The sequence below is a fragment of the Rhodococcus sp. NPDC060090 genome, from assembly GCF_042729855.1.
Taxonomy (GTDB): domain Bacteria; phylum Actinomycetota; class Actinomycetes; order Mycobacteriales; family Mycobacteriaceae; genus Rhodococcus.
Window position 1 is genome coordinate 8,912 of the sequence record NZ_JBHWXB010000020.1, and the last position, 57,671, is coordinate 66,582.

The following is a 57,671-nucleotide window of genomic DNA, read 5'->3' on the forward strand; positions in this document are numbered from 1 at the left end:
TCCGGTTTTTCTGGGGGGCCCGTCCCCCCCCCCGCTGGGGTGTATCCCCCCCCCGCCCCCTTGTTTCGGTCCTTTGCTGGGGGGGTGCCCTTCTTTGCCGCCCCCCCCCACTTCCAGCCGGAATGTCGGACGGCCCCGAATGTCAGACGACGCAGGCGGCAACGACGGCGAGCAGGGTCACACAGCCTTCGGCCGTCGCACCGAGTACGTCCCCGCCCAGGCCACCGAACCGGGTGACGCAGTGCTTCACGAACCACCACGACAGCGCCAGCGCCACGGCCACCGCGACCGGACCGAGCCACAGGGGGCCTGGAACGCACACGGCTGCGGCGGCCATCGCGACGAGGCTCCACACGCCGATCGTCACCGGCCCTTGCGAGCCGGCGACGAGTGCTCCGAATCCGCTGCTCTCGGCGGCACGGAGCCCTCGTCTGCACGCCGGCACGACCGCCACCCGGCCGAAGGCGACTGCAAATCCGATCGCCGCCCACGAACCGGCGTCGGCGAGTGCACCGAACGACACGGCCTGCAGACCGAGTACGACGATCAATGCGGCCGCCCCGAACGGGCCGGCGCTCCCGGATTTCATCACCTCCCGGGCACGCTCGGGAGGGCCGTAGCAGCCCAGACCGTCCGCGGTGTCGGCCAGACCGTCGATATGCATGCCGCGCGTCGCGAGGGCAAGGAAGCCGACACACACGAATCCGATGATCGCGGCGCTCGCCCCGGCAGCGGAGCTCCCCCAAGCGACTGCCGTCGCTGCACCTCCGAGTACGAGCCCGGCGACCGGCGCGGAGCTGATCGCATGACCCGCCACAGTCCGATCGATCTCCTGTGGACCGCGAACAGGTACGACCGTCAGCCACGACAGCGCCAACGCGACACCGCCCTGCACACGCCGCATCAGCTGTCGGAGGGGCCGGCGGGGGAGTCGGCTGCGTCACGGGTCGTCACACCGGCTTCGGCGAATGTCGCCATGTTCGCGAGGATGGAGACAGCACCCTGAAGGATAGGCACCGCGGTGACAGCACCCGACCCTTCGCCGAGTCGCATGTCGAACTCGACGATCGGTTCGAGCCTGAGATGACGAAGGGCGACACTGTGCGCGGGTTCCGACGACCGGTGTCCCGCAACCCACCAGCGGCGCGCACCGGGCGCGAGTTCTTCTGCGAGCATCGCCGCCGCGGTAACGACCACTCCGTCGAGCACCACGGGTGTGCGCCGCACCGCCGCCTGTGCGAGATACCCGGCCATCGCGGCGAGATCAGCGCCACCGGCGGTCCGCAGCAGCGCGACCGGATTCTTCACGAACGGGCGTGCCCGCCGCATCGCATCGCGGATGGCCGACACCTTGCGCATCCACCCGGCATCGTCGATACCGGTGCCGCGCCCCACCGCTGCGACCGGTTCGGTCGAGGTCAGGGTTGCGATCAGAACGGTTGCCGGAGTGGTGTTGCCGATGCCCATGTCGCCGGCGATCAACAGATCCGCGCCCTCGTCGACCTCGCGGTCGGCGATCGCGCGGCCCGCGGCGATCGCGCGCAGGGTTTCTTCGTGGGTCAGCGCATCCTCGCGGTCGATGCAGCCGCTCGACCGGCGGATCTTGTAGGCGGACACCTCGGGTTCGGTGTCGCAGTCCACTGCTATGTCCACCACGCGGACCTGTGCCCCGCAATTGGCTGCCAGCACGTTCACCGCAGCGCCGCCTGCGACCAGATTCGCGACCATCTGCGCCGTCACCTCAGGCGGATACGCCGAAACACCGGTGCGTGCGACACCGTGGTCGCCCGCGAACACGACCACTCGCGGCTGCCGGAACGGGTGGGGCGGGACCTCGCCCTGGCACGACGACGCCCAACAGCCGAACTCCTCTAGCCGCCCCAGCGACCCCGCCGGCTTGGTGAGATCTCGCTGCCGTGCTTCTGCCAGCAGGTAGACCTCCCGATTCGGCGCGTCGATGGCAGGAAAGTCGATGTCGGCAGGATCTGCGGTCTTGTCCGGTACTGCTGTTCTGTCCGGAACGGGCGTGGGATCGCTGCTCACAGGGCACCTCTCGCGTGGGTCTTCACCGGCTAGACGCTATCAACCGGGAGGGTGGCAGAAAATCGAGGCAATCTGTCTTTTCTGCCACTGTCAGTGGACGGTTCCGGTGCGAAGAATCGAACCCATGTCGGAACTCGTCCTTGTTGCGGTCGTCCTGGCGGTATTCGCCGTCGGCCTCGAAATCGCTCGTCGGGTGCATTTCACGGCTCCCCGCTGGATGCGTCGAGCGCCACTGCGGTACAACTACTTCCGCCCTGCGGATGCGACACGGCCGCGGACTTGCGCGTCGGATGACGCCGAGACCGCGGCCGAATCGTTGCCTGTCGTGTTGCAGCCGGGCGGCGCACCGCACAACTGAGATTCCGGGTGAAGCCGGTCAGATAGCGTCGCCCGGTTTGACCCGGGGAAGCGGCGCCCGCAACTTGCGGATCTGCGATGCGCGCACGAACGCATACCAGCCGAGGCCGAAACCGCCGTCGGTGGAATCCGGGAACCGTGCTCGAGCCTTCTTGTTGACCATCCGACCGAGGTAGATACCTTCGATCACCATCAGCAGCATCATCACGAACATCGCGAGGGTGACGTACTGCTGGATGACCGGTCCGAGGAACATGGTCATGATGAGCACCAGCGCAAGAGGCATGAACAGGCCGACGAGATTGCGTCGGCTGTCGACGATGTCGCGCACGTAGGCGCGCACAGGACCACGGTCGCGGGGGAGGAGGAACTTCTCCTCGCCGGCAAGCATGCGGTTGCGTCGCTCGGACGCATCGGCACGCCGCTGCGCGGAGTCGGCCTTGCGCTCGTCCTTCGATTTGGACTTGCGTGCGGCCTTCCGGCGCGCACGCGCCTCCTTGGCGGTGAGCGGAGCCGGCGCCACCGGGCCACGACGCTTGCCCTCGGCATCGCGTCGTTTGGGTGTCGGGCGTCCCTTGCCCTCGGTGACCTTCGAGGGGGACGCAGCCCGCGCCGTGCCTTCCTCGGCGAGAGCCTCGGGCACGGACATTGCCGGCTTGTCGGAGTCGTCGGAACCACCGCGGCGTAGCAACTTCACTCTTCCAGGCTATATGGATACTGGGGAGAACCGGAAAACCGCCCACCGGAGTGGACCCGACATGCGATGAATGTGAGCAACTCATGTATGAGGAATAGATTCCCGCGCGGTACCGTTGACTCATCCGGGTTGAATTCGAACGACAGGGAGCGCCCATGACTGTCCAGCAAGAGACCGCCACCCACGGCGTCATCATGACCGAGGCTGCCTCCGCGAAGGCGAAGGCTCTTCTCGACCAGGAGGGTCGCGACGATCTCGCGCTGCGCATCGCTGTGCAGCCCGGCGGTTGCGCCGGCCTCCGTTACCAGTTGTTCTTCGACGACCGATCCCTCGACGGCGACCTCACCGTCGACTTCCAGGGCGTCAGCCTCGCCGTCGATCGGATGAGTGCTCCCTACGTCGAGGGTGCGTCCATCGACTTCGTCGACACGATCGAGAAGCAGGGCTTCACGATCGACAATCCGCAGGCCACCGGTTCCTGCGCTTGCGGCGATTCGTTCAACTGAGTTCGTCCGTCAGGGCCCCGGGACGTAACCGTGCCGGGGCCCTGACGTATCTGCCGGGTACCGTGGGACCGCTGCGGCCGTCGATCGATGCGCCGTATCGATTGTCGTCGCCCCGAAACTTGTTTCCGCGGAAAGGCCTCTCCACGTGACCATCGCCGTAACCGGCTCCATCGCCACCGACCACCTCATGCGCTTCCCCGGACGATTCGCGGAGCAGTTGCTCGCAGATCAGCTCGCGCACATCTCGCTGAGCTTCCTCGTCGACGACCTTGTCGTCCGGCGCGGTGGCGTGGGCGGCAACATTGCCTTCGCCATGGGTGTCCTCGGTGGTGCGCCGGTGCTGGTGGGAGCCGTCGGCGCCGATTTCGCCGAGTACCGTGGCTGGCTCGAGCAGCACGGCGTCAACTGTGATGCCGTCCACACCTCGACGACGGCACACACGGCCCGATTCGTGTGCACCACCGACGAGGACATGGCGCAGATCGCCTCGTTCTACCCGGGTGCGATGTCCGAAGCCCGCGAGATCTCCCTCGCCGATGTCGTCGAGAAGCACGGTGTCGACCTCGTCCTGATCGGTGCAAACGACCCCGACGCGATGATCCGCCACACCGAGGAGTGCCGCCAGCTCGGCATTCCGTTCGTCGCCGACCCGTCGCAGCAGCTCGCACGGCTCGACGGCCGGCAGGCAGAGGCGCTCATCGACGGCGCCGAGTACCTGTTCACGAACGAATACGAGTGGGGCCTGCTCAAGCAGAAGACCGGGCTGACGGACGACGAGATCCGCGCCAAGGTCGGAATGCGCGTCACCACCCTCGGCGGTGACGGGGCCCGGATCGTCGATGCCGACGACAACTGGATCCAGGTCGGCGTGGTGCCCGAGCGCGCCAAGGTCGACCCCACCGGTGTCGGTGACGCGTTCCGTGCAGGCTTCCTCCTCGGCCACCGCGCAGGACTCGGTGTCGAGCGCGCGGCACAGCTCGGGTCGCTCGTCGCCGTCCACGTCCTCGAAACCACCGGTACCCAGGAATGGGTCTTCGACCGGGCCGACGCGCTGAAGCGACTCGCCGATGCGTACGGCTCCACAGCGGCCGACGAGATCGCCGCGATCCTCTGACGGAGTGTCTCCTCGAATGAACCGATGAACAACACGATGGCGTCCCTCCGCGAGGAGGGACGCCATCGTCGTCGGGAACGTCCTCGACCTAGAGCTCGACCGGATAGGTCGGTTCCTGGATCTGCGGCACGATGCGCTTCTCCACGAAGATTCCGTGCCAGATCATGAAGACGAGCAGCGTCCACAGTCGGCGGCTGTGATCGATGGGGCCTTCGCGATGAGCGTGCAGCATCTTCGTGATCGCGGCCTTGTTCAGGATGTGATCGGTCTGGGACTCGGTGATCACCTCGTGAGCCCAGTCGAACAGCTCCGTGCCTGCAAGCCAGTGGCGCATCGGAACCGGGAAGCCGAGCTTCGCCCGGTGCAGCACGTGCGGTGGGACGATGCCTTCGAGAGCCTGCCGCAGCGCGTACTTCGTCGTCTGTTTGGTGATCTTCTGATCCAACGGCACCTGTGAAGCCACCCGGAACACCTCGGAGTCGAGGAACGGAACCCGCAGTTCCAGCGAGTTCGCCATCGTCACCTTGTCGGCCTTGACGAGGATGTCGCCGCGCAGCCATGTGAACAGATCCAGGTGCTGCATCCGCGCGACCGGGTCCCATCCGGTGGACTGGGCGTAGATCGGAGCAGTCACGTCCTGGTGCGTCCATTCCGGACGGAACTCACGCAGCACCGAGCGCAGCTGGGCGTCGTTGAAGCTACGCGCGTTGCCGTAGTACCGCTCTTCGAGGGGCATCGAACCACGGTTGAGCAGACTCTTTCCGCGGGTGCCCTCGGGGATGCGGTCGGACAGCTTCCCCACGGCGCGACGCAACGGCGACGGCAGATACTCGAACGGCTTCAGGGACAGCGGCTCGCGGTAGATGGTGTAGCCGCCGAACAGCTCGTCGGCGCCCTCGCCCGAGAGCACCACCTTCACGTGCTTGCGGGCTTCCCGCGCGATGAACCACAACGGCACCAGGGCGGGGTCCGCGACGGGGTCGTCCAGATACCAGACGATCTCGGGGATCGCCGCGGCGAACTCGGCGGGGGAGACGACCCGCACGATGTGCCGTGCCCCGATTGCCTCCGCGGATTCCGCCGCGACGTCCACCTCCGAGTAGCCCTCGCGCTCGAAACCCGCGGTGAAGGTGATCAGGTTCGGGTTGTGTCGCTTGGCAAGGGCAGCAATCGCAGTCGAGTCGATCCCACCGGACAGGAACGAACCGACAGTCACGTCGGCGCGCATGTGCTTGGCGACCGAGTCCTCGAGCGCCTCGGCGATCTCGCGGTAGCGATCCTTCTCGCGTCCCGCCGCGAATGGGCGCACCGGGAAGGTCGGGGTGAAGTAGCGCGTCGTCTCCGGCGCGGAACCCGGTCGGACACGGGCATAGGAGCCGGACTCGAGGCGCGTGATGCTGCGGTGCAGAGTCTCGGGCTCCGGCACGTACTGCAGCACCGTGTAGTGCTCGATCGCACGCTCGTCGAGTTCGGTGTCGATGCCGATCACGTCGGCGAGTTCGAGCAGGCTCTTCTTCTCGCTGCCGAACGCGGTACCGGACGAGCCCGTTGCGAGGAACAGCGGCTTGATGCCGAACGGGTCGCGGGCGAGGAAGAGTTCGCGTGTCTCCGTGTCCCAGATCGCGAACCCGAACATGCCCCGCAACCGGCGCACTGCGTCGGCACCCCAGTAGTGGAACGCCGCGACGATCGTTTCGCTGTCGCCCTCGGTTGCGAACTCGGCGCCGTGCTCGTCGGCCAGTTCCTTGCGCAGTTCGAGGTAGTTGTAGATCTCACCGTTGAACGTCAGCGCGTACCGGTCGGGCTGTTCCGGCGGTCCCCAACGCAACGGTTGATGCGAATGGGCGATATCGATGATCGACAGACGGTTGAAGCCGAGGACGAGGTCGGCGTCGTGCCAGGTACCGTGTTCGTCCGGTCCGCGGTGGCGCAGGCAATGCAGTGCGTTGCCGACGCGCGAGACGGCGTCGTCGCTGGTGCCTTCGTTGGTCAGAAACCCGAGCAGTCCGCACACGGAGTTCGGTACCTCGATTCCAATCGGGGGTGAGTCGGTCCCCTTCACGTTCACAGCGCGCATGGATGCGGGAACTCTGAGCCGGGATCCGACGTTGGTCACTGTGGAGTATGCCGCAGATGGCCGATCGAGTTCTTCATCGGCATCGCGCAAAACACGTCGTCATCGACGACTGCATCCGGCCGAGCCATCCGACGCGACACGATCTTCGTGCCCCGAGGATGGATAGTGGTCGCCTTTGGTCTACGCTGCGTAGTAATTGGGTCAGCCCTTCGGGTGTGCCCTAACGAAATTGCGGCGATCAGGAAGGCGTGAACGTGGCGCAAGGTCGGATCCTTCGGCGGTTCGGGCTCGCAGCATCACTCGGCATTGCAGCCTTGGTGTTGACGGGGTGCTCGAGCGAAGAAGTTCTTCGTTTCGGCTGGCCGGAGGGTATTACTCCCCAGGCCGAGCGTATGCGCGAGTTGTGGACGTGGTCGGTTGTCGCCGCCCTCGCCATGGGCGTCCTCATGTGGGGCCTGATGTTCTGGACGATTCTCTTCCATCGTAAGAAGAAGAACTCTCCAGAGTTCCCTCGACAGACGGCGTACAACGTCCCGCTCGAACTGCTCTACACCGCAGCGCCCTTCGTGGCGGTCTGCGTCCTCTTCTACTTCACGGTCGTGGTCCAGAACTACGTGCTGGTGAAGGAAGACAACCCGAACGTCGTCGTCGACGTCACCGGGTTCCAGTGGAACTGGAAGTTCGGCTACCGCACGGTCGACATGGGTGGCAACGTCTACGACGGTGTCGATCAGGAAGCGGAGGATGCCACGGCGTCCGAGCCGTTCGACCCCGCGACCGCCGGCGAGCATGCAGAACCGGGTCCCATCCACGGTGCTGGGGTATCGGATCTGTCCTACCTGAACTACGACAAGATCGAGACCGTCGGTACCACCGAGGAGATTCCTGTCCTGGTGCTGCCGACCGGTAATCGGATCGAGTTCAATCTCGCATCGTCCGATGTCATCCACGCGTTCTGGGTCCCCGAGTTCCTGTTCAAGCGCGACGTGAACCCGAACCCGCTGAACAACAACTCCGATCCGGTGTTCCAGATCTCCGAGATCGAGCGCGAAGGTGCATTCGTCGGTCGCTGCGCCGAGATGTGCGGTACATACCACGCGATGATGAACTTCGAAGTGCGCGCTGTGACTCCGGAGAAGTTCACGGAGTACATCGAACTGCGTAAGCCCGTCGAGGACGGTGGCGAGGGTCTGACCAACGCCCAGGCACTCGAAGCGATCGGTGAGGATCCGCTCGCGATCACGACCCACCCGTTCAAGACCGACCGCACAGACCGCTCGGCGAGCGTCGCTGCGGGCGAGTGACACCTCTCATCGACAAGGACAAGTGCTGAAATGAACCTCGAAGCCAAGATCTTCGAACTCGTCACGGTGTTCTTCGTACTCGTCGCCATCGTCTACGGCGTCTTCACGGGGCTGTCGGACAAGGGCATCGAGTGGGCAGGTCTCACCGCGCTCGCATTGTCTGCTGGGCTGACGCTCATCATCGGAACCTATTTCCGGTTCGTCGCTCGACGTCTCGATACGCGACCCGAGGACTTCGAGGACGCAGAGATCAGCGATGGTGCAGGCGACCTGGGCTTCTTCAGTGCCGGTAGCTACTGGCCGATCCTGCTGGCAGGCGCGGCTGCGTTCGCCGCCATTTCACTGGCCTTCTTCCAGGGCTGGATGATCGTGATCGCAACCGTGCTGGTCATCTCTGCAGCTGCGGGACTGGTGTTCGAGTACCACCTCGGCCCCGAGAAGCACTGATCGCTCTCTGAAGCTCACGACGGCGGGCGCGGCGAGGAGCTGTGGCCACGGCCGAGTCGATCGGTGGGCCCCTCACCGACCCGGTGGACATCGAATCGGCAAGGGTCGCTCGGCTCCTCGGCCTCGGATCGGAATTCCAGTTCACCTTCGACCTCGGTGACGATTGGACGCACCGGTGCGTGGTCGGGCAGGAGAAGATCGACCCCGCGGAGGTCCTGGTTATCCGGCCCGATGCTCCCTTGCCCTACTGGGGCTGGGGCAGTATCCCGGCTCAGTACGGGCGCCGGTCGGCCGACAATGACGGGCAGCGCCGGGCGCCGCGGAGACCGAGTCGGCCGCATCCGATGCTGTTGCACGCGTGGCCCGCACAGGAGCAGGTACCCGTCCTCGACCTGTCTGAGCTTCGCCGAGCTATCGCGGCAGGCAATGCTGGCGCGACATGCAGGCGTGCGCCGAGCGGCAGCATGATGAGGCGTTGCGGGAGCAACTGGAGCGCGCGATCGAGGGCAAGGGCGCATTCCACCGGTTCCGAGACCTCGTCGACCAGGAGGGCAACGCCGAACAGTGGCATGTCTTCTCCACCGACCGCCGACTGGGTCGTGCCCGCGAGTTCCTCGCCGGCATGGGCGTCCGCGTGGGGTGAGGGTCCGGAAACGGGCAGAGGGCCCCGAACCGGTCGGTTCGGGGCCCTCTGAGGTCGAGCAGGAAGCGTCAGTGCGCTTCGTTGTTGCCGTCCTTGTCGGTCACGTCCTTGTCGGACAGCGCCTTGGATTCGTCTCCATCGGCGTCGCTGTAGATACGGTCCTGGTATTCCTTCAGGATCGTACGCAGCTCGGCCTCGCTCTCGTGATGAGCGGCTTCGAGTGCAGCCGACTCGCCGGCCGGATCCGCGCTCCACCAGCTACCGGCACCGGGCTTACCAGCGCTGCCCAGGCGGTTCATCCGCTTGGGCACCGTAGCGCCCTGGTAGTCGAGCGGAAGCGGGTGTCCGTGGTCGTCCACCGGGCCGAGCGGCTGGTGGATCTCGATGTACTCACCGTGCGGCAGGCGACGGACGATGCCCGTCTCGATGCCGTGCTCGAGCACCTGACGGTCGCTGCGCTGCAGACCCAGGCAGAACCGGTAGGCGATGTAGTACGCGAGCGGAGGCAGAATGACCAGTCCGATACGACCCATCCACGTCGTCGCGTTGATGGAGATATCGAACTTGTACGCGATCAGGTCGTTGATGCACATGAGCGTGGCAACGGTGTAGAACGCGAGCGCCATTGCACCGAGACCGGTGCGCACCGGAACGTCACGCGGACGCTGCAGCAGGTTGTGGTGTGCGTCGTCCTTGCTGAACTTCTTCTCGATCCACGGGTAGAGGATCAGCACGGTGAATACCAAGCCCATGAGCAGTGCGATCCAGAACGGCTGAGGGATCGTGTACCGGTCGAACAGGTACAGCTCCCATGCCGGCCAGATACGAGCCAGACCGTCGGTCCACATCATGTAGAAGTCGGGCTGCGACCCTGCCGACACCTGCGATGGGTTGTACGGGCCGATGTTCCACACCGGGTTGATCTGCAACAGGCCGGACATCAGAGCCAGCACCGCGAAGGTCATCGCGAAGAACGCGCCGGACTTGACTGCGAACACGGGGAGGATGCGCACACCCACCACGTTCTGCTCGGTGCGGCCGGGGCCGGGGAACTGCGTGTGCTTCTGGTACCAGACCAACGCGAGGTGCGCGGCGATCAGAGCCAGGATGATGCCCGGGACGAGCAGCACGTGTAGGACGTAGAAGCGCGGGATGATCAGTTCGCCGGGGAAATCTCCGCCGAAGATCATCCAGTGCAGCCAGGTACCGACGACCGGAACCGACAGCGTGATGCCGGAGAACGCGGCGCGGAGGCCGGTACCGGAGAGCAGGTCGTCGGGGAGCGAGTAACCGAAGAAGCCCTCGAACATCGCAAGGATGAGCAGCAGTGAGCCGATGACCCAGTTCGCTTCACGTGGGCGACGGAACGCGCCGGTGAAGAAGATGCGAAGCAGGTGGACGATGATCGACGCCGCGAACATCAACGCTGCCCAGTGATGGATCTGCCGGACGAACAGACCGCCGCGCACCTCGAAGGAGATGTTCAGTGTCGTTTCGTACGCGCGGGACATGCCGACACCGCGGAGCGGTGTGTAGACGCCGTCGTAGGTGACGTGGGCCAGCGACGGGTCGAAGAACAGCGTCAGGAAGACACCGGAGATCAACAGGATGATGAATGTGTACAGGGCGACTTCGCCCAGCAGGAACGACCAGTGGGTGGGGAACACCTTGTTGATCTGACGGCGGATGCCGGCAGAAAGGTGATACCGCGAGTCGAGGTTCTCGCCTGCTTTTGCAGCGTGTGATTGAGTTGCAGTACTCACGGGCGACGCTCCCAAAATGCCGGGCCGAGAGCTTCGTTGAAGTCGCCGTTGGCGACGAGGAAGCCCTCTTCATTCACTGTAATAGGCAGCTGCGGAAGAGCGCGAGCAGCGGGACCGAAGATCGGCTTGCCGTACTCGAGTGCATCGAACTGCGACTGGTGGCACGGGCAGAGAATCCGGTTGGTCTGCTGTTCGTACAACGAGGTCGGGCAGCCGAGGTGGGTGCAGATCTTCGAGAAGGCGAAGTAGTCGCCGTAGTTGAAGCTCTCCTGACCCTTGCGCTTGATGGCACGCTCGGCGTCGTCGGTCCGCAGTCGAATGAGCATGACGGAGTTGCGGATGCCGCGAAGGCTGTCGAGCAGTGCGTGGTCGTCGCCGCGGTCGGCTTCACGGAACGGGAAGACCGTCTCCATGCCGCCTGCGTCGAGGTCCTCGGGGCGCACCAGAACGATGTCCTGCGGCCGGCCGGTGTCGCGGCGCAGGTAGATGGTTTCGCCCGGGTAACGGGGAGTCCAGCCAGATCCCCAGAGCGGCGAGTCGTCGCCCTCGGCCCACGGGTTCTTGATCAGTCCGCCGAGCGGCATGATCAGTCCGACACCCAATGCGCCACCACCGAAGATGGCGGTCCGCTTGATGAGCTTGCGACGGGGGAGCGTCGAGGTCTGCAGCGAGTCGGACAGTTCCGCGACGATCGTCTTGCGATCGACCTCGGACGACGGGCCGTCGTGACGATCCTGGATCGACACCTCTTCGGGGATGAACTTCTTGGTGAACTGGACTGCGCCGACACCGATGCCGAGGATCGACAGACCCAAGGTCAGACCGAGTAGCGGGGTGTAGAGGTTGTACCACCCGTACTGCGGGTCGTCGATGCTCTGGTATTCCCACGGCCAGAACAGGTAGACGGCGATGAACGCAATACCTGCGAGGCCGGCGAGGGTGAACCAGGCAGCTACGTTGCGCTCCGCGCGCTTCTCGGCGCGGGTGCCCTCGACGGGCCACCGATCCTTGCGGAACACGACATCGACGCCGTCGAGGTTCGTGCCGAGCTCGACGAGATCGTCGCGGCTCATCTGATCGAGATTCTCGATCGAGTGCTTGTTCGGCATGTCGCCGCTACTCATGACCTTGCTCCGATCCACAGTGCAGCGCCGACAACTGCGACGATGCCGACAGCGAACATCGTGGGACCTTCAGCGCCGGGCCCGAAGCCTCCGAGACCGTATCCTCCCGGATCCTGTGTCTCGCTGGCAGACTTGATGTACGCGATGATGTCTTGCTTCTCCTCGAGCGTCAGCTGACGATCGGAGAACTTCGGCATGTTCTGCGGCCCGGTGAGCATGGCGGTGTAGATCTGCTGCTCGTTGGCCGGATCGAGATTGGGGGCGAACTTGCCGGACGAAAGTGCTCCACCACGGCCGGTGAAGTTGTGGCACGAAGCGCAGTTCTGACGGAACAGTTCACTACCGCGTCCGATGTCGTTTCCGCGAAGCGAGGACTGGGCGATCTCCCCGTTCTCGTCGCGGATGACCGTCGGTCCACCACCGTTGGCCTGGATGTATGCGCCGAGGGCATCGGTCTGAGCGGCGTTGAACTTCGGGTCCTTACGCACGGCCTGGGCCTCGTTGCGTGCGGCAGGCATACGACCGGAGGACACCTGGAAGTAGACCGCTGCCTCGCCCACGCCGATCAGCGTGGGGCCGCGGTCCTCGATGCCCTGCAGGTTGACACCGTGGCAGGTGATGCAGGAGGTCTCGTAGAGCTGCTGTCCCTCACGGATCAGCGCGCTCTGGTCGTCCTGCGCAGTGGCCACCTGCGGATCAGGTGTCAGCGCTGAAGCAAGGAAGCCTGCGCTCAGGAGGCCGAGGGCGAGCACCAGGGTGCCGGTGACGCGGCGCCTGAGCTTGCGCTGACGGCGGGACGTGGCAGCAGTGGCTGCCGAGGATCGACCGGGCATGTCGTCACCCTCGGGTGCGAGAGGTGGGGATGAACTCATCTGTATCCCTTATATGTAAGTCGGGACTGACTGGACGTCAGGGGGCTGCCTAAGCGTTCAGCTGGCTAACGGATGAAATAGATCGTGGCAAACAGTGCGATCCACACGATGTCGACGAAGTGCCAGTAGTACGACACGACGATGGCGGCGGTGGCCTGCGCGGGAGTGAACTTACTGACCTTGGTACGGAACAGAAGGAACACGAATGCGATGAGTCCACCGATCACGTGCAGGCCGTGGAAGCCTGTGGTGATGAAGAACACCGAGCCGTACACGCTGCTCGCGATAGTGGTGCCGTCCTGGACCAGGACGATGTACTCGTAACCCTGACCGAGCACGAAGAAAGTGCCCATGCCGAGGGTGATGAGGTACCACCGTCGCAGACCGAAGACGTCGCCGCGTTCGGCAGCGAATACACCCAGCTGGCAGGTGAAGGAGGACGCGATCAGCACCGAGGTGATCGGTACCGCTACCCACAGGTTCAAATGGGTGGGCGGCGGAGGCCACATACCCTCGGGCGCCTGTGCCCGTGCCACGAAATACATGGCGAAGAGCCCTGCGAAAAACATGAGCTCACTGGACAACCACACGATGGTGCCGACGCTGACCAGGTTGGGCCGGTTCAACGAGTGCACGCGCTGTGTGATTGCAGATCCTGAAGTCCCTACTGCGCTCGTCACGCTGGCTAGTATGACCCGTCGTAGTAAGTGATGGGCAATCGGGGCCGAAATCGGCGCGTCTTTACAGCCTCCGGGGAGGTAAATGCCGAGTTCCCGGCCACGAGGCGACCCAGATGTGGCGGATGTGAGGGTGGCGGGATGAGTGAACAATCGGGGCTGTTGGGAAGAATTCGCGGTTTCCTGACGCGGCGAGCACCCGAGCCTCTCGACGCCACCCGGCCGGATCTCGTGATCGTCGTCGAATCGTTCGACGACGCGGAGGCATGCTCCACCGCGCTCGACCGCGGTGCGCAGAGCACACCGCGATGGATCGAATCCGACGATGCGGTCCTACGACACCATCTGGAGCTGCCCGCGGCGGGGGTAGAGGAGGCTCTCGCACTGGCCGGGCAGGACGGATACACCGTCGCTGCGCCGCAGACTCCTGCATCAGAACCTTCGGGGTCTGCTGCCGCAGACGGAGAGAGCCGGGTCTCGCTGATCCTGCAGCGTGTCCAGACACTCGACGCGATGCACTGCGCCCAGGAGAAGTCGCGGATGGCCTCGCTCGCGCAACGTCTCGGTGGGAACGCCCTCGGTTGGGATGCACTCCAGGCGCAGTGACGCGGCCTGCAGTCGCACGACGACGCCTGGCTAAGCTTTCCCGGCGGAGGGCACAACAGTGCCCCGACAGTGAGTCGGATGTGGCGAAGGGTGGGTGCGATGAACGCGAGGCAGGCGGCGGATGAGGTGGTTGCCAGCTGGCCCGCAGTACTCGGATCTCTGACCGCAGGTCGTGATCTGACCCGACCCGAGGCCGTCTGGGCCATGGACGAGATCTTCTCCGACAACGCGACCCCTGCTCAGATCGCGGCGTTCGGCGTCGCGCTGAAGATGAAGGGCGAAACGCCCGAGGAGTTGCGGGCCCTCGCCGACACGATGCTCGGCTACGCAAACCTCGTGCCGGTCGACGACGACACCGTCGACATCGTCGGAACCGGCGGCGACCGCGCCAACACGGTGAACATCTCCACGATGGCGTCGTTGGTGGTGGCGGCAGCGGGCATCCGGGTGGCCAAGCACGGCAACCGTGCCGCCTCCTCGAAGAGCGGCGGTGCCGACGTGCTCGAGGAACTCGGGGTGCACATCGACCTCGGACCGGAGCAGGTTGCACGCTCGCTCGAGGAAGCAGGCATCGGATTCTGCTTCGCACCGGTGTATCACCCGGCACTGCGCTTCGCTGCTGCCCCGCGCAAGCAGATCGGTATTCCGACAGTGTTCAACGTGCTCGGTCCGCTCACCAACCCCGCGCGTCCCCGCGCCGGGCTGATCGGGTGCGCCTTCGAGTCGTTGGTTCCGACCATTGCGGGTGTCCTCGCGCAGCGCGGCAACTCGGCGTTGGTCGTTCGTGGCGACGACGGTCTCGACGAATTGACCACGTCGACGACATCGACCGTGTACCTCGTCCGCGGAGGTTCGGTCGAGGTACAGGCGCTCGACCCCACCAGGCTGGGGATCGCGCGGGTCCCGCTCGAAGCGCTCCGAGGCGGTGACGCCGCCGAGAATGCGGTGATCGCACGGGCGTGCCTCGCCGGCGAAACCGGACCGGTCCGTGATGCAGTGCTTCTGAATGCCGCGGGGGCGATCGCCGCGTTCCGGGGTGTCGACGATGGACTCGAGGATGCACTCGCCGCCGGACTCGAGGTGGCTGCGACCGCAATCGACAGCGGTGGTGCTGCGAAGGTACTCGAGAAGTGGGCTGCCGTGACGACGCGGCTCGGTGCCGAAGTTCAGCGCTGACCCTGCGGCAGTGACCTACAGGTGGTGCCCATCCGAATCGGGCGGGCACCACCTGAGTCGCATGTAGTCGTGTGTACGTATTCGTGGGTGGTCAGCTCCCGATGGAGAAGCCTGCCTCGATGTCGTCGCTCGAATACGATTGGAACGCGATGTGTGTGACGGTCTTGCTCACCCCGTCGACCTTGTTGATGCCCCGCGTGACCACCTCGGCGATCTGCTCGTGGTCGCGGACACGCACAACCGCCACGAGATCGACGTCCCCGGCGCACGAATACACCGTGTCGACCCCGGCGAGGTCGGCCACCGCTCGGGCGGTCTCCGGGATGCGGTGGGCGTCGGCATCGATCAGAACGATGGCATTGATCATGGGGACTCCTTGTCTGTAACTCCGGTGACGCAGGTCTTCCTCCGGTGACGATCAGCTTATGGGGTGGCCATCCGGTTCCGGGACCGCCCTGGACGCATCGCGTGCCTCGCGGGCAAGGTCGGCCCAGCCACTCAAGCGGCCCGCACCGGCGACGGGTTCGGACCACCCGTGGGAGGTCCGGACGATGCGCACTCCTTCGGAGTCCAGCCACCGTGTGATCAGTCCTATCTCTTCCTGGGGTGCACCGCGCAGTGGGCCGGGTCCGGGCAGTACCGTTTCCGCGCCCGCCGTGATCGCGTCGACGACCGGCATGGGACGAATACCTCGCTCTGCGACCCCGGCCGATGCGAGCCTGCCGGCACGCACCACGGCGAACTCCCAGCCTCCTTGCGCGCGAGGACGCGCCGCGACCAGTTCGTCGATGGCGGCGAGTGCCGCGAGTCGCTGCGTCCGCCGTAGAGCACGGACTGCGTCGGCGGTGCGATCGCGTAGTCGGGCCGCATTCTCGAACAGCTCCTTGCCTGCCAGCTCGTCGATACGCTCCTGCGCCCGTGTCAGCACCGAGGAGTCGTAGCCGTGGAGTAGGTCGCGTGCCTTCCGCACTTGAACGGAGTACTCGTCGGGGCTCTGCGGGCCGAAGGACGCTGCCGAACAGGCTCCGACCGTATCGGGCAGGCAACGGTCACCGTGGCACCCGGAGCGGCCGATCCGGCGGGTACACGTGCGCAGCCCACAGAACTCGGCGAGGGTGGCGGCGACCTCGGCGGCTGCGCTCCGGGTGGAGAAGGGGCCGAGTGCGTCGGTGGAAGCCGTCCGTGAGAGCGCCGCACGCGGGAACGGCTCGTCGGTGAGTGTGATCCACCATCCGCGAGTGGGGTATTTCGAACGACGGTTGTACGGGGGAGTGTGGGCGGCGATCAGCCGTAGTTCGCGGACACCGGCCTCGAGCCCGTGGGCGCATTCGACGTGGTCGATGCGGGTGGTCAGCGCGACCATCTCGCGGAGCCGCGGTCGGGTCTCCGAACCTGTGAAGTAGTTGCGGACGCGGCGACGCAGATCCACGGCCGTGCCGATGTAGAGCGCCTCGTCCGACGGGCCCCGGAACAGGTACACGCCGGGGCGGTGCGGCAGGTGTGCGGCCAGGGTGCGTTTGGCGCGTTGTTCGGCTGTGACGGCGGGGATGTAGTCGCGCAATTCGGTGAGGCTGTGGACCCCCTGGTTGCCGACCCGCTCGATGAGCGCGTGGAGGACGTCGACGGTCGCACGTGCGTCGTCGAGTGCGCGGTGTGTGGGCTGCGTCGACACGCTGAACAACTCGGCGAGCGCAGAGAGCTTCACCGACGGCGCCTCGTCGCGGCCGAGAACTCGCCGCGCCAGTTTGACGGTGCAGACGACGGGGAATCGGGGCCACGCCACGTCGCACCGGACTGCTGCCGCGCGGAGGAAACCGGTGTCGAACCCCGCGTTGTGCGCGACGAGAACCGAGCCGGCCGCGAATTCGAGGAATGCGGGGAGGACCTCCTCGATACGAGGGGCCTGATAGACCATGGCGGTGGTGATGCCGGTGAGGCGGACGATCTCGGGTGGTATCGACCGGCCCGGGTCGACGAGTGTCGCGAACTCGCCGAGTACCTCACCGCTGCGCACCTTGACCGCACCGATCTCGGTGATGGCGTCGTCGCCGGAGCGTCCCCCCGTGGTCTCGAGATCGACCACGACGAAGGTGGTGTCGCGTAGGGGAGCATCCAGTTCGTCGAAGCTGAGCTGAACACCGTGGCCGGTGTCGGAACCGATAGGGGACGACGTCATGCGCATGAGCGTAGGAACGGCCTCCGACACACCGCCGATCCGGACTTTCCGCCCTCGCTGAGACGAGGATCACACAAGGCCTGATCGTCGGACCTCGGGAGGTGTCGGGCGGGATGGCTCCCGGGCGCGGGAGGGGCAGTTCCGTGGTGCGTTCGGGTCGCTGCGCCGACGGCGTGGAGGGAACCGAATCGCCACCGTGAACTGGGGTGGGTTACAGCGGTGTGCAATGGGCGGTGCACGCTCTCGAAGTTTGGGACGAGTACTTCGGGGTACCTGCCCTCAGTGCCGTTATCGGCCTGTTATCAAATCATGGCGGAGCTGATCCCAAAGTACCTAAAACGGACTTAAGTCGCATTCTGCGCGTGTTCGGGTTGGTCTCGGCGATGCAGTTTCGTAACCTTCCTGAGACCAAGCGGAATTGTTGGTCCGGCCCACTCCCGAGGGTCGGAGCCGCTCGGTAACCGCCTAATCGGCCGCTCGTCACCGGGCGTCCGAACCGGGGACCCACACGCGTTACTGGGGTGAATCCCCTCCACCGCACTCGCGGAGAGGGGTAGGGCTGATCTTCCGGCCCGAATCCGTCAGCTAACTCGGTCGGCGGGTGAACGGAAGAATTGGAGAACAACCCCTCGTGGTCTCGCAGAACAACAAGCGCACCGTGCGTCGCGCACTCGTCGCCGGAGCTCTCGCGCTCGGTGCAATTACCGTCACCGCCGGTCCGGCGATGGCAGAGCCCGTCACCATCCCCGGTGTCGGCACCTTCGACCTTCCCGCCGGCGTGACCCTGCCGCCGGAGGTCACCAACCTCATCCCGCCGGCCCCGGAAGCCGCTCCCGCTGCGCCCTTCACTGCGCCGTTCAGCTCGGTCGGCCAGCGCGCCGCCGACGCCGCGCTCAGCAAGGTCGGGTCCCCGTACGTCTACGGTGCAACCGGACCGAGCGCGTTCGACTGCTCCGGTCTCGTGCAGTGGGCGTACCAGCAGGTGGGTCTGAGCGTTCCTCGCACCAGCTATCAGCAGGCTTCTGCCGGCCAGTCCGTGCCGGTCGGTGCGCTGCAGCCCGGTGATGTCGTCTCCTTCTACGGGGGCAGCCACACCGGCATCTACATCGGCAACGGCAACATCGTGCATGCCTCGACCTCGAGCCAGCCGGTGAAGGTCGCTCCGCTCGACTCGATGCCCGTGGATGGCGCCCGCCGCTTCTGATCGACGAGCAGTGTCCGTGAGGGTGGATCGGTGACGCACCGGTCCACCCTCACGTCATTGCGGGACCGAGCAGGTGACGGTGGAACTGCCGTTAACGAACAGTCGAGCGCTACCCGCGGGTAGACACGAAGCTATGCGGTTCCGTAACCTGATCGAGATCTTTGCGAAAGGAAGACCAGCCTCGTGTTCTCCGCCTCCCGCAGACGGGCCGTTCGCACCGCTCTCGCCGCATGTGTACTTCTCATCCTGGGTCTCACGGCCTCGCCCGCAGTGGCCGATCCCATCGGCGAGAGTCCCACCGCCAAACTCGAACATCTCGCCGACCTGTCGCGCCGATCGGAGCAGGCCACCGAGGCCCTGCATCACGCCGGGATCGAACTCGATGCGCGGATCGCGGAACAGCACGAACTGGATGCTCGATCGGCCGCCGACCGCGACGCTCTGGCAGCGGCCCAGGCCGAGGTCGCACGCTTCAAGCCCACTGTCGACAAACTGGCCCAGGCCAACTATCGCGGTTCGCGCACCAATCGCCTCTTCGCAGTGATGGTCAGCGACTCACCCCAGCAGTTGCTCGACCAGATGGTGATGCTCGACGTCCTCGGCGCGCAGACCGATCGCGAAATAGAAGGATTCCGCGTAGCCAGCGCAGCGGCAGCGGCGGCCGCCGCTGCATCGGAGAAGTCGGCCGAAGCCGCACGTATCGCGGCCGAGCAGGCGCAGCGTCTCCGTGACGACCTGCAGCGTCAGGAATCCGAACTCGAGACTCAGATCGCCGCGGTCCTCGACGCCTTCGACAACCTCAGTGACGCGGAGAAGACGATCCTCGCCGGCACGCCGTTCCCACCCGGTCTCGATGCCGATCGCATCATGGAGCACCTCATCCCCGGCAACGGTGCAGGAGCGCTCCGCTCCGCACTCACCCGGATCGGTGACCCGTACGTATGGGGCGCCACCGGCCCCGACCAATTCGATTGCTCCGGTCTCGTGGTCTGGGCGTATCAGCAGGTCGGAAAGACCGTGCCCCGGTCGAGTCAGGCGCAGGCCCAGGGTGGTACCCCGGTCTCGCGCGACAATCTCCAACCGGGCGACGTCATCATCTTCTACAACGACGCCTCACATGTCGGTATCTACGCGGGCGACGGAAACATCGTGCACGCCTCCACGTTCGGTGTACCGGTGAAGGTGCAGGCGATGGACAGCTTCCCGTTCCACAGCGCACGACGCTACTGACCGCCGCAGGAGAGCTACCGACACGCGGCACGGAGGACAGCGCACGTCGCCGCATACACTTGCCGCCGTGCCCGCGCCGGAGACCCTGTCGACCTCCCATCGTCGTCTGCCGTGGGAGCGCATCGGACTGGCCGGACTTGTGCTCGCCGTGGCGGCGGCCGGGGTGCTTCTCGTCGCTCCTCGAGCCGACGAGCAGTCCGAGTCCGACACCCGTGTGGAATTGCAGGCGCTCCTCGACTCCTGGGCCGACGCGGTACGCACCGCCGACAGAGCAGCCCTCGCGGAGATCGTCGACAGTAGCCTCGGCCCGGAATTGCTCGACGCCGAAATCCGGCGCGCCCAGGCACTGAGCATCGTGCCGCTGACAGAGTTCGGATACGAGCTCGGCAGCGAACTCGCAGCCGATGTTCCCGACGCGGTCGCCCGCCGGTTCGGAGACGACCCACTCCGTGCAGTCACGGTGTCGCTGCGCTACGGAATCGAGGGAGTCGACGAGACCCCGACACACAAACCCGTCGCTATGCTGTTCGTCGCGCGGGAAGACGGCTGGAAGATCACCTCCGACCGACCGCTCCCGGGTACCGCGTCCGCGACCTGGCGAGGGCCGTGGGACCACGGACCGCTCCAGGTGACCACCGCCGAGACCGCCGGTGGCACGTCGACGATCCTCGCTCACCCCGACACGAGCGACCTCGCTGCGAACATTGCGGACGAGCTGCCCTCCGCAGTCGACGCGGTCTCGGATGTGTGGGGAACGGACTGGCCGGGACGTTCGCTGGTCCTGGTCACCTCGAGCCACGACGAGTTCACAGACCAGGTGGGCACCGCACACAACGGTCACGAGATTGCGGCCGTGGCGATCTCCGATGCCGTCGACCCCGAGCAGGACAGGGCGACCGGCCAACGCATCGTCTTCAGTCCGGCAGCGGGCAGTCGCCTCTCGTCGGACGGCCTGCGCGCGGTACTCCGGCACGAACTGGCACACATCGCGGCCCGGCCGCAGACGGTGGACGGTTCACCGATGTGGATACTCGAGGGATACGCCGACTACATCGGCTACCGATCCGGTACCGGAGCACCCGTGACCGGCGCCGACATTCGCCGGATCGCCCCGAGCCTCGTTGTGGAGGTCCTGCGCAGTGGTGCACCGTCACAGGTCCCCACCGACAAGGACTTTGCGGATCCTGACCGCTCCCGCACCGCATACGAGACCGCGTGGAGCTTCGTGGTGTTCCTTGCCGAGGAGTACGGCGAAGACGAACTGACTTCCCTGTACCGCACACTCGCCGACGGACCGTCCTCGGAAGGGGACCAGAGGGACGCATTCAGCACGATCCTGGACGTGAGCGCGAAGGACGCTGTCGACCGATGGGGGCAATGGCTCACCGATCGGGTCTGAAGCTCCCGCCCCGTCGAGCAAGCCGTGTCCGGCACACCCTACGGTGTAGCCATGTCGCGAACGCTGCTGGTGACCAACGACTTTCCGCCCCGACCAGGAGGTATCCAGTCGTACCTGCGCTTGTTCGCAGCACAGCTCCCGGCCGACGAGATCGTCGTGTACGCACCGCGCTGGCGCGGCGACAGTCACATCCGCTACGACGAGGCCCAGCCGTTCGAGGTCGTGCGACACCCGACGACACTGATGTTGCCGACCCCGACGGTCGCGCGCCGCGCGTCGCGGCTGCTCGTCGACACCGGGTGCGACTCGGTGTGGTTCGGCGCCGCCGCGCCTCTGGCACTCCTGGCGCCGGTGCTGCGTCGTGCCGGTGCCGAGCGGATCGTCGCGAGTACTCACGGTCACGAAGTGGGCTGGTCGATGGTGCCGGGCGCACGCCAGGCGTTGCGCAGGATCGGCAACGAGACCGACACCGTCACCTTCGTCAGCCGGTACACCCGGCGCCGGTTCGCCTCCGCATTCGGTGCGCAGGCAGGTCTCGAGCATCTGCCGTCCGGGGTCGACACCGAGGTCTTCCGGCCGGATCCGGGTGCGCGCGCCGAGCTCCGCGCACGGTACGGACTCGGTGATCGGCCGACGGTGCTGTGCCTGTCGAGGTTGGTGCCGCGCAAAGGACAGGACATTCTGATCCGGGCGCTGCCGGAGATCCGGCGTCGCATCGACGGAGCTGTACTCGTCATCGTCGGTGGCGGCCCGTACGAGGTCACTCTTCGTGAGCTGGCCCGCAAGACCGGTGTCGAGGACCACGTCGTCATCACCGGCGGTGTGCCCGCCGCGGAACTGGCAGCCCATCACACGATCGCGGACGTGTTCGCGATGCCGTGCCGGACCCGTGGCGCCGGGCTCGACGTGGAGGGTCTCGGAATCGTCTACCTCGAGGCATCCGCCACGGGTGTCCCGGTGGTCGCGGGACGATCGGGCGGAGCCCCCGAGACGGTAAGAGACGGGGAGACGGGGTTCGTCGTCGACGGGACCTCGGTATCGGCGGTGGCGACCGCGATCACCGGCATCCTTGCCGATCCGGACCGTGCCGCGGCGATGGGAGCTGCCGGTCGGCAGTGGGTGTCGACCGAGTGGCGCTGGGATGTTCTCGGCGCAAAACTGCGCCACCTCCTGAGCGGAACGCCGCACCGACCAGGAACCGTGCACCGAACCGCGGGGTGACGAATGGGCGAGCCGTCCGGTATGTGAAGCTGTGCGGCGTGAGCAGCATTCAGGTGTCGGACCAGACCTTCATTGCGGCAGACCCCGCCGGCATCGCCGCGGAAATCGCCGCGCCGGACCGCTGGCGAGTGTGGTGGCCCGATCTCGCATTGACCGTCCGTGAGGACCGCGCGGAACAGGGAATCCGATGGGCGGTGTCCGGGCCGCTGACCGGGACGATGGAAGTATGGCTGGAACCCTCGCTCGACGGTGCGATCGTCCACTACTTTCTGCATTGCGAGCCGACGGGAGTCGCCTCCGAACGTGTCGTGGAACTCGACCTGGCTGCGATGAACCGGGAGCGCCGCGTGGCCGGGAAGAAGATGACCTTCGAGGTCAAGGCGCGCCTCGAGAAGGGGCGCGCGCCGGGTGAGGCTCCGAAGGCCCGGGACTGAACGGACGGATACCGTGTCGATACGGTGTGTGGTAGACAACGGCGTCGGTATCGGCCGCTCCGGTGACGGAGACAGCCACACATCTTCAGTACACGGGCCGCACTGAGAAGGAGTCTTCGTCGAATGGCCGAGAAGACCAAGAGGTCGATCACGATCGATGCGCCGGCAGATCACGTGATGGCCGTGATCGCGGACTTCGACGCCTACCCCACATGGGTGGAGGCAGCCAAGACCGTCGAGGTGCTCGAGCGCAGACCCGACGGCCGCGCGGAAACCGTCCGATTCGTGCTCGACGCGGGGATCGTCAAGGACACCTACGTCCTGCGCTACCGCTGGGCACCGGACGGCCGGGCGGTCAGCTGGAACCTCGAGAGCGGCGAGATCCAGAAGGCACAGTCCGGGAGTTATGTCCTCGGCGATGCCCCGGGCGGCGGCACCGTGGTCGACTACGAACTCACCGTGGACCTGACCATCCCGATGATCGGCCTGTTCAAGAGAAAGGCCGAGAAGGTGATCACCGACACCGCGCTCAAGGAACTGAAGAAGCAGGTGGAAGGCTGAGCGCCGAACGCGGGACGACGCCCGCCCGCGTGCGGCTGTTCCTCGGCAAGGGAGGGTCGGGCAGAACCACCCTCGCAGCGGCAACGGCTCTCGACGTCGCGCGGGGCGGCGGCTCCGTGCTTCTCGTCTCGATCGACCAGGCACATTCGCTCGCCGATGTCCTCGCCGTCGAAGCGGGGCCCGATGTCACGGCCGTCGCCGACGGTCTCGACATGCTCGAGGTCGATTCGCTCGGGCTGCTCGAACAGCGTTACGCGGCACTGCATCGGCTCGCGACAGTCGCGGGGGGACACGAGCATGCCGGACAGTTCGATCTGCCTGCCCCGGAAGAGCTCATCGGTCTGCCGGCCGTGCAGGAGCTGCTCGCGCTCACCGAAGTGGCGCACCTGGCCGACGCGGGGCGTTGGCACACAGTGATCGTCGATGCACCCGCGTCCGCCGACGCGTTCCGGATGCTCGCCTCACCCCGCACGTTCTCCGACTACATGGATCGAATCTGGCCGCGGCACAGCCGGATCACCGCTGCGACCGGATCCGACCCGCGCCTGATGATGGTCGTGGCACTCTACGATCGGATCCTCGGCGGAATCAGTGCGGTTCGCGACCTCCTGGACGATCGCGCCCGAACGAGCGCGACGCTCGTCACGACCCCCGACCGTGCGGGATTCGCCGAGCTACGTCTGCTTCGCTCCTGGGCGGCGTTGGCCACGCTCCGGCTCGATGCCGTGATCGTCAACGGGATCCTGCCCGACCTCGGCGAGGACGGGGCCGCTGCCGAGTGGATCGCGACCGCGCGCACGGCGCAGTCCGCCGTCCTCGACGAGATCTGTGCGCTGGTCACCGAGGTGCCGATCGCTGTGTGCGAGCGTCGAAGCAGCGAACCGATAGGGTTGCTCTCGCTCGGTGAGATGACACAGCACCACCGAGGCGGCCGGGATCCGTCGCAGCAGGGGAGCGGCGACGTCGAACCGGTCCGGATCGGTCACGACATGGGAACAGGGGTGGATGCGGTGTACACGATGCGGATGCATCTCCCGCTGGCCGACCCGGCGTCGCTCACGCTCGGCCGGGTCGACGACGATCTCGTCGTGGGGGCCGACGGCATCCGTCGCCGCCTGCCGCTGGCGTCGGGTCTGCGTCGTTGCACGGTCTCGGAGGCGGAATTCGACGGAACCGATCTGCTGGTGCGCTTCGTTCCGGATCCGGCGGTGTGGCCGCAATGAGTTCGGATCACGATGCTCTCCTGGCCGATCTGAGGATCCTCGCCGACACCGTCCTCGACCGCGTCGAGGCGCTGGTGGAACAGGTGGCTGCGCAGGACGGTGCACAGCGACCCGGTGATGCGCACACGGATGCCCCACCGAACGAGGACACCGCAGAAGCGAGCGCGCCCGCGCCGGCCCCGGGTGGCTGTACCTGGTGTCCGCTCTGTGCGGTTGCCGCGTTGGTCCGCGGTGAGAACCACGAGCTGCTCACCACGCTGGCGTCCCAACTCGCCGCGCTGATCGCGGTCATCCGAGAACTGGTGGCCCGCTTTCTGCCGCCTCCTCGCAGCGAGCCGGACGACGAACCGGACGGCCCGCCGCCTCCGGAACCACCGGACCGAGGCGGTTTCGTGCCCATCTCCGTCACCATCCGTCCCTGACAGCGGACACTGACGGTATGGCTGAACGCGAACGGCCCACGATCGGCATCGATGTGGGAGGCACGAGCATCCGGGCCGCGGTGGTGGATGCCTCCGGAGCGGTGATCGACTCTGCTCGCGCGCCGACCCCCGGATCGGCGCCGGTGCTCGAAGACGCTCTGCACCGGGTGGTTCGACAACTCGCCGACCGCAACGACGTCTCGGCGGTGGGCCTGGCGGTCGCAGGGTTCCTCACAGCGGACTGTCGCACGGTCTGGTTCGCCCCGCACCTCCCGTGGGTCGACGCCCCGATCGCAGCACGCCTCACGGACCGGTTCGAGCTGCCGGTGATCCTCGAACACGACGGGAATGCAGCGGGGTGGGCCGAGTATCGATTCGGTGCCGCGGCAGGCAGCCGTATTGCAGTGCTCGTGGCGCTCGGGACAGGTATCGGTGCCGCGCTCCTGCTGGAGGGCCGGATCTTCCGAGGCGCTCACGGAGTTGCGCCGGAACTCGGCCACCTGCAGGTCGTGCCCGGTGGTCGGCCCTGCCCCTGCGGTAAGCGAGGGTGCTGGGAGCGATACTGCAGCGGCACCGCTCTGGTCGACATCGCCGTCGAGATGTTGGCCGCGAACCCCGGCCGTTCGCAGTTGATCGCGGGTACTGCTGCGGACCCCGGTTCGTTGACCGGCCGCCGGATCGCCGGTGCTGCCCATGACGGCGACCCCCTTGCTCTGGCAGCCATGGCCGAGTTCGCCAGGTGGCTGGGTCTCGGGTTGTCGATCGTCGCCGATGTGTACGACCCCGAACTCATCGTCGTCGGAGGGGGAGTGTCCGGGTCGGCCTCGCTGTTCCTCGACGATGCACGAGACCACTACGCCGCTGCCTCGACCGGTGCCGGACATCGACCCCTGGCCAGGGTGCGAGCCGCACAGCTCGGTGACGCCGCCGGCCTGATCGGCGCAGCGGACCTTGCCCGTCGCGCGATGGCAGCGGAATGCGAAATCACACTCGCGTGAGATTCTTGTCACTTCTCGCTCGTTGGCGTGGATCAGGGCACCTCTGCGCGTGCGTGTGACCCTCGAGGCGACGTAGAGTCGACCGGCGGGCTTGGTGAGCCCCGCGTCGACGATCCCGGGGAAGGTTTGCCATGTGGTACTGGCTTGTCAAGTACGTCCTGCTGGGCCCACTGCTGGCGCTCATGGGGAGGCCGAAGTTGGAAGGCGGGGAGAACGTTCCGGCCGGCGGCTCCGCGATCCTCGCCAGTAACCATCGCGCCGTGCTCGACTCGTTCTACCTCCCTCTGCTGGTGACGCGGCGCATCACCTTCCTTGCGAAGAGCGAGTACTTCACCGGTACCGGACTCAAGGGCCGATTCCAGCGCTGGTTCTTCTCTGCCGTCGGCCAGGTCCCGATCGATCGCACAGGTGCGGACGCCGCGCAGGACGCGCTCAACGCCGGTGTTCGGGTTCTCTCCCGGGGCAGACTGCTCGGTATCTACCCCGAAGGCACTCGTTCGCCCGACGGACGCCTGTACAAGGGCAAGACCGGCCTCGCACGCCTCGCGCTCGAGACCGGCGTCCCCGTGATCCCCGTCGCGATGATCGGTACCGACAAGATGAACCCGATCGGCTCCAAGATGTGGAAGCCGGCCAAGATCACCGTCCGGATCGGCGAGCCGATCGACTTCTCGCGCTTCGAAGGGATGGGTGGAAACCGCTTCGTCGAGCGCGCCGTCACCGACGAAGTGATGTACTCCCTGATGCAGCTGTCCGGCCAGGAATACGTCGACGTCTACGCCGCGTCCATGAAGGGCAAGGACACCCGGACCGACTCACCCGATGTCGCGTCTGTGCGTGATCTCGGCGATGCCGATCGCATGCCGGACACCCAGGCGGGGTGACGCGAGGCGGTCCGGGCATAATGTGACCACGTGCGCTACTTCTACGACTGCGAGTTCATCGAGGATGGACGCACCATCGAACTCGTGTCGATCGGTGTGGTGTGTGAGGACGGCCGCGAGTTCTACGCGGTCTCCACGGAATTCGACCCCGAGCGCGCGGGCCCATGGGTTCGCCGCAACGTGCTTCCCAAACTTCCCAACCCGAGCGACCCGGCCTGGAAGTCGCGGACCCGGATCCGCGACGATCTGTTGCGCTTCCTCGTCCCGCGCGTGGGTATCCAACCCGAACTGTGGGCCTGGATCGGTGCATACGACCACGTGGTCCTGGCCCAACTGTGGGGAGCCATGCCTGCGCTTCCCGACCTGTTGCCACGATTCACCCGCGAGCTGCGGCAACACTGGGAACACCACGGCTGCCCGCCGCTTCCGCCGGTACCCGACGACAATCACGATGCGCTCACCGACGCCCGTCATAATCTCGCGAAGTTCGACGCGATCGAGGCGGCCCGCCGCACCCGATAACCGGGCCTACGTGACCGGCGGGAGCAGTGGCCATATCCTGGTGGAGTGAACTGGACTGTCGACGTACCGATCGACCGCTTGCCCGAACTTCCACCGCTGCCGTCGGACCTGCGCGAACAGCTCGATGCCGCCTTGTCCAAGCCCGCATTGCAGCAGCCGAACTGGCCCGAAGACCAGGCCGCGGCCATGCGAACCGTCCTCGAGAGCGTCCCTCCGATCACGGTGCCCCGCGAGGTCGAAGAACTGCAGAACCAACTCGCGGCCGTAGCGCGGGGGGAAGCATTCCTCCTGCAGGGCGGTGATTGCGCCGAGACCTTCATGGACAACACCGAACCGCACATCAAGGGCAACATCCGCACGTTGCTGCAGATGGCCGTCGTCCTCACCTACGGCGCGTCGACGCCCGTCGTCAAGGTCGCGCGCATCGCCGGGCAGTACGCCAAACCGCGTTCGTCCGACACCGATGCGCTCGGTCTGCAGTCGTACCGCGGCGACATGGTGAACTCCATCGTGGCCGACGCCGCTGTCCGAGTGCACGATCCTTCACGCCTGGTCCGTGCATACGCGAACGCCAGCGCCGCGATGAACCTGGTGCGTGCCGTCACTTCCGGTGGCGAAGCCGACCTGCATCGCGTCCACGACTGGAATCGCGAATTCGTCGCGTCGTCGCCGGCCGGGGCCCGATACGAGGCACTCGCCTCCGAGATCGACCGCGGCCTGCGTTTCATGGACGCGTGTGGCGTCATCGACCCGAACCTGCGCGCAGCGACCATCTATGCGAGTCACGAGGCGCTCGTGCTCGACTACGAGCGTGCCATGCTGCGTCTCGACACCACAGGAGACGAACCCCGACTGTACGACCTGTCGGCGCACTTCCTGTGGATCGGCGACCGCACCCGTCAGCTGGACGGCGCGCATATCGCCTTCGCGGAGTTGCTCTCCAACCCGATCGGCCTGAAGGTCGGCCCCAGCACCACCCCGGAGATGGCTGCGGAGTACGTCGAACGGCTCGACCCCCACAACAAGCCCGGCCGGCTCACCCTGATCTCGCGGATGGGGCATTCGAAGGTCCGCGACCTACTACCCGGCATCATCGAAGCGGTCGAAGCCACCGGGCACAAGGTCATCTGGCAGTGCGACCCGATGCACGGAAACACCCACGAGTCGTCGACCGGATACAAGACCCGGCACTTCGACCGGATCGTCGACGAGGTTCAGGGCTTCTTCGAGGTGCATCGCGCGCTGGGCACTCATCCGGGCGGAATCCACATCGAACTCACCGGTGAAGATGTCACCGAATGCCTCGGCGGCGCCCAGGACATCTCCGACGTGGACCTGCACGGCCGGTACGAAACCGCGTGCGATCCGCGACTGAACACCCAGCAGTCCATCGAGCTGGCGTTCCTCGTCGCCGAGATGCTGCGAGGCTGAGTTCGACCGGCCTGGTGGCCGAACGGATCAGGGCACCGCAGTCAGCACGACCGTGCTGCCCGGTTCCGTTCTGTCACCGGCACCCGGACTCTGCCCGATCACCACGGAGCGGTCGGAGTCGGCGAGTTGCCGCACGTCCACCTCCAGACCCAGCCTGACCAGTTCCTCGCGGGACGATGCGACCGAGCGCCCCAACATCGACGGCACTTTCACGGCGTTCGACACGAGCAGCGTCACCGTGCCGCCTGCGCCGACCCGGTCACCCTCCGACGGATCGGTCCCCGAGACCCGGCCTGCATCGACGTCGGGATCGAACACCTCCTGTTGGTCCTGCACGGTCAGACCTGTCTTCTCGAGGGCTGCGCGCGCGGCATCGACGGTCCGACCTTTCAGGTCCGGAAGCTCCACCGGGGCAGCACCCTTGCTGATGATCACCTCGACCTTCGCGCCGACCGGCAGAACTGTGCCCGGTGCCGGGTCGAGTGCCGCGACGGCACCTTCCGGCACCGACGCACTGAACGCCGTCCCACCGTCGACGGGCTCGAACGTGCGACGCCGCAATTCGTCCTCGACCGTGTTCCGGTCGCCTCCACCGGGAACACCCGGCACCGTCGGACGACCCAACGACACCAGCAGCGCGACGGCATCGCCCCGCGGGACCTGTGAACCCACCGCCGGATCGGTGCCGAGCACCGTGTCGATGGGAATGGCGTCCGAGTACTCACCGCGGGTCTCCACGGTCGCGCCTGCGGTCTCGATGGCTGCTGCCGCGGCGCCGCGGTCCATGCCTTGCACCGCAGGAATGTCGATCATCCTGCCCGAACCGAGCCACCACCCGGCGAGGCCCATGAGCAGCGCGAGCACGACGATCGCGGCGATCCAGGCGGTGGTGGTCCGCCGGGAGGTGCGTCGACCAGCGGGATACCCGGGCCGCGTGCCGCCGCCGGGAGGCACGGCCGGGCCACCCCCGTGTACCTCCCGAGTGTCGGTGCGCTGGTGCTCCCGCGTGACGACCTTGGTGTGCTGCGGCTGTGCGTGGACCTGTCCGTTTGCCGGTGACGCTGCGCGATGCACCATGGTCGGCGCCGCATCCGCAGCGGGCGCGGCGGCCTGTCCGATCACGGTGGTATCGGGAACCACACTCGTCGCTGCCGGTGGCGGTGTTGCGGGCGCCACGACCGGGACCTTCGCCGTGGTGGCGGACTTCCGGGGCGCCGGGACACGGTATCGGGGAAGGTCGAGTGAATCGCAGAGGTCGGTGAGGGCGTCGGCCATCGCACCGGCGTCGGAGTACCGCTCACCCGGCTCACGTTCGGTCGCGTGACGCACCAGGGTGTCGAACTCCTCCGGCACACCGTCGATCCAGGTACCCGGATCGGGTACGTCCTTCTCGACACGCTGGTATGCAACGGACAGCGACGTGTCACCGGTGAATGGGGTCCGACCGGTGAGCATCTCGAACATCAGGACACCGGTCGAATACACATCGCTGCGCGCATCTGCGTTACCGGTCGTGACCTGCTCCGGGGAGAGGTAGGCGGCCGTACCCAAGATCACACTGCGCGACGTCGTATTCGCGGCCGCCACCGCACGCACGAGGCCGAAATCGGCGATCTTCACCTCCCCGTTCCGGGAGATCAGAATGTTCTCGGGTTTGACGTCGCGGTGCACGAGGCCCGCCCGATGGGCCACCGCGAGTGCGCCGAGTACGGGTGCTGCCACTGCTGCCGCAGCATGCGGGGGCATCGGCCCGCGCTCACGCAGCAACTCGCGGAGCGTGCCGCCTTCCACGAGTTCCATGACGAGGAACACATCGTCGCCGTCCTGCCCCTGGTCGTACACCGCCACGAGTCCTGGATGGTTGAGTCGCGCCACCGACCGGGCCTCGAACTCGAACCGTGCGAGGAACTGAGGGTCGGCCGCGAACTGGTGGTCCATGACCTTCACCGCGACCGGGCGGTCGAGGCGTTGATCGGTGGCGCGGTACACGGTCGACATGCCTCCGCGAGCAATCCGTGCTTCGATCAGATAGCGCCGGTCGAGGAGCTTGCCGACCATGTGGTCGCCTCCAGCGGTCACCCGGTGTACCCCCGTGTCTCGATGTCCCGATCTCGTCCCCGTCGATCGTAGTCATGGCGCCGACAGACGGTCGCGTACGTGTCCTCCGCGCATCGGCGATACGGTAATGAACCGTGAGCACTATTCCGTACTGCGACGACGTCCTTGACCGCACCGTGCCGGTGCTGCAACTCGTCGACGTGGCCAAGCAACTCGGCCTTGCCATCACCCGCGTCCATCAACTGCTGCGCGACGGCCAGTTCCTGGCGATCAAACGCGACCGCATTCCCGTCGTACCCGAGGCGTTCTTCGACGACAGCGGCGCGATCGCGAAGGGCATCCCCGGACTCATCGCGGTGCTCCACGACGGAGGATTCAGTGGCGAGGAAATCCTGGAATGGATGTTCCGGGAGGACGACACCCTCCCCGGTGGAAACGCCATCAGTGCGATGCACACCGATTCGATGAGGGAAGTGATCAGGCGAGCACAGGCCGCGGCCTTCTAGGACAACTTCGGCCTTCTGACACACACACCCGAGGCCGCCTGCGCCGGCGCGACGGATATCCGCGCGCGGTGCGGGACCGCCACACGGCGGTCCACCACTGGGTAACCGCTGCGCTCGACCTCGTCGAGGATCCGCCCGTACAGCACGAACGCGGTGCGGGCGGGCACCTCCGGCCTCACCGCGTGGCCGCGCGCAGATGCAGCGGATCGGGGTTGCGCAACGACAGTGCAGCGACGACCGCCGCGAACACGGCGAGTGCCACGTGCGCGATGTTGTACATCCCGATCGAGCCGTCCGGGTTGAAGATCAGCATGAGCCATGTCGACAACGCGACGAGGACCATCAGGGTGCGTGTGGACATCGCGAACGCTGCCGCCACGACCAGCGGCCACGAGTAGTACCACGGCAACGCGGCAGGCGACAGCAGTGTCACGGCGGTGAGTGCGATGACGATGCCCAGAACGGCGTCGCGTTCCGTGCGGCGGAAGCGCCACCATGCGAAGACCAGGATCACCACGAGAGCGATCATGCAGAGCATCCGTGTCACTTCGAGCACGGAACCGAGACGCCACGGCGTGAACCAGGTGACGACGTGCGCCGTCATCGTCGGAAGCGACAGCCAGTTGATGATCTTCGACGAGCCGGACAGCGCGGTGAGCCAACCGATACCGACGCCGGCGATCAACGAGGTGCCGCCGAACACGAGCGTGAACACCGCGACCCCGGTGCCTGCCGCTTTGGCGAACAATGTGATCGGGGAGACGGGTTCGCGGCCTTCGGCGATCGCGCGGTCGCGCTCGTGGATCATCCACACCCACACCAGGAAGGGCAGTGCGATTCCGGCGGTCGCCTTGATCGCGGCGCCCAGCGACACCAGGGCGACGCCGCCGACATGCCGGCCTTCGAGTGCGAGCACGATCCCGGCGACCATCAGCCCGACCATGAGCAACTCGTTGTGGACGCCCCCGACGAGATGAACGAGGACGAGTGGGTTGAGGACCGCCAGCCACACCGCGACGGTGGGATTGCCGCCCATCCGGCGCGCGAGTCGTGGCACTCCCCAGGCCATGAGCACCAGGCCGGGCAACATCAGCAGCCGCCACAGCCACGTGCCGGACACGACGTTGTCGCCGGTGATCGAGGTGATGCCTGCGCCGAGCAGGAGATGGACCGGTCCGTACGGGGTGGTCGTCGTGGTCCAGACGTTGCTGACATTGTCGAGCAACAGACCCGGGTTGACGACGGGGCCTTCCGAGTACGGATCGAACCCGTCGCGCAACATGGCGCCCTGGGCGAGATACGAGTACGCGTCCCGGCTGAACATCGGGGTCGCGACCAGTAGGGGCACGGTCCACGCGGGCAGGATCTTCCAGAGATCGCGAACCGATGCGCTGTCGGCGAGCACCGCACGCCCCAGGCGGACCCAGGCGCCGATCATCAGCAGGACACCGACCCAGACGATGATCGTGGAGAGCAGGTGACCGTGTCCGAATCGCAGCCACGACAGGTACATGTCCTCGAGCAGCGGGTCGACGCGGCGCACACTGCCTGCACCGAAGCTGCCGAAACTCAGGAGGGCCGCTCCACAGGCTCCGAGGAGCGCCGCATTACCTGCGGGACTTCGGAAAAAATGCGTCGGGCCCCGACGGGGAAGATCCGTCGGACTCAGCGGCGGACCTGTCGGTTCGGGCGATGTGATTGCCGGTGCCGGTTCGGTGGCCGATCGATCATCCGGGTCTGCTTCGGAAGCAGCAGGGGACGACATGGGTACGATTCCTCCCCCGGAAGTCGCGTTGGTGCTGGGCACAGCTGACAAGAACGATGACACAGTTTAGTGGAGTCGGAAAATGCAGTGCTCCCGCCTCGGTGTCGGCGTGGCGTGCACCTCAGTGCCGCTGCCCGGAGCCGCTCAGGTGCAGAGCAGCGGACAGGCCCGCCAGGCCCGCGCCCACCGCGACCACCTGCTGTGCACCGAGAACGGTACGGACCGGCATCAGGCCGCGCGTCGCGTTGCGGCCAAGGCCGCCTCGCGCAGGAGCGCTGCACCCGCGTCGGTCGCGCCGGACGAGTCGAGCGCAGTGAACGCGCGCTCGGTGAGGTCGGCGATCTGCTTCTCGACCTCGTCGACCGCGCCGACTTCAATGAGCAGGCCGCGTACCTGCTGGACCTGTGCGTCGCTCAGATCGGTGCCGATGGCCTCTCTCAGCGTCGCCGCGGCGACCGGGTCGTCGGCATCTGCGGCTTCGAGTGCGAGCGCGTACAGCACAGTGCGCTTGCCCGCGCGCAGGTCGTCGCCGGACGGCTTCCCGGTGACCTCCGGATCGCCGAAGACGCCGAGGAGGTCGTCGCGTAATTGGAACGCAAGTCCGATGTCGGTGCCGAAACGGCGGTATGCGTCGATCAGTTCGTCGCCTGCACCGGCGAGGACCGCACCGAGATGCAACGGACGTTCGATGGTGTATGCGGCGGTCTTGAACCGGTTGACGCGGGTCGCGGCCTCGACCGACTCGTCTGCCGCGACCTCACCGGCGATGTCGAGGTACTGACCGCCGAGGACCTCGGTGCGCATATCCGACCAGACGGGGCCGAGCCGCGTTGCCGCAGCGTGGTCGAGCCCGGCTTCGCGGACCATGTCGTCCGCCCACACCAACGCGAGATCGCCGAGCAGGATCGCGACGGCCTGTCCGAACTCCTCCGACCCGCCGCGCCAGCCGTTGTCGCGGTGCAATCCGGCGTAGTCGACGTGCACGGTGGGAAAGCCGCGACGCGTGGTGGACGCATCGATGATGTCGTCGTGGATCAGCGCACCGGCCTGCACCAACTCGAGCGCCGAGCAGGCCCGCAACACCGCGTCGGCGTGCGGTCCGGCCGGATCCCCGCCTGCACCGAGCCACCCGGACCATGCGAACGAGGGGCGCACCCGCTTACCGCCGCGCAGGACGAACGACTCGAGAGCGGTCACCGCTCCTCGGTAACCTCCACCGACGGCCTCCACGATGGGGGCCTTGGAGTGGAAGAACTGCCGCAGCGCGCCTTCGACGAGTTCGGGTAGCGGAGCGGTGGGCACGGGTGCAGGTCCGGTGGACAGGGGATTCCTCCTGGTCGAATGCGTCGAGCGTCGCGCGACGGATCGCGCGGCACCGACACCAACCTTATCCGGCGCCCTTCGTCGTCGCCGGTGGCCGGTCGCTGGTCGGCGCACCCTATGCTGGACGCGTGGTATTCGATTTCAGGGGGAACAGTGAAGGCGCGGCGGCCGGGGGCGTCGAACGAGTCGAGCAGGTGAGCGACTCGCGTACCCCGTCGATCGTGGATCGTCTCGGCGACCCGCGCGGCGGACGAATTCCGTTCTCCGTCGAATTCTCCCCGCCCCGTGACGCGGACGCCGAGGCACGCCTGTGGCGCGCCGTCCGAGTGTTCGAACGGCTCGGACCCGCGTTCGTCTCGATGACGTACGGAGCGGGCGGTTCCACCCGCGACCGTACCGTCCGCGTGACAGGCGATCTGGCGGAGGAAACGACACTGCTGCCGGTGGCTCATCTCACCGCGGTCGGACACAGCGTCGACGAACTCCGTGCGATGGTCGGCGCCTATGCGGATCGTGGCATCACGAACATCCTGGCCCTGCGCGGCGACCCGCCCGGCAACCCGCTCGGCGAATGGGAACCGCACCCCGACGGTCTTGCACACGCCGACGAGCTGGTGCGACTAGTACGTGATCTGGGTGATTTCCACGTCGGGGTGGCGTCCTTCCCCGAAGGGCATCACCGTTCACCCGATCTCGACCACGACACCCGATTCCTGGTGAACAAACTCCGCGCGGGCGCCGAATACTCCATCACTCAGATGTTCTTCGACGTCGAGCACTACCTGCGCTTACGTGACCGGGTTGCTGCGTGTGACGTAGAGCAGGCCGCGAAGCCGATCATCCCCGAGATCATGCCGATCACGTCGCTGCGCTCCGCACGCCGCAGTCTCGAGCTGTCCGGATCGAAGCTTCCGGCGGCGCTCGAGGAGCGCCTGGTGAGGGCGGCCGGGGATGGGCCGGAGGAGAACCGGGCCGCGGTGCGTGAGGTGGGAATCGATGTGGCCACCGACATGTGCGAACGGCTCATCTCCGAAGGTGCCCCATGCCTGCACTTCATCACACTGAACTTCGCGCGGGCGACGAGTGAGGTTCTCACGCGTCTCGGCATCGAGATGCAGGCATCTGCTGCGCAACCGGCCTGACGGTTCGTGAACACTGGTACCGGTCGATCCTGACTGCGAGTGCCGCGCAGATCAGGACTTGCTCCGCCCGTTCGACGGTGCTCGTACGGGTGCGGGATTGCGAGTGAACCAGGCCAGTGCGCAGATCAACAGCGTGACGGCCGTGGCGCCGCCTGCCACGATTCCCGCCCAGCCTGCGAATCCGCGGGTGTTGGGATCGGAGTAACGTACTTCGGCGCGGATCGTGCTCACTTCGCCGGCAGGCAGCTTCCACGAGACGATCGAATCGGACTCGCGGTCCCCGTTCGTGGTGGCGACACGTGCGGGGAAAGCGATGGTGAACTGCACGTCGGTGCCGCGTTCGGGCGCCGCTTCGAGATCGACTCGGCCGGTGAGCGACACGAGGTCGCCCGCACGCTGGAGCGAGAGCTGGAAGGACCCGGCGCTCTGTTCGGACATGGTCGCAAGTTGCTGTACGTCGCCGAAGGTCAGGTTGCTGAAGAAGACCTGACTGCCGACATACCCGTCCTGCGCGTACTCCTGTACGCGCACTTTCCCGGCCAGTGCGGAGGGGACCGTCAGTTCCGGGCCCTTGTCGTTCTCGTCGATGGGTATCGTCGCTGCCACGATCTGGCCGGAGACCCGATCGTCGGACGAGATTCCCATCGACGTCTGCACCCGAAGGCATCCGGTGAGCGCGGGTACCAGCATGACCAGGAGCCCGAGCATGGCGATGGCCCGGTAACGGAGGGAGGTGGGACGAACAGCTGTGGAGGACGGCGGCACAGGGATATCGTGCCAGGTCGGTGTAGGGCTGTCGGACCATCGGGTCGGTTCCGGCGCGTCGTCGTGCGTGTATGTCGCCGAAAGTTCTGTGCGAGCGTCTCCGCGTTGACCGGCGCCGCACTCGTCGTCGTCCACGGCACCGGCGCCCCGAGCGAGGCCGTGGTCACCGAGCCGTCGACCGCAGAGAAGCGACGTGTCGCGCATATCCGCCGGGGTCACCGCGAGAACCGGCCGAGAGTTCGGCGCAGCAGGCCACCGCGGGCGTCCCCTAGTGCGACGCGTGCGGCGCTGCGGCCGCTCGAACCCGACACGCCGCCTCCGGGATGCGTCGACGCACCCGTGAGATACAACCCGGAGGCTCCCGGGACCCGGTAACCGGACAGTTCGGGGACGGGACGCCAGAAGAACATCTGGTCGAGTGTCATCTCCACGTGCATGACGTTGCCGCCGATCAGACCCATCTCCTGCTCGATGTCTTCCGGCGTCTGCGTATGCACATGGCGGATGCCGGTGGTGAAGCCGGGTGCGCGGTTCTCCATCTCGGCAATGATCCGGTCGGTCTCAGCGGCTGCTTCCGACCGCCAGTTGCGTCCACCGCGGAGCCGGTATGGATGCCACTGCGACCACAAGGTGATCTGGTGCTCGCCCGGGGGCGCGATCGACGGGTCGAGCGCGGAGAAACTCATCGCCAGAACAGCGGGCGTCGGTGGCAATTCGCCGGCGAGCGCCGAGCCGTGCGCGAGACGGAGATGGGCGCGGTCGTCGACGAGCAGCTGCAGGCCGATGGTGTCGCCGCCGTCGCCGGGTGCGCCGCGATAGCGGGGGAGCGAGTCGGTTCCGAGCCGGAGCACCATACCGATGCCCGGGCCGACGCGGATGCGTCGTCGCCACGTCTCGATCCGGGCGGCGTCGAAACCGCCCCGCTCGAGCATATCCAGTGTGGTGAGGATGTGACATCCGGCGATGACGGTGCGGGCCCGGACGGTCCGTCCGGACTCGGTACGGACGCTCCAGGAGTCGCCCGTACGACGGATCTCCACCGCGGCGTCACCGCATGTCACGGTACTTCCGTCGGAGGCGAGCCGGGAGGCGAGGGCGCGGGTGAGTGCGCCACTGCCGCCGACGGCTCGGCCTGGAGGGAGCGTGTGCATCAGTGCCGCGAATCCGACCATCGGCGCAGTACCGGGCTCGGACATCGGTGGTCCGGACTGTGCACCGAACCAGGCGAGTGCGGCCTTGAGCGGTTCGTCGTCGAAGTACTCATCGAGCAGAGCGTCGCCGGAAGTGAGGAATCGCCGCGACAGATCGAGCGCACCGCCGTCGATGTCGAGTCCCCGGAACGACGGAACGAGATGACGGGCGGTGGGCGGTGCTGCGAAGGATTTCATGACCGCGGCGCTGCGTGGACCCCACTCACGCACGAATCGGCGGTAGGCATCGGCGTCGCGAGCCCCGCAGGCAGCCTCGATCGACACGCAGGTGCGATCGAGATCGCGGTGGAAGACGATGCCGGGACGGTCGCTTCCGACCGGGGGCGGAGCGAAGGCCCAGGGATCACAGTCGAGATATCGCAGGCCGTGATCGGCCAGATCGAGTTCCTCGAGGATTCCCGAGTGCCGGATCATGATGTGCGCCGACGACCCCCGATCGACCGCGTACCCGGGAAAACGCTCCACGGTCGAGACGGCACCGCCGAGCACGGTGTCGCGCTCGAGGACTTCGACGGACCAACCTTCGCGGGCCAGGTAGCAGGCCGAGACGAGTGCGTTGTGGCCGGAACCGACGACGACCGCATCGAGCACGGAACCACTCACGGCGGTCATCTCGATGCCTCCGACGGGGCCGGTTCCATGGGGAGGGCGCGACCGAGAACCGCGAAGGGGCGGGCGTCCCCGGTGAACACGAATCGGCGGACCACATCACGGAAGCCGAAACGCCGGTAGAGACGCCACGCGCGGTTGTCCTCTTCGGCGACCTCAGGTGTCGACAGTAGGACCGCTTCCTCGGTTCGGTCCCGCAGCAGTCTGCTGAGCAGCGCTTCTCCGATGCGGTGACCCTGTGCATCGGGCTGCACGTGCAGTTCGGTCAGCTCGAAGTAGTCGCGGAGGAGCGCATCGATCGAGTCCGGAGCTGTTCCGGCGTGGCGCATCGCGGTGCGTACCTGCTGGTTCCACCACTGGTGAGGGCGCCCGTGATAGCCGTAGGCGATCCCGACGAAGCTGCTGGGTTCGCCGGGCATCATCGCGGCGACGGCGTGCCAGCCGTCGCGGTCTGCGTGCTCCGACCACATCGGTGCCCGGTGGTGTTCGGTGCCGCGCGGATATTGCATGGCCGTGACGTAGACCGACAGGAGTTCGGGCAGGTGCGTCCGGAACTCCGCCGGAGTGAGGTCGACGAGTATCGGCTCGGGGTCGTGCCGATTCGGGTCAGTGCTCATATGGGGACGGAGACCGCCTTCCCTTGACGACGTGTCGGTGGGTCCAGCTATATTGAATACGTCGAACCTATGTTCGATGCCGGTGATCCGGGGATGTTCGAGGGAAGCGAACATCCCCGGATTCTCCGGGCCGGAGCCGCGCCGCGGCAGGGCAGGGAAGGTGCATGACCAATGGCAGCGCCGAATACCTCGAGATCAAGATCACATCGGTCGACCGGCAGGCAAGCGCCCGGAGGTTGCGTGGGGCCGTCGATGTCGGCTCGCGCCGCGTCGCTGTTGCGTAAGGCGGACGAGCTGTTGTCCGGAGCAGCAGGCGCAGAAGCTCCGGGTGAACGGTTCCGGCTGTCCTATCTCGCGGCGTTGCGCGGTGCGGGTGCGGTGGTTGCGGCGGCCGAATTGAGGGCATCGCAACGGCCTCGTCGGAGACCCGCGACCCGAAACGCCTGGGTGATGATGATGCGTGCCGACGACGCGTTCGCCGGCTGGGCCGATTTCTTCGCCGATCGATCCGCCACGCGTGCCGCGGTGGAGGCGGGAGCGTCGAGGGCGGTCGACGCCGGCGACGCGTCGATGTTCTACGACGAGGTGGGGCGTTTTCTGCACGACGTCGAGAACTACTTGTCAGCTGAGAGCGGAACTGGGACCCGTATGTGACCTCGGTTCCTGGCCGAACGGCCCTTTTTCGCACTGGGAGATCGATCCAACTTTCGCAGTTGGTGGTCCCGGACGAAATGTGCTCGTATCATTGTCTCAGGCGGCCGTGATGACGGCGCCCCGCCGGATTTGTCCCACCGGGTCCGGCGGCCACCGTTTAGTGCCGGGGGAGGTACCGTGCCACTCTCCGAGCACGAGCAGCGCATGCTCGATCAGATCGAGAGCGCGCTCTATGCTGAGGATCCCAAGTTCGCCTCGACCGTTCGCGGAAAGCGAATGGGTATGGCGTCGAACAGGCGCCGGCTGCAGGCCGGCGCGTTGTTCGTATTGGGTTTGACGTTGCTTATTGCGGGAGTTGCTCTACCGGTCAAGCCGGGCGGGTTCCCGATCATCAGCCTGCTCGGGTTTCTCGTGATGTTCGGTGCGGGAGTCCTCGTGCTGGTCGACGGACGTCGCCGGTCCGTTCCGGGTGCCGCATCCAGCGGAGCGGATTCCGGAAAGGGCGGCAAAACCTCCGCGCGGGGTCGGAAGAAGTCTGCGGACGGATTCACGCACCGGATGGAGGAGCGGTTCCGGCGTCGCTTCGAACAAGAGTGATCTGAAAGCGCGCGTAGCGCGCACCACGTTGAACGGCAAGGGCGCGACCTACAGGGTCGCGCCCTTGCCGTGCGTGAGGACGGTCCCGTTCGTGCACCCGCTGCCCTTCCCGCTGCGTCCCCCACCTCGCCCCACCGGAGCGGTGGGCCATTGTTTCAGGCGCTGCATCTTCGGCGTGGACCTGCGATTTCCGAGGTCCGGGTGAAGGTGCGTGTGTGTCACATTCGGGCACGGGCGCGGTTCGCGTCACGAACACGCGCAACGACCCACCTCCCCCCATGTCGGTTGAACAGGAACTTCAAGAACAACACGCCCATCGGACGCCTGTTAATCGGATATTCGTGGGGCAAAGTGGGGTACTGTGGGGCGCGGCGGAGAGCGAGACCGTCTCTGCTGCACGACGAAGAGTCCGTCCGACCAAGGCGGGAGGTTCCGGGTGTTCCTCGGTACCTACACGCCGAAGTTGGACGACAAGGGCCGGCTCACCCTGCCGGCAAAGTATCGAGACGAACTGGCGGGAGGGCTGATGATCACCAAAGGGCAGGATCACAGCCTGGCCGTGTATCCACGCGATGAGTTCGCTGCGGTTGCTGAGCGTGCAGCTGCCGCGTCCCGCAGCAACCCCAATATGCGTGCCTACCTGCGCAATCTCGCGTCGAGCACCGACGAGCAGCGCCCCGATTCGCAAGGGCGCATCACGTTGTCCTCGTCGCATCGGACGTATGCGGGGCTCACCAAGGACTGCGTCGTGATCGGTTCCGTCAATTATCTCGAGATCTGGAATGCCGATTCGTGGGAGGCCTACCTGGCCGAACACGAAGAGGGATTCTCCGAAGCAAGGGACGAGGTACTTCGCGACATATTGTGACGGATCTTCGGCTCCGCGCGGCGAGTGCCGTGAGGCCTCTGCCCGGGACCGGCCCTGACGCACTTCCCCGGCGCCAGGTACGGAACGGAAACCCTGACACACTTCCCCAGTGTCAGGTCTCCGGAATCGGACAGAGACCTCCTGGCATTCGCCGCCGCCATATCCAGACCATCCGACCGACCACCAAGATCGAATGGCCCGAGTGGCCCGCATCGAACGAGCAGGATTCCGGAGGACCAGATGGTGGACGGCGAGGATGACGCTGCGGAGACGAGCCGCGACGAATTCGGCCACGTTCCGGTACTGCTCGACCGCGCCGTGGAACTCCTCGGCCCCGCGATCGAAGCGGCCGGTCCCGGTGGAGCGGGCGCGGTGTACATCGACGCCACGCTCGGTCTGGGCGGCCACTCCGATCACTTCCTGCGAACGTTTCCCGGGCTCAGGCTGGTAGGACTCGATCGCGATCCGGATGCTCTGGACATCGCGCGTGGGCGCTTGGCCCAGTTCTCCGACCGCACGGACTTCGTCCACACCCGCTACGACGGCGTCGCGGAGGCGCTCGATCGGGTCGGGCTCGATCGGGTCGGGTCGGTGCACGCGATCCTGTTCGACCTCGGCGTGTCCTCGATGCAGCTCGACGAGGCCGACCGTGGATTCGCGTATTCGAAGGATGCGCCGCTGGACATGCGCATGGACCCCACCACAGGGATCACGGCCGCCGACGTACTCAACACATACGGACACGGTGACCTCGCCCGAATCCTCAGCACCTACGGCGAGGAGCGATTCGCCGGAAAGATCGCATCCGAGATTCTGCGGTCTCGGGAGAAGGCACCGTTCAGAAACAGCGGCGAGCTTGTCGAACTGCTGTACCGGGCGATTCCAGCCGCCGCGCGACGCACGGGCGGGCACCCCGCGAAGCGCACCTTCCAGGCCCTTCGTGTGGAGGTCAACGGCGAGTTGGATTCGTTGCGTGCCGCCATTCCGGCGGCGCTCGATTCCCTTGCGATCGGGGGCCGGGTCGTGTTCATGTCCTACCAGTCCCTCGAAGACCGTGTCGTCAAGCAGGAGCTGACGCCGCGCTCGAAGTCCCGTAGCCCGGAGGGACTCCCGGTGGAGCTTCCCGGGATGGGGCCGGAACTCCGGATTCTGACGCGGGGTGCAGAGCGCGCGTCCGACGACGAGATCGAGAAGAACCCACGCTCGGCGCCTGTCCGACTGCGTGCCGCAGAACGAATCGCCAGGAGGTAACCGATGACCCTGCAGGTGCCATCTCCGCCACGACCTCGGCAGGCTCGATCGACGGCAGCGCAGCGTGCCTACCAGCGACGCAATCAGCGGGCGGCGCAGACGGTCTCGCCTACCGAGACCCGTGGGCGTATCACCGGTGCGAGCCGCGTCGCAACACGAATTCCGTTCGTGGCGAGCATCATCGGGTTGCTCGCGGTCGGGATGATGGTGACGCTGCTCCTGACGACACGGGCAGCGGAGGACTCATACGAGCTCAGCACCGCGCGCGCGTACAACGAGAGCCTCCTTCAGGAGCGTGCAGTGCTGCAGCGCGACGTCGAAGCGGGCTTGACCGCTCCGGTGCTCGCCCAGCATGCCGCCGGGCTCGGAATGATCCCGACGGGACAGGTGGCCCGGCTCGTGGTGGGTGAGGACGGCTCTGTCGAGGTCGTCGGCGATCCGGTGGCCGCGCAAGGCGGACCGCCGGCCCCACTGAACCGACCTGATCCGCGGAGCGATGTGCAGCCTCCGCTTGCAGGCAGCGCCGGACGTGAGAATCCACGTCCGCTGTCGCCTTCGGGCGAACAGCCGGAACCACGCGATGCTGCGGAGATGCCCGGCGCTGTGGATCCCGAGAGGCGAGCGGCCGCCGCAGCAGAGGCGCCCCGAGCATCCGATCCGGCGGGCCGGCGGGCCCCCGTCGACGGGCACGAGACGGACATCGTTGCCGATCCGGCACCCGAGGCCGTTGGGGAGCGTCCGGCGAACGGCACGCCGCAGCCCGAGAATGTCACGGTTTCCCCCGCGGAAGCGGAACAATCCATATCTGTGAGTGAACTGCCGCAGCCCGAGGCGCCCCAGATGGGTGAGCCGGTGGGATCGGAGGCCGGACAGCGGTGAGGACCGGCCCCACTCCTCGTCGTGCGGCTCGGCCGCGCGGTAGTGCTCCCGGACGTCGACCCGCGCCGGGGAGGGCAAGATGGCGCCCGAGCCGCAGACGGACCGACACCACTGCATTCCAGTTTCGAAACAAACTCGGTCTTTGGGCCGTCTTCGCGATTCTGGGGCTCGCTGCCGCGCAACTACTGTCGATCCAATTGTTCCAGGCGCCGCAGTTGTCCGCAGAGGCTGCGAGCCAGCGCACGACCCGGCTCGTCGAACCGGCGACGCGCGGAACGATCAGCGACCGCAACGGAAACCCTCTCGCCTACACGATGGAAGCGAAGGCGATCACGTTCCAGCCGGTCCGCGTCAGGAACGAGCTGAGCGAGGCGCGCGCGAAGGATCCGTCGCAACCTGAGGTGTCCGAATACCTCGAGGGTGTGGCGGATGCAGTGCACGAGGCGCTCGGTGCTGCTGCTCCGGAGAAGGATGTGCTCGAGAAGCTCGAGAGCGACGAGACGTTCGTCTATCTCGCCCGAGGCGTGGATCCGGGTGTGGCGGCGGGGATCGTCGACGAATACAGCATGGTGGGTCTCGAGCGGCAGGACATCCGGTTGTATCCCGGTGGGTCGCTCGCCGCGAACCTCGTGGGCGCCACCGGGTGGGACGGGTACGGGCTGATCGGACTGGAGGCCTCCATGGACTCGGTCCTCGCAGGCACCGATGGATCGTCCACCTACGACCGCGGTTCGGACGGGGTGGTGATTCCCGGAAGCTGGCGCGACCAGCACCCGGCTGTGGACGGATCGTCCCTCGAACTCACCATCGACAACGACATCCAGTACCACGTGCAGCAGCAGGTGCAGCGGGCGAAAGAACTGTCAGGCGCCGACAATGCGTCGGCGGTGGTCCTCGACGCGGCCACCGGCCAGGTCCTCGCGATGTCCAACGACAGCACGTTCGACCCGTCCATCGGCGTCGCGAACAATCCGCCGACCGCGCAGCAGGGCAATCCGGCGGTGAGTTCGCCTTTCGAGCCCGGCTCGGTGAACAAGATCATCACGGCTGCCGGCGCCATCGAGGACGGCCTGACGACGCCGGACGAAGTCCTGCAGGTCCCCGGCAGCATCAACATGGCGGGCGTCACGGTCAAGGACGCATGGGACCACGGCGTCGTGCCGTACACGACCACCGGCATCTTCGGGAAGTCGTCCAACGTGGGCACCCTCATGCTCGCGGAACGCATGGGTGAGGACCGGTTCGCCGAGCTCCTCGATCTCTTCGGCCTCGGCCAACGCACCGAAGTAGGGCTCCCGGGTGAGTCCGCAGGATTGGTGCCCAGCCGAGAGCAGTGGTCAGGGGGCACGTTCGCGAACCTCCCGATCGGGCAGGGTCTGTCGATGACACTGTTGCAGATGACCGGGATCTTCCAGGCGATCGCCAACGACGGCGAGCGAATCCCGCCCCGTATCGTCAACGCGACCGTCGGTCCCGACGGCACCCGCACAGAAACGGAACCTCCCGAACCGATCCGGGTGGTCAGTCCACAGACGGCGGCCACCGTGCGCGACATGTTTCGGTCCGTCGTCCAATCCGACACGGGAAACCAGCAGGGTACGGGAGCGCAGGCGGCGATCGAGGGCTACCAGATCGCAGGCAAGACCGGTACGGCACAGCAGATCGACCCCAATTGCGGGTGCTACTCGAACTCCGACTACTGGATCACCTTCGCGGGCATCGCACCGTCGGACGACCCGAAGTACGTGATCGGGATCATGCTCGATGCGCCCACACGTAGCTCCGACGGCACCGGTGGACAGTCCGCGGCGCCACTGTTCCGGGACATCGCGTCCTGGTTACTGCAGCGTGCAGCAGTGCCACTGTCGCCGGATTCGGGTGGCAAGTTGATTCTCCAGGTCGATTGAATGCCGATGACCGGACGGCCGTCGTTCACCTCCGAGACCGGACGTGTGTCGGTTGCAGCCTCGCAGTCTGGGTAATCTGACACGTCGGTAACGTGACACTGCGGTGCAGTCCGGCGCCGATCGAGAACAGCAGCGGGATGCCGCAAGAGAGGAACTTGTACCTGTGCCATCGAGTCCGGATCCGTCGCCCGCCGAGGAGGGACGCCGACCCGAGCATCCGCCGATGACATCCCTCCGGGATCTGGCCGACGCCATCGGCGCCGACCTCGTCGTGGTGGGACCCGCTGCGACACCGGATGCCGCCGTGGTGGCAGGCGGTGTCGTAACCGGGATCGACCTGACTGCCCAGCGGATCCGACCGGGCGACCTCTTCGCTGCATTACCGGGGGCTCGCACGCACGGTGCAGCGTTCACCGGGACAGCGCTCGAACGCGGCGCAGTCGCCGTCCTCACCGACACGGCAGGCGTCGCGGTCCTGACCCCTGCAGCCGAAACATTCGGTCCGGTGCAGGTGCTGGTGCACCCGGACCCCCGTTCGGTGCTGGGTGCCGCGTCGGCCACTGTGTACGGGCATCCGTCCCAGCGGATGCAGGTCATCGGAATCACCGGAACGTCGGGCAAGACCACTACGTCCTACCTCGTCGAGGCGGGCCTGTCTGCCGCAGGTCGTGTCACCGGGCTCGTAGGCACGGTGGAGACACGCATCGCCGGCCAGCGAGTGCCCAGCGCGCTGACCACCCCGGAAGCGCCGCAACTCCACGCGCTGCTCGCGACGATGCTCGAACACGGTGTCGACACGGTGGTGATGGAGGTGTCGAGTCACGCGCTCGCACTCGGCCGTGTCGCCGCCACCGAATTCGCTGTCGGCGGGTTCACGAACCTGTCACAGGACCACCTCGACTTCCACAAGGATCTCGACGAGTATTTCGCTGCCAAGGCACGCCTGTTCGCTCCCGACTCCCCGGTTCGCGCACGCTGCTCCGTCGTGTGTATCGACGACGACTGGGGAACGCGCATGGCCGAGGTCGCGCGTGCGGCGCACGGCGACGATTCCGCACGCGTCCGGACGGTGTCGACCGACGAGAGCCGGGACACGGATGCGGACTGGTCGGTGACCGAGGCTGCATCCGACCCTTCCGGCGCCCAGGAATTCAGTTTGACCGGCCCCGACGGGCTGGCTCACCAGGTCAGCGTGCGGCTGCCCGGCCGGTACAACGTCGCCAACGCGGCGCTCGCCGTTGCGCTCTGCTCCGCGGTCGGCGTCGACGTCGACGTCGCGGCCCGTGGAGTCGCGAGCGTCGACGTCCCGGGCCGCGTGGAGCGCATCGACCGCGGACAGGGTTTCCTCGCCGTCGTCGACTACGCCCACAAACCCGCCGCGCTCGAAGCCGTCATCGAGACCCTGCGACGCAGCTCGACGGGACGCATCGCGGTCGTCGTCGGAGCGGGAGGTGATCGCGACCGCGGGAAGCGTCCGCTCATGGGGCAGGTCGCGGCATCGGCAGAGCTCCTCGTCGTTACCGACGACAATCCTCGGACCGAGGACGCCGCATCGATTCGATCCGCAGTGCTCGAGGGCGCCCACGCCGTCCAGCAGGACCGGCGAGGCGAAATCCGGGAGATCGCCGACCGGGCCGGAGCGATCGACGCGGCAGTCGCATGGGCGCGCCCCGGCGACGTCGTGCTCGTCGCGGGCAAAGGCCACGAACGGGGCCAGGAGATCGACGGAGTCAAGCATCCGTTCGACGACCGCGAAGTACTCGCGGCGGCGCTCGAGCGGCATCAGCGTAGCGGAGGCACGGAATGATCCCGATGACACTGGCCCGGATCGCGGAGGCAGTCGGGGGCACCTTGCACGATGTCGACGACCCGACCGTCGAAGTCACCGGCACAGTCGAATTCGACTCCCGCAGGATCGGTCGCGGCGGCCTGTTCCTCGCGCTTCCCGGTGAGAAGGCCGACGGCCACGATCATGCAGCCGCCGCGGTCGAGGCGGGCGCTGTCGCGGTCCTCGCAGCGCGCCCCGTCGGAGTGCCGGCCATCGTCGTCCCCCCGGTGCCCGCGACGGACTCCAACGCACTGGCGCTCGAACACGATACGCACGGCGCTGGTGCTGCGGTACTGACTGGCCTCGCAAAACTCGCCCGGGTGGTCGTCGACGACCTCGTGGCGGGGGGACTGACCGTGATCGGAGTGACCGGATCCTCCGGGAAGACTTCCACGAAGGATCTCATCGCGGCGGTACTCGCACCGCTCGGGTCCGTAGTGGCCCCACCGGGTTCGTTCAACAACGAGCTCGGGCATCCCTGGACCGCGTTGCGTGCCGGCCGCGACACCCGGTTCCTCGTACTCGAGATGTCGGCGCGCGGGCCAGGGCACATCGCGGTCCTCGCCCAGATCGCTCCACCGCGAATCGGCGCAGTCCTCAATGTCGGCACAGCCCACCTCGGTGAGTTCGGATCGCGGGACGTGATCGCGCAGACCAAAGGCGAACTCGTCGAAGCTCTTCCGTCCGAGGCCGACGGTGGTGTCGCCATCCTCAACATCGATGACACCCTCGTGGCGCGCATGGCCGAGCGCACCCGTGCTCGAGTGATCGGGGTCGGCAGCTCCGGTACGGCCGACATAGCGGCCGCCGACATCACCCTCGACGGCGATGCCCGACCGACGTTCACCCTCGTGATCACCGACCGCGCGACCGGGACGGAGCAGCGCGTGCCGGTCGCACTTGCCGTGCACGGCGAGCATCAGGTCGGAAACGCGCTCACGGCGATCGCGATCGCGATCGAATGCGGCGCAACGCCCGAACAGGCCGCCGCCGCACTCGCCGGCGCAGCTCCCGTCTCGGCGCACCGGATGGCTGTGACCACCCGCGCCGACGGAGTCACGGTGATCGACGATGCATACAACGCGAACCCGGATTCGGTGCGCGCCGCCCTCAAAGCGCTCGCGACAGTGGCGCGCAGCGGACCGACGCGACGCCGGACCTTCGCCGTTCTCGGTGAAATGGCGGAACTGGGTGACGACTCCGTCGTCGAACACGACGCGATCGGCCGGTTCGCTGTGCGTCTCGACATCAGCCGCATCGTCGCGGTCGGCGCGACCCGACCCGTCCGAGGACTTTTCCAAGGCGCGGTGATGGAAGGATCCTGGGGCGAAGAAGCAAGCCACGTGCCCGATGCCGACGCAGCGATCGCGCTTCTGCGCGACGAGGTCGGCCCCGGAGACATCGTGTTGGTGAAAGCGTCGCAGTCGGTCGGCCTGTGGTCGGTCGCTGAGGCACTGCTCGGAAATGACAACGCTGTTCTGGAGACGGAGGCTGCACGGTGAGACAGATCCTATTCGCCGCGGGTATCGCACTCGCGGTGTCGATTCTGCTCACGCCCGTGTTGATCAAGGCGTTCTCCCGGCAGGGCTTCGGCCAGGAGATCCGGGTCGAAGGGCCGCAGAGTCACCAAGCGAAGCGCGGTACCCCCACCATGGGCGGCGTCGCGATCCTGGCGGGACTGTGGGCCGGCTATTGGGGGTCGCACCTGATCGGTCTGGCCTACGACGCAGAAGGACCGTCGGCCTCGGGTCTGCTCGTGCTCGGACTCACCACGGCGCTGGGCGGCGTCGGATTCCTCGACGACTTCATCAAGATCCGCAAACAGCGCAACCTCGGTCTGAACAAGACCGCGAAGCTGGTCGGTCAGCTCGTCGTCGCAGTGGTGTTCGGCATCCTGGCACTGCAGTTCCGCAATTCCGACGGCCTGTCCCCGGCGAGCACCGACCTGTCGTACGTACGCGACATCGCGACGGTATCGATGGGCTCGATCGTCTTCATCCTCTTCGTCTACTTGCTCGTGAGCGCATGGTCGAACGCGGTGAACCTCACCGACGGACTCGACGGCCTCGCCGCGGGCGCGATGGCGCTCGTGCTCGGCGCATACGTGATCATCACGTTCTGGCAGTACCGCAACGCCTGCGCAGTGGAGCCCACCGCCGGATGCTACGACGTGCGCGACCCCCTCGACCTGGCCCTTCTGTGCGCTGCAGGTGGTGCGGCCTGCCTCGGCTTCCTGTGGTGGAACGCAGCTCCAGCAAAGATCTTCATGGGCGACACCGGTTCGCTCGCCCTTGGCGGCATGCTCGCCGGCCTGTCGGTCACCACCCGCACCGAACTCCTCATGGTCGTCATCGGCGCACTGTTCGTCGCCGAGGCCGCCTCGGTGGTCATCCAGGTGGCGGTCTTCCGGTCCAGCAGACGCCGCGTGTTCCGGATGGCACCGTTCCACCACCACTTCGAGCTCGGCGGGTGGGCCGAAACCACCGTCATCATCAGATTCTGGCTGCTCGCCGGAATCGCCTCGGCGATGGGCCTCGCCCTGTTCTACAGCGAGTACCTCGCGGCGATCGGAGACTGACATCGTGACGGAAGAACTGGAGCGACTGCGGGGAGCGCAGGTTCTCGTCGCCGGCGCCGGGATCTCGGGCCGCGCCACCATCAGGCCCCTCCTCGATCTCGGGGCACGTGTGACCGTCACCGACCGCAATCCGGACGCACTGGCACATTGCGCCGAACTCGGCGCCGACACCGTCGAACTCGACAACCTGCTCGACGGCCCCGGATCCCTGCGCGGCTACGCCCTCGTCGTCACCAGCCCGGGCTTCCCACCCGACGCACCGCTGCTCTCACGTGCTGCCGGTGCCGCGGTCCCCATCTGGGGCGACATCGAACTGTCGTGGCGTGTCGACCAGGCCGAGCTCTACGGACTACCCAGACGATGGCTCGTCGTGACGGGCACGAACGGCAAGACCACCACGACGATGATGCTGCAGGCGATCCTCGAATCGGCAGGTATCTCCTCAGCGGCATGCGGCAACATCGGCCTGCCCGTACTGGACGCGTTGCGCCGCGACGGCCCTCGAGCCGACGTCCTCGCCGTCGAACTGTCCTCGTTCCAACTCCACTGGGCACCCTCCGTACGCCCCGCAGCCGGGGTAATCCTCAACATCGCCGAAGACCACCTCGACTGGCACGGCGGCATCGAGAACTACATCGACGCCAAGCTCGGCGCACTCACCGGCGCCGTCGGAGTACTCGGACTCGACGATCCGATCGCCGGCGGCCTTCGCGAGCGGTCCCGGGCCGTCCTCACCGTCGGGTTCACCCTCGGCTATCCCGACGCAGGACAGCTCGGAATCAGCGGCGACGTGCTCGTCGACCGAGCGTTCGCCGACTCCGCCGTCCTCGCTGCAGTCGCCGACGTGACCCCGGCCGGCCCGGCCGGATTGTCCGACGCCCTGGCCGCCGCCGCGCTGGCCCGCGCGATCGACGTGCCGGAAGCGGCGGTGCACGACGGACTACGCAGGCACCAGGTCGGTCCACACCGTGCGGCACCGGTGGGCACCGTCGACGGCGTCGACTACATCGACGACTCGAAGGCCACCAACCCGCACGCGGCGCGCAGCTCTCTGCTCGCCCGCGACGCGGTCGTGTGGATTGCGGGCGGAATGCTCAAGGGAGCGCGCGTCGACGACCTTGTCGCCGACGTTGCGCCGCGACTGACCGGGGCCGTCCTGCTCGGCCGCGACGCCGGACAGATCGCCGACGCGCTGGCACGACACGCCCCCGGCATCCCCGTGGTCCTGGTCGACACGCGCGACGATGGGACGATGACCGGTCAGGAGAGCGGACCCACACCGGAGTTCCGTCGGGTGAGTGCACCCGGTGCCGACGGGCCCGACGCGATGCGCATCGCAGTTCGTGAGGCCGCCGCCCTCGCATCCCCGGGGCATGCCGTGGTGCTGGCACCGGCCGCTGCGTCGCTCGACATGTTCGCCGACTACGCCCAGCGTGGTCGCAGCTTTGCGACCGCGGTCGACGCACTGCGCGGGGGCGGGACATTACGGTGACCTCGCAGCAGGGGAGCGCACCGCCACCGACCGCGCGCGGTCGGATCGGATTGTGGATGGCGCGTCCCCTCGCGTCGTTCCACCTCGTCGTCACCATCGCCGTGCTGCTCACGGTGCTGGGACTGGTGATGGTGCTCTCGTCGTCGAGTGTGGAAGCGGTCGCTGCAGAGATCTCGCCGTACCGGATGTTCACGTCGCAGATCGTGTACGTCTGCGTCGGTTTCGTCGTCTTCTACATCGCCCTGCAGATCCCGGTGCGCGCGATGCGCAGGTTCGCATTCCCGGCTTTCGTCGCGTCGATCGTGCTGCTCGTACTCGTGCTGATACCCGGTATCGGGACCGAATCACAGGGCACCCGCGGCTGGTTCGTGGTCGCAGGGATATCCCTGCAGCCGTCGGAAATCGTGAAGATCACGATCGCGTTGTGGGGTGCGCACCTGCTGGCTTCGAAACGCGGAGAGAATTCCACTCTCAAAGAGATGCTCGTGCCGATCGTTCCCGCCGCGCTGCTGGCGACCATCCTCATCGTGCTGCAGCCCGACCTCGGAACGACCGTTTCGCTGGGCATCGTCGTACTGGCTCTGCTCTGGTTCGCGGGTCTACCGTTGAAGATCTTCGTCGGAATCGTCAGCACCGCGGTCGCGAGTGCTGGGGTCCTGGCATTGACCGCCGGATACCGCTCGGCGCGCGTACGCGCGTTCTTCAACCCGGGCGAAGACCCGCAAGGTGCCGGATACCAAGCACGACAGGCGCGTTTCTCTCTCGCCGACGGCGGCATCTGGGGTCGAGGGCTCGGCCAGAGTCGCGCCAAATGGAACTACCTGCCGAACGCCCACAACGACTTCATCTTCGCGATCATCGGCGAAGAACTCGGCTACATCGGGGGCGCTGCGGTCATCGGGCTGTTCGCCCTGTTCGCCTACGTGGGCCTGCGCATCGCGATGCGCTCGGTCGATCCGTTCCTGCGGTTGTTCACCGCCACCGCCACGGTATGGATCATCGGCCAGGCCTTCATCAACATCGGGTACGTAGTCGGGCTCCTGCCGGTGACCGGACTGCAGCTTCCGCTGGTATCGGCCGGCGGCACATCCACCGTCACGACACTGCTCATGTTCGGTCTGATCGCGAACGCCGCGAGACACGAACCAGAGGCGATCGCTGCACTACACGCAGGTCACGATGGGCGACTGGCTCGAATCATGAAGATCCGCAGACCCGAGGCCTACCGTCCCGCGCGCGGTGACGCACGAGGCGGGTCGAACCGCCGACAGGAGTCTCCGCGCGGCGGTAGCAACCCCCGCGCACGCAGCGGAACCGCGGTGGCAACACGGGCACGACGCGCACCCGTCGCCAGCGACACCCGCCGCGCAGCGGACAGTGCTCGAGCGCGTGGCACCGGGGGCGCCCGCGCCCGCGGCGCCCAACCAGAACGAAAGAAGAACGGCCGCGCGGCTTCGCAGAACACTCGAAGGCGTGACGGGAACGGCAGGACCGGAGAGCGAGGAAATCGTAGGTGAGTGGGGAGAAGCCAGCACTGTCCGTCGTGGTGGCAGGAGGCGGCACGGCCGGGCATATCGAGCCTGCCCTCGCGGTGGCCGACGCGATTCGCGATCTCATACCGGGCGCCACAGTGACGGCACTCGGTACCTCACGCGGCCTCGAGACGACACTCGTCCCGCGTCGCGGGTACCCGCTCGAACTGATTCCTCCGGTGCCGCTGCCACGCAAACCCACCCTCGACCTGCTCAAACTACCTGCGCGGGTGGTGGCGTCCGTCCGACGCACGCGCGAGATCCTCGACCGGGTCGACGCGGATGTCGTCGTCGGCTTCGGCGGTTACGTCGCGCTTCCCGCGTACCTCGCGGCGGGCGGGGGAGTGCTGCGTCGCAGACGTCGTATCCCGGTAGTCGTCCACGAAGCGAACGCCAGTGCCGGAATCGCCAACAAGATCGGTGCCCTGCGCGCTGCCCGAGTGCTCGCGGCCGTCCCGGGATCCGGCATCGTCCGGAAGGGCGAGCCGGAGATCGTGGGGATCCCGGTGCGGTCCTCGATCACCGAACTCGACCGCGCGTCGCTGCGTTCCGAGGCGCGCCGCCACTTCGGACTCCCTGACGATGTACCGGTTCTGCTGGTGTTCGGCGGTTCCCAGGGCGCACGGTCCCTCAACGACGCAGTGGTCGGTGCCGCAGCAGGTCTCGCAGAGGCCGGTGTCGCGGTCCTGCACGCGCACGGCCCGAAGAACACCGTCGACGTCCCCACACACCCGGGCCATGCCACGGCGCCCTACGTGGCCGTGCCGTATCTCGAACGAATGGACCTCGCGTACTCGGCGGCGGACGCGGTGGTCTGCCGCTCCGGCGCGATGACGGTTGCCGAGGTCTCCGCGGTGGGCCTGCCGGCCGTCTACGTGCCTCTACCGCACGGCAATGGCGAGCAGGAACTCAATGCCCGGCCGATCGCCTCGGCCGGAGGTGGAATGATCGTGGCAGACGCCGAGCTCACGCCGACGTTCGTGGCCGAGACGGTCACGCCGTTGCTGGGTGATCCAGGCAGGCTCGCCGAGATGGGACGTAACGCGGCGGCCGCCGGACACCGCAGTGCCGCAGCCGAAGTGGCCCGGATCGTGCTGGCGGTCGCCGGCGTGGAACCGAACAGGAGTCGAGAATGAGCGCGCAGCTGCCCGCCGAACTTCAGCGGGTGCACATGGTGGGGATCGGCGGTGCGGGAATGTCGGGCATCGCCCGGATCCTGCTCGCTCGCGGTGGTGAGGTGTCCGGATCGGATGCCAAGGAGAGTCGAGGGGTTCTTGCCCTCCGCGCGCGGGGAGCACAGGTCCGGATCGGTCATCACGCCGAGGCGCTCGACCTGATCGACGGCGGACCGACCGCGGTCGTCACGACGCATGCCGCTATCCCGAAGGACAATCCCGAACTCGTCGAGGCCCACGACCGGGGCATCCCCGTCCTGCTGCGACCCGCAGTGCTCGCGGCCCTGATGCGCGAGTACCGCACATTCCTGGTCTCCGGCACGCACGGCAAGACATCGACCACGTCGATGCTGGTGGTGACCCTCCAGCACTGCGGGTTCGATCCGTCGTTCGCTGTCGGTGGCGAGCTCAACGAATCCGGCACCAACGCCCACCACGGCAGCGGCGACGTCTTCGTCGCGGAAGCCGACGAAAGCGACGGTTCGCTGCTCCAGTACGACCCGAACGTCGTGATCGTGACGAACGTCGAACCCGATCACCTCGACTACTTCGGTACCGCCGAGGCATACACCCAGGTGTTCGACGACTTCGTAGCCAAGGTCGTCCCGGGTGGCATGCTCATCGTCTGCCTCGACGACACGGGGTCGACCGCACTGGCCGAGCGCGTCGTCGCACTCGGTCGTTCCGATCTCCGGGTCGCCGGGTACGGCACGGCCGACGTCATCGGCACGGACGAGGTTGTCCACGGTGTCACGGTCGGAGTGCGTCTGCTCGCGTGGGAGGCCAAGGACATCGGCGGCGTCGCCGAATTCCACCTCGCAGGCGAGGACACTCCACGCACTGTCCGTCTGTCGGTGCCGGGCAGGCACATGGCCCTCAATGCGCTCGCCGCTCTGCTGGCAGCACTCGAGGCCGGGGCATCCGTGGATGAGGCGATCGAAGGTCTTGCAGGTTTCGGCGGTGTCCACCGGCGATTCCAGTTCAGCGGTCGTGAACAGGGTGTCCGCGTCTTCGACGACTACGCACACCACCCGACCGAGGTCCGCGCCGTTCTTGCGGCGGCTGCCGAACTGGTGGCGGGGGAGCCGTTGCGCTATACCGAGTCGGGTACCGAGCGTCCCCGAGTGATCGTCGTGTTCCAGCCGCATCTGTACTCGCGCACCGAAACGTTCGCGACGGAATTCGGTGCCGCCCTGGATCTGGCCGACGAAGTAGTGGTCCTCGACGTCTACGGTGCCCGCGAAGAACCGATTCCGGGTGTGAGCGGCGCATTGGTCGCGCAGGCGGTCTCGAAGTCCGTGCACTACCAACCGGACCTCTCGCTCGTACCGCGGCAGGTGGCGCGCCTGAGCCGCCCCGGCGACATCGTCATCACCATGGGTGCGGGTGACGTCACGATGCTGGGGCGCCAGATCCTCGATGCCCTGCACAGCAAGCCCGGCCGCTTCCGGTCCACGGGCCTGGGAACGGAGTCGAGCGGTTCGTGACACCCGATTCCACGAAGACCACCGAGCGTAGAGCAACCCGGCGCGGGAGGCCCGCTCGCGGTGAACGCGCAACCGCCCGCCGCGCCAGGAGAGCCGAGCGCGACGAGGCAACCGGAGCGGGCAACGCGACGCGGCGTCCCTCGGGTCGTTCGGTGCGGCTGCGCACGGTGCTCATCGGTGGCGTCGTGGTGATCGCTCTGCTCGCAGCGATCGTGGTGGCATGGACCTCGCCGTTGCTGTCGGTGCGCTCGGTGGAGGTGACGGGCAACGACATCATCACTCGTGAGGAAGTGCTCGAATCCCTGAACATCGCCGACGGGACGCCGCTTCTCCAGGTGGGTACGGCCGAGGCAGCGCAACGTGTCGCATCGGCGCTACCTCGTGCCGCGTCGGTCCGGGTACAGCGGGTCTATCCCTCCACCGTGCGAGTGACCGTTGCCGAGCGTGTCGCGGTGGTGTATTTCGATGCCCCGGACGGCACGCACTCCGTCGATGCGGAAGGCGTGGACTTCGCAGTGGAACCGCCACCGCTGCTCACGCCCCGGCTCGTCACAGGATCTCCGGGCACCGGTGACCCCGCGACGGAGGCCGCGGTGCAGGTGATCGGACTGCTTCCACCCGAACTGGCCGTGCAGGTACAGGAGATCACGGCGGGTTCGGACTCGGATATCTCCCTCACGCTGGTCGACGGTCGAGTGGTCGTATGGGGTGGTGTGGAGCGTTCGGATCGTAAGGCCGCGGTGATTCTGCCGCTCCTGACCCAGCCCGGTCAGCAGTTCGATGTCGCCAGTCCGAGCCTTCCGACGGTGCGGTGAGATGGTCGGTATGAAATTGGTGGCGTGTCGTCGGCGAGTCTGCTGGCGGATTCGGGCCGCTGTGCCATAGCGTTTCGCAACAGTCGGGTACTTGACATAACCTTAAAGCTATGGTTGAGGGTTTGTCGGATACCGCAAGAAGATCGATCGAAGTGTGAACCCGAAATCCCAGGAAGGCGAGAGCCCATGACGCCCCCGCACAACTACCTCGCCGTAATAAAGGTCGTCGGTATCGGCGGTGGCGGCGTGAATGCGGTCAACCGCATGATCGAGCAGGGACTCAAGGGAGTCGAGTTCATCGCGGTCAACACCGATGCACAGGCACTCCTCATGTCCGACGCCGACGTCAAGCTCGACGTCGGGCGCGAATTGACCCGCGGCCTCGGCGCCGGGGCCGACCCCGAGGTCGGCCGCAAGGCCGCCGAAGACCACAAGGACGAAATCGAAGAGGTGCTCAAGGGCGCCGACATGGTGTTCGTCACCGCGGGTGAGGGCGGTGGCACCGGCACCGGCGGCGCGCCCGTCGTGGCCAGCATTGCGCGCAAGCTCGGTGCGCTGACGGTCGGTGTCGTCACGCGCCCCTTCTCCTTCGAGGGCAAGCGGCGTGGCGGTCAGGCCGACACCGGTATTCAGGCGCTGCGCGAATCGTGCGACACCCTCATCGTCATCCCCAACGACCGGCTGCTCCAGCTGGGCGACGCTGCGGTGAGCCTCATGGACGCATTCCGATCCGCCGACGAGGTCCTCCTCAACGGTGTCCAGGGCATCACCGATCTCATCACCACCCCCGGTCTGATCAACGTCGACTTCGCCGACGTCAAGGGGGTCATGTCCGGGGCGGGCAGTGCGCTCATGGGTATCGGTTCGTCGCGGGGCGAGGGCCGTGCGATCAAGGCTGCCGAAGCCGCGATCAATTCACCGCTCCTCGAAGCGTCGATGGAGGGTGCGCGCGGCGTGCTGCTGTCGATCGCCGGTGGTTCCGACCTCGGGCTGTTCGAGATCAACGAAGCAGCGTCGCTGGTGCAGGAGGCCGCACACATCGATGCCAACATCATTTTCGGCACCGTCATCGACGACTCGCTCGGCGACGAGGTTCGTGTCACGGTGATCGCCGCGGGCTTCGACGGAGGCACTCCGGCGCGACGACCCGTCGAAGCAGGCCCCGGTCAGCAACAGTCCCAGCAGTCACAGGGACAGCAGAACCCTCAGCAGGGTTCGCGACCCGGCGCCGTCGGTGCAGGGCGCGCAGGTGAACTCGGCCGACCCGATCGTGGCGGTGCCGACGAAGCGCCGGTGCGTGAGCCGGCCCCGGCATCCGGCGGACTTCCCCCGGCCGGTGGAGCCGCCCGCTCGGTAGAGGTCGACGACGATGGCGACGACGACGTGGACGTACCGATCTTCATGCGGCGTTGACGGCATCTCGCCCCGGGGTACGTGCCCGCCGGGTCGTGACCACACGAGCCGGCGGGGTCTCGGCCGCTCCGTACGACTCTTTCAACCT

General features: G+C 66.8%; 55 protein-coding genes and 1 riboswitch (1 of these 56 cut by a window edge). Of the genes, 38 read left to right on the forward strand and 17 right to left on the reverse strand.

What is annotated here, in order from left to right:
- Positions 1-142: 142 nt before the first annotated feature.
- On the reverse strand, positions 143-904 hold the full coding sequence (locus ACFWCF_RS22800) for an adenosylcobinamide-GDP ribazoletransferase (RefSeq protein ID WP_378566412.1): 762 nt from the start codon (positions 902-904) through the stop codon (positions 143-145).
- The gene (gene cobT / locus ACFWCF_RS22805; RefSeq protein ID WP_378566579.1) at positions 904-1,974 is read right to left on the reverse strand and encodes a nicotinate-nucleotide--dimethylbenzimidazole phosphoribosyltransferase; all 1,071 of its coding nucleotides are present in this window, start codon (positions 1,972-1,974) and stop codon (positions 904-906) included. The genes ACFWCF_RS22800 and cobT overlap by 1 nt, the downstream gene beginning before the upstream one ends.
- 193 nt (positions 1,975-2,167) lie before the next feature.
- Between cobT and ACFWCF_RS22810 the strand changes: the two genes are divergently transcribed.
- Positions 2,168-2,401, forward strand: coding sequence for a hypothetical protein (locus ACFWCF_RS22810; RefSeq protein ID WP_378566415.1), 234 nt, complete (start codon positions 2,168-2,170; stop codon positions 2,399-2,401).
- 18 nt (positions 2,402-2,419) lie between these two features.
- On the opposite strand, the gene ACFWCF_RS22815 is transcribed toward ACFWCF_RS22810, so the two are convergent.
- Entirely contained in the window at positions 2,420-3,097 is a 678-nt protein-coding gene (locus ACFWCF_RS22815) for a DUF3043 domain-containing protein (RefSeq protein WP_378566418.1), read from the reverse strand.
- A 155-nt stretch (positions 3,098-3,252) separates the two neighbouring features.
- Between ACFWCF_RS22815 and ACFWCF_RS22820 the strand changes: the two genes are divergently transcribed.
- On the forward strand, positions 3,253-3,603 hold the full coding sequence (locus ACFWCF_RS22820; protein ID WP_378493100.1) for a HesB/IscA family protein: 351 nt from the start codon (positions 3,253-3,255) through the stop codon (positions 3,601-3,603).
- Between the two features lie 145 nt (positions 3,604-3,748).
- A complete protein-coding gene (locus ACFWCF_RS22825; protein WP_378566421.1) occupies positions 3,749-4,717 on the forward strand; it encodes a carbohydrate kinase family protein in 969 nt (322 codons plus the stop codon).
- An 88-nt stretch (positions 4,718-4,805) separates the two neighbouring features.
- On the opposite strand, the gene asnB is transcribed toward ACFWCF_RS22825, so the two are convergent.
- Positions 4,806-6,731 carry an asparagine synthase (glutamine-hydrolyzing) gene (gene asnB / locus ACFWCF_RS22830; protein ID WP_378566582.1) on the reverse strand — a complete coding sequence of 642 codons (1,926 nt, stop codon included), beginning with the start codon at positions 6,729-6,731 and terminating at the stop codon, positions 4,806-4,808.
- Positions 6,732-7,042: 311 nt separating this feature from the next.
- Here asnB and ACFWCF_RS22835 point away from each other — a divergent pair, with 311 nt between their 5' ends.
- The 3 genes from ACFWCF_RS22835 (at position 7,043) to ACFWCF_RS22845 (ending at position 9,188) form a co-directional block, all read left to right on the forward strand.
- The gene (locus ACFWCF_RS22835; RefSeq protein WP_378566424.1) at positions 7,043-8,098 is read left to right on the forward strand and encodes a cytochrome c oxidase subunit II; all 1,056 of its coding nucleotides are present in this window, start codon (positions 7,043-7,045) and stop codon (positions 8,096-8,098) included.
- 30 nt (positions 8,099-8,128) lie between these two features.
- Positions 8,129-8,545, forward strand: a complete 417-nt coding sequence (locus tag ACFWCF_RS22840; RefSeq protein WP_378493104.1) for a cytochrome c oxidase subunit 4 — start codon at positions 8,129-8,131, stop codon at positions 8,543-8,545.
- Positions 8,546-8,984: 439 nt separating this feature from the next.
- Positions 8,985-9,188, forward strand: coding sequence for a hypothetical protein (locus ACFWCF_RS22845; protein ID WP_378566427.1), 204 nt, complete (start codon positions 8,985-8,987; stop codon positions 9,186-9,188).
- 68 nt (positions 9,189-9,256) lie between these two features.
- Here the strand turns inward: ACFWCF_RS22845 and ACFWCF_RS22850 are convergent, their stop codons facing one another.
- The 4 genes from ACFWCF_RS22850 to ACFWCF_RS22865 all read right to left on the reverse strand — a co-directional run bounded on the left by ACFWCF_RS22850 (position 9,257) and on the right by ACFWCF_RS22865 (position 13,627).
- The gene (locus ACFWCF_RS22850) at positions 9,257-10,951 is read right to left on the reverse strand and encodes a cytochrome bc complex cytochrome b subunit (RefSeq protein WP_378566430.1); all 1,695 of its coding nucleotides are present in this window, start codon (positions 10,949-10,951) and stop codon (positions 9,257-9,259) included.
- The gene (locus ACFWCF_RS22855; protein WP_378492571.1) at positions 10,948-12,075 is read right to left on the reverse strand and encodes a ubiquinol-cytochrome c reductase iron-sulfur subunit; all 1,128 of its coding nucleotides are present in this window, start codon (positions 12,073-12,075) and stop codon (positions 10,948-10,950) included. Before ACFWCF_RS22855 ends, ACFWCF_RS22850 begins: the two co-directional genes overlap by 4 nt.
- Entirely contained in the window at positions 12,072-12,908 is an 837-nt protein-coding gene (locus tag ACFWCF_RS22860) for a c-type cytochrome (protein WP_378492596.1), read from the reverse strand. The genes ACFWCF_RS22855 and ACFWCF_RS22860 overlap by 4 nt, the downstream gene beginning before the upstream one ends.
- 104 nt (positions 12,909-13,012) lie before the next feature.
- Positions 13,013-13,627 (reverse strand): heme-copper oxidase subunit III, encoded by a 615-nt coding sequence (locus ACFWCF_RS22865; RefSeq protein WP_378492572.1) that lies wholly within the window; start codon positions 13,625-13,627, stop codon positions 13,013-13,015.
- Between the two features lie 138 nt (positions 13,628-13,765).
- Between ACFWCF_RS22865 and ACFWCF_RS22870 the strand changes: the two genes are divergently transcribed.
- Together ACFWCF_RS22870 and trpD are read left to right on the forward strand one after the other, a co-directional pair.
- On the forward strand, positions 13,766-14,230 hold the full coding sequence (locus ACFWCF_RS22870) for a hypothetical protein (protein ID WP_378566433.1): 465 nt from the start codon (positions 13,766-13,768) through the stop codon (positions 14,228-14,230).
- Positions 14,231-14,329: 99 nt separating this feature from the next.
- Positions 14,330-15,406 carry an anthranilate phosphoribosyltransferase gene (gene trpD / locus ACFWCF_RS22875; protein ID WP_378566436.1) on the forward strand — a complete coding sequence of 359 codons (1,077 nt, stop codon included), beginning with the start codon at positions 14,330-14,332 and terminating at the stop codon, positions 15,404-15,406.
- Between the two features lie 91 nt (positions 15,407-15,497).
- Here the strand turns inward: trpD and ACFWCF_RS22880 are convergent, their stop codons facing one another.
- Positions 15,498-15,773 carry an Lrp/AsnC family transcriptional regulator gene (locus tag ACFWCF_RS22880; RefSeq protein WP_378492575.1) on the reverse strand — a complete coding sequence of 92 codons (276 nt, stop codon included), beginning with the start codon at positions 15,771-15,773 and terminating at the stop codon, positions 15,498-15,500.
- A 51-nt stretch (positions 15,774-15,824) separates the two neighbouring features.
- Entirely contained in the window at positions 15,825-17,582 is a 1,758-nt protein-coding gene (locus ACFWCF_RS22885; RefSeq protein WP_378566439.1) for a DEDD exonuclease domain-containing protein, read from the reverse strand.
- A 452-nt stretch (positions 17,583-18,034) separates the two neighbouring features.
- A riboswitch (cyclic di-AMP (ydaO/yuaA leader) is annotated at positions 18,035-18,198 on the forward strand.
- Between the two features lie 15 nt (positions 18,199-18,213).
- On the opposite strand from ACFWCF_RS22885, the gene ACFWCF_RS22890 reads away from it, so the two are divergent.
- The 12 genes from ACFWCF_RS22890 (at position 18,214) to ACFWCF_RS22945 (ending at position 29,111) form a co-directional block, all read left to right on the forward strand.
- A complete protein-coding gene (locus ACFWCF_RS22890; protein WP_378566585.1) occupies positions 18,214-18,786 on the forward strand; it encodes a C40 family peptidase in 573 nt (190 codons plus the stop codon).
- A gap of 183 nt (positions 18,787-18,969) precedes the next feature.
- Positions 18,970-20,016 (forward strand): C40 family peptidase, encoded by a 1,047-nt coding sequence (locus tag ACFWCF_RS22895; RefSeq protein WP_378566442.1) that lies wholly within the window; start codon positions 18,970-18,972, stop codon positions 20,014-20,016.
- 67 nt (positions 20,017-20,083) lie between these two features.
- Entirely contained in the window at positions 20,084-21,415 is a 1,332-nt protein-coding gene (locus ACFWCF_RS22900; RefSeq protein WP_378566445.1) for a hypothetical protein, read from the forward strand.
- A gap of 51 nt (positions 21,416-21,466) precedes the next feature.
- Positions 21,467-22,636, forward strand: a complete 1,170-nt coding sequence (locus ACFWCF_RS22905; protein ID WP_378566448.1) for a glycosyltransferase family 4 protein — start codon at positions 21,467-21,469, stop codon at positions 22,634-22,636.
- Positions 22,637-22,674: 38 nt separating this feature from the next.
- Complete coding sequence (locus ACFWCF_RS22910; protein ID WP_378566451.1) at positions 22,675-23,070, forward strand: polyketide cyclase / dehydrase and lipid transport; 396 nt, start codon at positions 22,675-22,677, stop codon at positions 23,068-23,070.
- A gap of 123 nt (positions 23,071-23,193) precedes the next feature.
- Positions 23,194-23,631: an SRPBCC family protein gene (locus ACFWCF_RS22915; protein ID WP_378492581.1), complete on the forward strand. Its 438-nt coding sequence runs from the start codon at positions 23,194-23,196 to the stop codon at positions 23,629-23,631.
- Positions 23,632-23,660: 29 nt separating this feature from the next.
- The gene (locus ACFWCF_RS22920) at positions 23,661-24,854 is read left to right on the forward strand and encodes an ArsA family ATPase (RefSeq protein ID WP_378566454.1); all 1,194 of its coding nucleotides are present in this window, start codon (positions 23,661-23,663) and stop codon (positions 24,852-24,854) included.
- Positions 24,851-25,276, forward strand: a complete 426-nt coding sequence (locus ACFWCF_RS22925) for a hypothetical protein (protein ID WP_378566456.1) — start codon at positions 24,851-24,853, stop codon at positions 25,274-25,276. Before ACFWCF_RS22920 ends, ACFWCF_RS22925 begins: the two co-directional genes overlap by 4 nt.
- Positions 25,277-25,293: 17 nt before the next feature.
- Positions 25,294-26,274 (forward strand): ROK family protein, encoded by a 981-nt coding sequence (locus tag ACFWCF_RS22930; protein ID WP_378566459.1) that lies wholly within the window; start codon positions 25,294-25,296, stop codon positions 26,272-26,274.
- A 131-nt stretch (positions 26,275-26,405) separates the two neighbouring features.
- A complete protein-coding gene (locus tag ACFWCF_RS22935; protein WP_378566462.1) occupies positions 26,406-27,158 on the forward strand; it encodes a lysophospholipid acyltransferase family protein in 753 nt (250 codons plus the stop codon).
- A 30-nt stretch (positions 27,159-27,188) separates the two neighbouring features.
- Positions 27,189-27,680, forward strand: coding sequence for a polyadenylate-specific 3'-exoribonuclease AS (locus tag ACFWCF_RS22940; RefSeq protein WP_378492586.1), 492 nt, complete (start codon positions 27,189-27,191; stop codon positions 27,678-27,680).
- Positions 27,681-27,725: 45 nt separating this feature from the next.
- Positions 27,726-29,111, forward strand: a complete 1,386-nt coding sequence (locus ACFWCF_RS22945) for a class II 3-deoxy-7-phosphoheptulonate synthase (RefSeq protein WP_378492587.1) — start codon at positions 27,726-27,728, stop codon at positions 29,109-29,111.
- Positions 29,112-29,138: 27 nt separating this feature from the next.
- On the opposite strand, the gene pknB is transcribed toward ACFWCF_RS22945, so the two are convergent.
- The gene (gene pknB / locus ACFWCF_RS22950) at positions 29,139-31,190 is read right to left on the reverse strand and encodes a Stk1 family PASTA domain-containing Ser/Thr kinase (RefSeq protein ID WP_378566465.1); all 2,052 of its coding nucleotides are present in this window, start codon (positions 31,188-31,190) and stop codon (positions 29,139-29,141) included.
- A gap of 113 nt (positions 31,191-31,303) precedes the next feature.
- Between pknB and ACFWCF_RS22955 the strand changes: the two genes are divergently transcribed.
- Positions 31,304-31,675: an Rv2175c family DNA-binding protein gene (locus tag ACFWCF_RS22955; protein WP_378492589.1), complete on the forward strand. Its 372-nt coding sequence runs from the start codon at positions 31,304-31,306 to the stop codon at positions 31,673-31,675.
- Here ACFWCF_RS22955 and ACFWCF_RS22960 read toward each other — a convergent pair.
- From ACFWCF_RS22960 to ACFWCF_RS22970, 3 genes are all read right to left on the reverse strand, one after another.
- Positions 31,672-31,842, reverse strand: a complete 171-nt coding sequence (locus ACFWCF_RS22960) for a hypothetical protein (RefSeq protein WP_378566468.1) — start codon at positions 31,840-31,842, stop codon at positions 31,672-31,674. The two genes, ACFWCF_RS22955 and ACFWCF_RS22960, sit on opposite strands and share 4 nt — an antisense overlap.
- 8 nt (positions 31,843-31,850) lie before the next feature.
- Positions 31,851-33,440, reverse strand: a complete 1,590-nt coding sequence (locus ACFWCF_RS22965) for an alpha-(1->6)-mannopyranosyltransferase A (protein ID WP_378566471.1) — start codon at positions 33,438-33,440, stop codon at positions 31,851-31,853.
- A gap of 228 nt (positions 33,441-33,668) precedes the next feature.
- Complete coding sequence (locus tag ACFWCF_RS22970) at positions 33,669-34,742, reverse strand: polyprenyl synthetase family protein (RefSeq protein WP_378566474.1); 1,074 nt, start codon at positions 34,740-34,742, stop codon at positions 33,669-33,671.
- Between the two features lie 242 nt (positions 34,743-34,984).
- Here ACFWCF_RS22970 and metF point away from each other — a divergent pair, with 242 nt between their 5' ends.
- The gene (metF, locus tag ACFWCF_RS22975; RefSeq protein ID WP_378566588.1) at positions 34,985-35,905 is read left to right on the forward strand and encodes a methylenetetrahydrofolate reductase [NAD(P)H]; all 921 of its coding nucleotides are present in this window, start codon (positions 34,985-34,987) and stop codon (positions 35,903-35,905) included.
- A gap of 51 nt (positions 35,906-35,956) precedes the next feature.
- Here metF and ACFWCF_RS22980 read toward each other — a convergent pair whose 3' ends face one another.
- The 3 genes from ACFWCF_RS22980 to ACFWCF_RS22990 all read right to left on the reverse strand — a co-directional run bounded on the left by ACFWCF_RS22980 (position 35,957) and on the right by ACFWCF_RS22990 (position 39,107).
- Positions 35,957-36,676, reverse strand: a complete 720-nt coding sequence (locus tag ACFWCF_RS22980) for an LppM family (lipo)protein (protein WP_378566591.1) — start codon at positions 36,674-36,676, stop codon at positions 35,957-35,959.
- Between the two features lie 209 nt (positions 36,677-36,885).
- Positions 36,886-38,493 carry a phytoene desaturase family protein gene (locus tag ACFWCF_RS22985; protein ID WP_378566477.1) on the reverse strand — a complete coding sequence of 536 codons (1,608 nt, stop codon included), beginning with the start codon at positions 38,491-38,493 and terminating at the stop codon, positions 36,886-36,888.
- Complete coding sequence (locus ACFWCF_RS22990) at positions 38,490-39,107, reverse strand: GNAT family N-acetyltransferase (RefSeq protein WP_378566480.1); 618 nt, start codon at positions 39,105-39,107, stop codon at positions 38,490-38,492. The genes ACFWCF_RS22985 and ACFWCF_RS22990 overlap by 4 nt, the downstream gene beginning before the upstream one ends.
- 252 nt (positions 39,108-39,359) lie before the next feature.
- On the opposite strand from ACFWCF_RS22990, the gene ACFWCF_RS22995 reads away from it, so the two are divergent.
- The 16 genes from ACFWCF_RS22995 to pgeF form a co-directional block, all read left to right on the forward strand.
- A complete protein-coding gene (locus tag ACFWCF_RS22995) occupies positions 39,360-39,761 on the forward strand; it encodes an SAV_6107 family HEPN domain-containing protein (RefSeq protein WP_378566483.1) in 402 nt (133 codons plus the stop codon).
- Positions 39,762-39,938: 177 nt separating this feature from the next.
- Positions 39,939-40,358: a DUF3040 domain-containing protein gene (locus ACFWCF_RS23000; RefSeq protein WP_378566486.1), complete on the forward strand. Its 420-nt coding sequence runs from the start codon at positions 39,939-39,941 to the stop codon at positions 40,356-40,358.
- A 436-nt stretch (positions 40,359-40,794) separates the two neighbouring features.
- Complete coding sequence (mraZ, locus tag ACFWCF_RS23005; protein WP_378566489.1) at positions 40,795-41,226, forward strand: division/cell wall cluster transcriptional repressor MraZ; 432 nt, start codon at positions 40,795-40,797, stop codon at positions 41,224-41,226.
- Between the two features lie 240 nt (positions 41,227-41,466).
- The gene (gene rsmH / locus ACFWCF_RS23010) at positions 41,467-42,477 is read left to right on the forward strand and encodes a 16S rRNA (cytosine(1402)-N(4))-methyltransferase RsmH (RefSeq protein WP_378566492.1); all 1,011 of its coding nucleotides are present in this window, start codon (positions 41,467-41,469) and stop codon (positions 42,475-42,477) included.
- 3 nt (positions 42,478-42,480) lie between these two features.
- Complete coding sequence (locus ACFWCF_RS23015; protein WP_378566495.1) at positions 42,481-43,356, forward strand: hypothetical protein; 876 nt, start codon at positions 42,481-42,483, stop codon at positions 43,354-43,356.
- Positions 43,353-45,263 carry a peptidoglycan D,D-transpeptidase FtsI family protein gene (locus tag ACFWCF_RS23020; protein WP_378566498.1) on the forward strand — a complete coding sequence of 637 codons (1,911 nt, stop codon included), beginning with the start codon at positions 43,353-43,355 and terminating at the stop codon, positions 45,261-45,263. The genes ACFWCF_RS23015 and ACFWCF_RS23020 overlap by 4 nt, the downstream gene beginning before the upstream one ends.
- Positions 45,264-45,486: 223 nt before the next feature.
- Positions 45,487-47,070, forward strand: coding sequence for a UDP-N-acetylmuramoyl-L-alanyl-D-glutamate--2,6-diaminopimelate ligase (locus ACFWCF_RS23025; RefSeq protein WP_378566501.1), 1,584 nt, complete (start codon positions 45,487-45,489; stop codon positions 47,068-47,070).
- Complete coding sequence (gene murF, locus ACFWCF_RS23030) at positions 47,067-48,593, forward strand: UDP-N-acetylmuramoyl-tripeptide--D-alanyl-D-alanine ligase (protein WP_378566504.1); 1,527 nt, start codon at positions 47,067-47,069, stop codon at positions 48,591-48,593. Before ACFWCF_RS23025 ends, murF begins: the two co-directional genes overlap by 4 nt.
- A complete protein-coding gene (gene mraY / locus ACFWCF_RS23035; RefSeq protein WP_378492753.1) occupies positions 48,590-49,669 on the forward strand; it encodes a phospho-N-acetylmuramoyl-pentapeptide-transferase in 1,080 nt (359 codons plus the stop codon). Before murF ends, mraY begins: the two co-directional genes overlap by 4 nt.
- A gap of 4 nt (positions 49,670-49,673) precedes the next feature.
- Positions 49,674-51,161, forward strand: a complete 1,488-nt coding sequence (murD, locus tag ACFWCF_RS23040; RefSeq protein ID WP_378566507.1) for a UDP-N-acetylmuramoyl-L-alanine--D-glutamate ligase — start codon at positions 49,674-49,676, stop codon at positions 51,159-51,161.
- A 56-nt stretch (positions 51,162-51,217) separates the two neighbouring features.
- On the forward strand, positions 51,218-52,678 hold the full coding sequence (ftsW, locus tag ACFWCF_RS23045) for a putative lipid II flippase FtsW (protein WP_378566594.1): 1,461 nt from the start codon (positions 51,218-51,220) through the stop codon (positions 52,676-52,678).
- Complete coding sequence (gene murG, locus ACFWCF_RS23050; RefSeq protein WP_378566510.1) at positions 52,675-53,829, forward strand: undecaprenyldiphospho-muramoylpentapeptide beta-N-acetylglucosaminyltransferase; 1,155 nt, start codon at positions 52,675-52,677, stop codon at positions 53,827-53,829. The genes ftsW and murG overlap by 4 nt, the downstream gene beginning before the upstream one ends.
- Positions 53,826-55,355: a UDP-N-acetylmuramate--L-alanine ligase gene (gene murC, locus ACFWCF_RS23055; protein ID WP_378566513.1), complete on the forward strand. Its 1,530-nt coding sequence runs from the start codon at positions 53,826-53,828 to the stop codon at positions 55,353-55,355. Before murG ends, murC begins: the two co-directional genes overlap by 4 nt.
- A 152-nt stretch (positions 55,356-55,507) precedes the next feature.
- Positions 55,508-56,170, forward strand: coding sequence for a cell division protein FtsQ/DivIB (locus tag ACFWCF_RS23060; protein WP_378566597.1), 663 nt, complete (start codon positions 55,508-55,510; stop codon positions 56,168-56,170).
- A gap of 186 nt (positions 56,171-56,356) precedes the next feature.
- Entirely contained in the window at positions 56,357-57,583 is a 1,227-nt protein-coding gene (gene ftsZ / locus ACFWCF_RS23065; protein WP_378492757.1) for a cell division protein FtsZ, read from the forward strand.
- Positions 57,580-57,671 carry the 5' portion of a peptidoglycan editing factor PgeF gene (gene pgeF, locus ACFWCF_RS23070; RefSeq protein ID WP_378566516.1) on the forward strand. Its footprint extends 643 nt past the window's final position, so the window shows 92 of its 735 coding nt (coding positions 1-92); its start codon is at positions 57,580-57,582; the stop codon falls past the right edge of the window. Before ftsZ ends, pgeF begins: the two co-directional genes overlap by 4 nt.

What these genes read in the sequence shown, in the direction of transcription:
- ACFWCF_RS22800 (WP_378566412.1), bottom strand. Translation starts at nt 904, where the DNA reads ATGCGGCGTGTGCAGGGCGGTGTCGCGTTGGCGCTGTCGTGGCTGACG.
- ACFWCF_RS22810 (WP_378566415.1), top strand. Translation starts at nt 2,168, where the DNA reads ATGTCGGAACTCGTCCTTGTTGCGGTCGTCCTGGCGGTATTCGCCGTC.
- ACFWCF_RS22820 (WP_378493100.1), top strand. Translation starts at nt 3,253, where the DNA reads ATGACTGTCCAGCAAGAGACCGCCACCCACGGCGTCATCATGACCGAG.
- ACFWCF_RS22840 (WP_378493104.1), top strand. Translation starts at nt 8,129, where the DNA reads ATGAACCTCGAAGCCAAGATCTTCGAACTCGTCACGGTGTTCTTCGTA.
- ACFWCF_RS22845 (WP_378566427.1), top strand. Translation starts at nt 8,985, where the DNA reads ATGCAGGCGTGCGCCGAGCGGCAGCATGATGAGGCGTTGCGGGAGCAA.
- ACFWCF_RS22855 (WP_378492571.1), bottom strand. Translation starts at nt 12,075, where the DNA reads ATGAGTAGCGGCGACATGCCGAACAAGCACTCGATCGAGAATCTCGAT.
- ACFWCF_RS22860 (WP_378492596.1), bottom strand. Translation starts at nt 12,908, where the DNA reads ATGCCCGGTCGATCCTCGGCAGCCACTGCTGCCACGTCCCGCCGTCAG.
- ACFWCF_RS22870 (WP_378566433.1), top strand. Translation starts at nt 13,766, where the DNA reads ATGAGTGAACAATCGGGGCTGTTGGGAAGAATTCGCGGTTTCCTGACG.
- trpD (WP_378566436.1), top strand. Translation starts at nt 14,330, where the DNA reads ATGAACGCGAGGCAGGCGGCGGATGAGGTGGTTGCCAGCTGGCCCGCA.
- ACFWCF_RS22880 (WP_378492575.1), bottom strand. Translation starts at nt 15,773, where the DNA reads ATGATCAATGCCATCGTTCTGATCGATGCCGACGCCCACCGCATCCCG.
- ACFWCF_RS22885 (WP_378566439.1), bottom strand. Translation starts at nt 17,582, where the DNA reads ATGACGTCGTCCCCTATCGGTTCCGACACCGGCCACGGTGTTCAGCTC.
- ACFWCF_RS22905 (WP_378566448.1), top strand. Translation starts at nt 21,467, where the DNA reads ATGTCGCGAACGCTGCTGGTGACCAACGACTTTCCGCCCCGACCAGGA.
- ACFWCF_RS22915 (WP_378492581.1), top strand. Translation starts at nt 23,194, where the DNA reads ATGGCCGAGAAGACCAAGAGGTCGATCACGATCGATGCGCCGGCAGAT.
- ACFWCF_RS22925 (WP_378566456.1), top strand. Translation starts at nt 24,851, where the DNA reads ATGAGTTCGGATCACGATGCTCTCCTGGCCGATCTGAGGATCCTCGCC.
- ACFWCF_RS22930 (WP_378566459.1), top strand. Translation starts at nt 25,294, where the DNA reads ATGGCTGAACGCGAACGGCCCACGATCGGCATCGATGTGGGAGGCACG.
- ACFWCF_RS22935 (WP_378566462.1), top strand. Translation starts at nt 26,406, where the DNA reads ATGTGGTACTGGCTTGTCAAGTACGTCCTGCTGGGCCCACTGCTGGCG.
- ACFWCF_RS22965 (WP_378566471.1), bottom strand. Translation starts at nt 33,440, where the DNA reads ATGTCGTCCCCTGCTGCTTCCGAAGCAGACCCGGATGATCGATCGGCC.
- ACFWCF_RS22985 (WP_378566477.1), bottom strand. Translation starts at nt 38,493, where the DNA reads ATGACCGCCGTGAGTGGTTCCGTGCTCGATGCGGTCGTCGTCGGTTCC.
- ACFWCF_RS22990 (WP_378566480.1), bottom strand. Translation starts at nt 39,107, where the DNA reads ATGAGCACTGACCCGAATCGGCACGACCCCGAGCCGATACTCGTCGAC.
- ACFWCF_RS22995 (WP_378566483.1), top strand. Translation starts at nt 39,360, where the DNA reads ATGTCGGCTCGCGCCGCGTCGCTGTTGCGTAAGGCGGACGAGCTGTTG.
- rsmH (WP_378566492.1), top strand. Translation starts at nt 41,467, where the DNA reads ATGGTGGACGGCGAGGATGACGCTGCGGAGACGAGCCGCGACGAATTC.
- ACFWCF_RS23015 (WP_378566495.1), top strand. Translation starts at nt 42,481, where the DNA reads ATGACCCTGCAGGTGCCATCTCCGCCACGACCTCGGCAGGCTCGATCG.
- ACFWCF_RS23025 (WP_378566501.1), top strand. Translation starts at nt 45,487, where the DNA reads ATGACATCCCTCCGGGATCTGGCCGACGCCATCGGCGCCGACCTCGTC.
- murF (WP_378566504.1), top strand. Translation starts at nt 47,067, where the DNA reads ATGATCCCGATGACACTGGCCCGGATCGCGGAGGCAGTCGGGGGCACC.
- ftsW (WP_378566594.1), top strand. Translation starts at nt 51,218, where the DNA reads ATGGCGCGTCCCCTCGCGTCGTTCCACCTCGTCGTCACCATCGCCGTG.
- murC (WP_378566513.1), top strand. Translation starts at nt 53,826, where the DNA reads ATGAGCGCGCAGCTGCCCGCCGAACTTCAGCGGGTGCACATGGTGGGG.
- ftsZ (WP_378492757.1), top strand. Translation starts at nt 56,357, where the DNA reads ATGACGCCCCCGCACAACTACCTCGCCGTAATAAAGGTCGTCGGTATC.